This is a genomic window from Paenibacillus sp. RC84, assembly GCF_041260495.1.
Taxonomy (GTDB): domain Bacteria; phylum Bacillota; class Bacilli; order Paenibacillales; family NBRC-103111; genus Paenibacillus_F.
Window position 1 is genome coordinate 461,371 of record NZ_JBGBYL010000002.1, and the last position, 57,671, is coordinate 519,041.

Sequence of the window (57,671 nt, forward strand, 5' to 3'; positions counted from 1 at the left end):
AAAAATGTACCAGTTAGGAGACCATTTTAATAAACATGGCAGAGGCATGGGATACGCTTCTAAAAAAGATTATGATGCGGCGGCCAAAGAATTTGCCAATACTCATCAGTCGAATCCCAATGCTAAAATTCTAGAGGGTACTTGGAATGGTCCTGGAACATTAAATGGTACAAGGCAAAGAGCAATTATCTATGATGGAAAAACAGTAGTAATTGATGTGAAATCAGGACAAGTAATAGATTACTTTACTGGAACTCAGTATAAGGGAATAAATGTTACTACATTACAATAAGAAAGAGGTGATACTAAAATATCATGATTATTAACGGTGTTAGCGTTGGTCCTTATCAACTTGGATGGGGACTTCAAGAGCTTAAGGAAAAAATAAGCATTAGTGGTTTTGTTGAGGAGGAGTTAGACAATCACTATACCATAACAACAAATACCCTTAAATTTTGGGTAGAGAAGGAACAAGGGGAAATAACCCAAATAACTGTGTTTGGTGAATACGAGGGGAAATTCCTGGGGAAAATCGGTGTAGGTAATAGGCTGTCTGACCTTAATGATTTAGATATTAAATGGATAAAAGAGGACTATGTCTACAAACTTCCGGACTATCCAGGAATATGTTTTGAGTTAGAGGATATTGACGATTGGGACGAGTTATTAGCACCAATAGAGTTTATTTCAATTTATTGTTCGTAACTATTGTTGACCTTGAGGGACTACCTTCAAGATCTATTCTTTACCCCACCCAGTGCCGAATAAACCGAGTGGTGAGTGGATTACATTAATGGAGCCAGGTAAAGGAATGGATCTAAACATTATCTTTAAATAACTAGTATTGTATGGGAGGTTGGTATATGTCTCTAAAAGAAATCAAAAACACTATACAAAATAACTGTTTAGATGATATTTATTTAGTAGGATTTATAGATTCTGAAGAAGATGGACTTGCTGAGTTCGTTGCTAGTATGAACTATCTTTTTCTCGAATTTGGAGTTGGACTAATTAAAATTGAGTCAATTGAACAGTATTCGAAAATTTCACTTGCTGTGGTGGATGATATTCAAATAATGGTTGATCTCGATGATGTTATTCCTACAAAATCAAGGATAAGTAATGTTATATTTAATAATCCTTTGCTAGATAATAAAGTATCTGAAATCGTGTTATTTAACATGAAGGAAAACACAGAGGGCTTAGTATGCGATGCTCTAAAATTAGTATTACTGAATAAGCAAGAGATATTTTTTGACCCTTCGTTTTTGGGTATAAATGTTGGCGGTTCAGAAGTTGAAGAATTATGGAGGGATAACCAAAAAGAATACTACGAGTCAGTATCAACTATAATAAAATTTTAAAGTTACATCACGTTTGAGATTAACCACCTTACGTTTTGCTATAAGTAAGGTGGTCTATTTTTATCCCCTACCAGTGTAAATAAATCGGACGGCTATGACAAATTGAACTTAACCATCACCCTAAGTATAAAAACAGCTAGTCAATTTGTGAGAGAGTATGTACAAGTTATTATTGCATTGGATAGGGATAAAGAGATATACGTATATTCCCACATGAAAAGATACAAAACGAAAGGATATTTACGAGAAAAGGGGGACATGGAAATCCAAATACCTCAAATTTTATTATCCAACGTAATAGGAAAAACCTTAATGAAATCGTTTGAATGAATTTAAAGAGGTGAACTAAATGACAGAGGAATTTACAGAACTTCGTGTATTGAAGCGAACAAGGAAGAACCCGCAAGATGGAGATATTTTTGTCATGGAACCGAAGGGAAATCTTTTTTATTTCGGAAAAGTGATCAACGCTAATGTGGAAAGTAAAAATCCATTTTTTAAAGGATGGTATCTTGTTTATCTTTACAATATTCCTTCCAGTACTAAACAAATTCCAGATAATCTCGATCCCAATAATTTGTTAATTCCCCCCATGGTTATTAATAAACAACGTTGGCTGAAGGGTTATTTTGAAACCATCGGATCAGAATGTGTTACAGAAAAAGAAAAGGAACTTGATTTTGGTTTTTGGCACTTTACGACAGAAAAATTCTATTCTCTTTCTGGGGAAGTATTAGAGAAGAACCAAAGAATTTTACTACTTACGGATTAATTAGTTACGGAGGAATAGGTAGAGGTATATACAGATTGCTTTCAGGCCAACCGCACAATTTATAAAGGAGGGCTTTTGTTGAATAATGTGGTTAAGACCTATATAAATAATAATCTTATTCCATTACTTAAACGGTTCGATACTGATCAAAGCGTCATTTCCAAAATTACAGATGATATCGAATCCAGATTGACATCAATAATATACCAATGGAATGATGACGAGTTCCGTTCAACAATCCTTTTCCATGGTATTGAGGAAGCTAATTTTTATGTTCCGAGCTTAGATATAAATATTCGTGCATTAGTAGTAATCGGAGTTAGGAATAGCCTTCTGGAGGATATGTCCAGTACAATAGCTGCTGCTAAAAGTCTTGGTCTAAGAAAACCATTAATTTCAGATGAGCAAATAAAAGATATTACATCTGATGCCATTGTTTTTTTTGCTAATCAAAATTTAAAGACAGCAGCCAGAGAGTTACAAAAACCATCGAATGATCCATTTATTAATTTGGCAATAAAATACCCAATAGCTTGGGTAGCTATGAAAAACCTTAGTCAATGTAATAACTATAAATCTTACGAGTCACAAAACAGCACTGAATATTCCAGAAATCTTAAAAAGACTCAACCGAATTCGGCTTTATGTATTGAAGTCCAAAGTGGAATGGATTCTGAAATTAACAATTCTCTCGATCAAATTCTTGAAAATATAAAAGCAGGTCGCCAACCCTTTTTTTTCTCCGATTCATTTAAAATGATAACGAGGCATCCGGATAAATTATACAGAATTATGGAGTATGTACTGAGCGCACAAGTCCCTGTTGTAACATTCAACTACTTTATTAGTAATGGGTATGTGGCACGACGTTCTAGTTTATTAAAGCAAGCTCACTCTGAAAGAGATATGATTAAAAAACTTGAAATTTCTAATGGATTGAGAAAGGAACATTTCAAAATAATTAAAATGATGCGACAAAAATGACCATGCACTTATAATCTATCCAGTTTTCCTCCTCAGATTGTATCAATACAGAAAGAATTAAATGAGCGTTATGTGGGTGGATTGTCTTGAACAACAACTATTCCTCAAGGCTTCTGGTATGTCCATTCGTTAGCCTGTACACGGTACTAGGTTTATCGAAGAAACATTCTCAAATTGCAGAATGGGATAATATGCTGGGGGGAAAGGGGGGGGGATTTTTTTACGATCTTTAAAAGTAAATTAACCTTATGGATGGCAATTATTATCTTATTCCTTTTAGGAATAGTTGCGGTGGTATTAGTCATTGGTTTAAATACTTTAGAGAAGCAGCATGAAGAAGAAATTAAGACGGTTATTTCTAAAAAGGGTGGTATTGTACTAAAGATTGAGCGTGTAGCGCCAGAAACTAGCGCATTTAAAAAATGATTTTAATAAGAGTAATGTTATTTACCGAATAATCTATAAAAACAACCTTGATTCCGAACTTCTAGCCTGGTATAGAGGGATAAACGTTCTAAATGATATTCACGGAAAGAACCCGGCTACACTTGAAGGTGGATTTGAGGAAAAATGGATATTCCAATCTGATTTGAAATAATTTTAAACGACAATGCGATTTAACCTGTGAATATCAAGAACTTAATGGAGGGGTATACTAATGGATAGCTATATCAAGCAGGGAGGATTTCAAATGCTCAGAAAGCTTGAAGGCTTGAATGCCGAATTATTTAAGACATGGGTACAGGAGGAAATTGAGAGCGATGAGGAATTGAACATGCTGATCAGGCAGGCCAAAATGAACATTGCAGGAAACAAGACGTACACAAACGAAGAAATCCTGGAGGCTATTGAAAAGGGCGACCTATGAACATCAAATGGACCAAGCAGCCAGGGATAGTTTAAAGCAAATCCAGAGTCAAAACAAATTAAGCAAGGAGGTTATATTACTCTACCATTGGGTGTAATAGTAATCATTTTTGATAGTATAGTAATTAAATAAGTCTTTGTAGAAATCTGTTTCTTTCATGGAATTTAGACTTCATTTGAAAAACACATTGTGATTTGAATTATGTGTTTTTTTGTCTTGATTTAACAAGGTTAAAGGGGCATGTTTAATGGAGCAGAACCCCGTCTTTTTGTTTTGCAAGGGGCGGTTTATAAATTAGGATAAGCAGGATATTGGTGCCATAGGGAGGATAAAAATGAACACATCTGAGAATTTAGATTCCGATATTCCGGACTTGGTGAAGAAAATTATCGTTCCACTCAGAGGTAAGGAAATAGACGAGCATTCGTTCGCAGAACTATTTAAGAAATTAGTATATTTACAAGGTGCGATAAAGGATGAACCGGTTATTAGCAGGAAAATTGCCGGCTATCTATTCTACCTCTACACTCAACTTGAGATTCAGGAGATCTATGCGAATAATGAGCAGGCTAAAGCCATTAAAGACAAGAGAACACGTTTACTAACGTATCTTAGACAAATTTTTGGAGATATTCACGAAAATAGCTAGTTTTGACCAACCGCAGGCGATCAAGAAATATTAGAATATCAGGCGTGTTGTATCTGTTATATTTTGTATATATGTAATTTATACTTAGGAGAGATATTGGATTTGGTCATACCGCAGCTTAAAAAGTAGTGAACTGCAATCTACAGTATGAGGTGAAGTCATGTTTGAAAACATAAATTTTTATCCTGGAATAGTTAAATATAACGAGTATAAGATTGATAGCAACACCGTATTGCATGGGGACAATGACGATTTGCAGGAAGATATGTTTTTTGTTAAGTATCCGAATAACTATGCATTAGATGTAGGGTGGTATTTGGGAACTCAGAGTTTTTTGATTTTTATTGTACGAAATTTAAACTGGGACGAGCCGGTCCTTAGAAAGGAATGTTTTACTTATAGCGAATTAGAAACGAACGTTATTCAATTATCAGATTGGTTAAAGCGATTAAACAGAGATTTTTTATGAAATTTTCTTTTGCGAAGGGGTAGGAACATTGCGATTTTACTCCGCTGTTAATAATTCCAAACGACGATTGGTTTACTGTAAAATAGAAGATGGTTGTTTTTCGGGTGCCGGAGGTCCAGGAAATCTTGAGGAGATCTTAAGGATTTTTTATCGCTGGGCGACAGTTTGAGCGCCCTTCCTAATGGGAAGAGCGCTTGCATGTGTATTATTCGTAGTTTTGAATAGTGCCGGCTACCGGAAAATACAATCCGCTGGTAATGTGTAACTTGAACTGGCAGTTGGATGGCATTGGCACAAGTTCATCAATTGAACCCCCGCTAGACGGGATATAGAAAGCAGGGCCATATGTGGTAGTTCCTGAACAAACTTTCTCATAGAAGCCAGAGCCACCGCCGGATGAATTAAATTTCATTTTACCCATTTTACCTTGACCGGTAATATACGAGGATTTGGCATCATTTCCTCCGCTCTTAGCGTAAGCGGTACTTTCTTGGTTGGCTGCATATGCAGTGGTTGCAGTCATGGTTAAGATCACTGCCGCAAGTCCGTAGATGCGAAATGCTTTTCTCATAAAGACCTCCTGTAGGATATTATTGGATTTAACTTAAGTTTACAAATTCCTAGATGTTGCTAAGGATAATGAGAAATAGTGGTTACAGAGGCTACTGCTATTTTCTTTTAACCACTTTCACTCCTTCCTATATTTGGTTTCTTTTACAATTAGATTATACGTTTACAATTTTTATATTTCCATAATTGCTGGGCAATTTGTCATCTAATTACCAAAAATAGTAATGAAATTACTATGTTTTGAAAATAAACAGAAATTTTTTATGAAATTTTTCTTGCACGTAATCGAGTAAATTTTAGGGAGTGCAGTCCATTGGACATTTTGAGATGGCTACAGGAGTGGTACACATCACATTGTAATGGAGATTGGGAACATGATAGTGGTATTCGAATAACTACCCTTGATAATCCATGATGGCATGTTTCCATAAATCTGAGTGAGAAAGATTTGGCGAGCAGACAGGTAGATGTGGTTCAGATTGAACGAACGGATGACGATTGGGTTCACTGTAAAATAGAAGATGGTTGTTTTTCGGGCGCCGGGGGTCCAGGAAATCTTGAGGAGATCTTAAGGACTTTTTATCACTGGGCAACTAACGATTAAGTTTTACAACGGAACAGGAGGGATTACTTGGGCAGCTATATCAATGTCGGCTTAGTTTACAGTAGTTCTGAAGCCAGTGCGACTCGTTTGAAGAAACTGATTGAACTACTGACTGAGAATGAAGGTCGGATTGAAAATGTAAAGTTCTGTGAGGATGTAGATGGCGAACGATGGATTCAGTACGATTTTCCCCATATTGATCCTGCAATCCTTGAAAAACTCACACGATCGTATTATGGGCACATTTATTTGTTTGCCGATCTGGTTCCATTTAAAGGTTTGAATGTTGAAATAGAGATAGAAAAGTGTGAGGGGTATTCTGGTTTTCTGGTTTCTTTTAGAGAGAGTGAAATGCTTCCGGATTACTCAGCAGACTCGTTAGAGACAGCTACAGAAACCCTTGTAAAGCTTGTTGCACAACTTTATCCGGCATTGCAATTTGATTATGCGTTTTGTGACCTTGAAGCACAGATCGAGTTCTCTCCACGAGAATTCAAACCGGAAAGATACTCGCTGTCTTTTTGGCCGGACATATCGAATCGTGAATTGAAGGTAACAAAGAGCAATTGGCATATTAACGGATTAACGGAAAGACAGGAGTAATTATCAGGCGAGAGGTGTTCAATGACAAAGAAACCGTACAAAGAAATAGGCTCTTTAAGCATTCATTCTGTTATTGAAGATTACTCTGGAGTTATAAAAGTGTCATTGAACGAGATGGGTTATGTAGAGGTTAGTATTTCTGAGACCTATGAGCATGGAATGACTGCTGAGATAGATTTAACTTTCGAAGAGTATGAGAGAGTATTAAAAGCAATAGATAAAGCAAATGACATCCTTTTAAGCGATATTTTTCATCAAGAAAGATATGCAGTCGATCTTATAAACGTAAGCGGGCCTTCATTAAAAAGACAGGGATTTATATTAGTCAATGTTTTTGAACATTCGATTATTCTCGTAGTATCTCTAACGCGTGGCGGTGATGCGGATATTATGATCGGTAAAGAAGAGATTTCACTGTTAGTATCTTTATTTAAAAAAGTTGAAATGAATAGAACTTCAGCAAGTGCCGAATGAATCAAGCGGCTGCCAACAATCAAACCTACTCTTAGCTTGGTTTTAGTAACTTCCTATCTTGTTTTGTATGCATGTTTAAAGTATTAGTAATCCAATTCTTTATGATAATCCTTGGCTGCATTAGGACTCAAAATCAATTTTGTAACTTTGGAGCTGGTACATAATAAATGACTCTTGAGAGGCAGGCTCTAAAACAATGGCACAATCCATCGACACGGTTCGAGTAAAGGATTTGACGGTTTTGGGCGATCCCAAGTTAGCTAACTATGGACAGATGCGGGATTATTGCGAAAATTTTTCCTATGAGTTTAGAGGCGGGCATGTATACGGAATTATCGGCGAATGCGGTTCGGGAGGCTGGGTGCTATCCTATTTTTTAACGGGGCGGGAAAAAGCGCAGAGCGGGACCTTATACCTGAATAACGTTCTTGCCCCAGACTCGTCTGTACTTGCTCAATATGGATGTTATGTTGGTGAAGGTACTATTTCAAGAAAACGATTTGGAGGCATGACAGTACGGCAGCAAATCGAAAAGGGGTTAAAACAAAACAACCAATTTACCTTGAATGAACTCGTAGAATGGTTTGAGTTGTCGTCCTCCCGTTTAGATCGAAACATAGAGTATATCAGCAACGAGAGATGGAATGCATCCATAGCTATTGGACTCGCTCACGGAAAAACTCTATTTTGTTTTCCTTGGTTGAATACGGCGTGGATTCATTCATTGAGAAGCCGAATTACAGCAAGTGTTAAGATACTGAAAGATCAAGGGGCTATCACTATAATTCCTACTGCTAAGACAGAGGCCCTAAATGATATTGCTGATTATTCTGTTGATATTTTTCTGGAAGAGGAGAAGTTTTAGAATGGATACGATATATGTTCATGTTAGACATTGGCTGTTCTGGTATGGGGTTTATGGATTATGCGCTAAAAGCTGTAATGATGAAGTTACCCTATATTCGGATAAGGAAAAAACAAAATTTCTGGGGCATTTTGATCTTTTAGCTGAGCCTTGCCTCATTTATTCATTAAACAACGAACTTGATAAAGTAGAGGATAAAGAATACTTTGATGAAATGGAAGAGTTCTTAAGCGGCAACAAAGATATAAGTTACAGTTATATATATCCTAGAGATAATAGGGATATTTCGAGTCAAGTCGACCACTATGCTCCATTGAATGATAAAGGGCATAAACCGATTTACATTTATATGTGGTCGAAGTTGTCAAAAGGTTGGGATGTAAATGAGATTGAAAAAAGCGTGAAAATACTTGCCAGCTATTTTTTGCATATGAATATTGACAGAGTAGAGATATTAGAAATTCCGACATACGAAGAGACAAAATTGTCCTACGAAGAAGATTACGCACCTTACATATAAACAAAAAAAAGCAATCAAGCATCTTGAACGAGAGTTTATTTTCGCTTGCTATCTTTTTCCTAAGGAGGAGAAATATTGACTGCGAATTTTTACAAAATCCAAGAAATCATTAATGAATGGAACCCCATTGAGATTGAACCCTTACCAGATGATGAATATTCTTTTGAAGTGGAATATATTGTTGAATTTATAAATGAACAGAAAACGGATCTGAGCCTTCTTGCATTAAGAGATAGAATAAACGAAGTATTCAACAAAGAATTTGAACGCTTTTTTACACAAAGTGAACAAACACTAGAAGTTGCCAGAAAGATCATGAATTTATGTTTGTAGGCCAGTTAAGCGTATATCCTCTAGATCCGGCAGGTTCTACAACCTCAAACGGCAGCTCTCTTTTAAAATTATTCCTCCTCAACTCAAAAATTTTTTCGTAAAAACTAACCGACGGTCAATTGACAACTCGCAAAACCGATAGTATTATGAAATTGTAAAAATAACATAATAATTACATATTTACCAGTGAAATCGCAGCCAAGATTAACTAACGTTTTGAAAAGGGCTGTTTTTTTGTGCCATTCCATGCGTGCATCCGGTTTAACTAACATAGAGCTTTGAGACAACGTAATTTTTTGAAAGGGGGTGTTTTGAAAGCGTTAACATTACAGGGTTGAAGAGCCTTGCAAGTAAAAAAATGATGGGAGATGAATGATGAATGAAAAAGAGTTTATCCGTAATTGTGCTGAGTACGATAATGGCGTTGTCAGCAATTCCGGTAGGCGCAGCCTCCGGCAATTCTGCGTCGGGTTCGCCGGCTGATTTGGCCGCTCCGCGTTTTATCGGGGAGAAGTGGATTGCGCCGCAGGGGGCGTCGCTGGAAGCGAAGGTATGGGCTTATCTGAACGCGAAGAAAGGGATTTTGAACCTGACGGGCGATGCGGAGCAGAGCATCCGGATTACGGATCAGGCGACGGATGCCGAGACAGGAACCCAGCACGTGCGTCTGAAGCAGTACATCCAGGGAATTCCTGTGTTCGGCACGGATCAGACGCTGCATTTTGACAAGCAGGGCAACGTCTCGGCTTATCTGGGCAGTACGGTTGCCGACGACGGCCAGCAGTCGCTTACTGCTGTCGCGCCGAAAATCAGCGCGGAGAAGGCGATTGCGATCGCGAACAAAAATATGGAGAAGCGAATCGGCAAGCTGGGCGCCCAGCAGCGGGAGCAGCAGGCGGAGCTGAACTTCTATCCGGTCAATGGGCAGAACGTGCTGGTATACATCACGGAAGTGAATGTGCTTGATCCTTCTCCGCAGCGCGAGACGTATTTTATCGATGCGGCAACGGGCAAAATCGTGAACCAGTACGGCATGCTGGACCATGCGACCGGTACGGGCGTCGGCATTCTAGGTGATACGAAAACGTTTACAACGACACAAAGCGGCACCCAATACGTGATGCAGGATACGACGCGCGGCGGTGGTATCGTTACTTATTCGGCGGGCAACACCCAATCGCTTCCGGGAACGCTGATGAGGGATGCGGACAACGTGTGGACGGACCCGGCGGCTGTCGATGCGCATGCTTATGCGGCAGTCGTTTATGACTATTTTAAAAATAATTTTAACCGCGACAGCCTGGATGGCAGAGGAATGGCGATCAAGTCGACGGTGCACTACGGAAGCCGCTATAACAACGCCTTCTGGAACGGAACGCAAATCGCCTACGGTGACGGCGACGGTACGACATTCCGCGCGTTCTCCGGCGATCTCGACGTCATCGGCCATGAGTTGACGCACGGAATTACCGAGAAAACGGCGGGGCTTATTTATCAAGGAGAGTCCGGTGCGCTTAACGAGTCGATTTCGGACGTTTTCGGCAACACCATCCAAGGAAAGAACTGGCTGATCGGGGATGACATCTATACGCCGTCCATCCCAGGCGATGCGCTGCGCTCGATGGAGAATCCGACTCTGTTCAATCAGCCGGACCATTACAGCAACATTTACCGGGGGTCCGACGATAACGGCGGTGTGCATACAAACAGCGGCATTCCCAACAAAGCGTTTTACCTGCTTGCCCAGGGCGGCACGCACCGCGGCGTTAGCGTAACCGGCATCGGCCGCGGCGATGCTGCCAAGATTGTATATAAAGCGCTTACTTACTACTTGACGAGCACATCCAATTTTGCGGCCATGCGTCAAGCGGCGATCAGCTCGGCCACCGATCTTTTCGGTGCCAACTCGGCCCAGGTTAACTCGGTAAAAGCGGCCTATGCCGCTGTCGGCATCGGAAGTCCTCCGCCGGCTCAAGATACCCAAGCGCCGACGGCACCGGCGAATCTGGTCTCGACAGGCAAAACTTCGAGCAGCGTAACCTTGTCGTGGAGCGCGTCGACGGATAATGTGGGCGTAACCGGCTATGACGTGTACAGAGGCTCCGTACTGGCGGCATCCGTCTCCGGCACAAGCGCGACCGTCAGCGGTTTGAGCCCAAGCACGGCTTACACCTTCACGGTGAAAGCGAAGGATGCGGCCGGCAACGTATCTCCGGCGAGCAGCGCGGTGACGGTAACGACCAGCTCGTCGACCGACCCGACGGATACGCAGCCGCCTACGGCTCCGGGCAACCTGGTGGCGGCAGCCAAAACGTCCAACAGTGTATCCCTGTCATGGAGCGCGTCGACGGATAATGTGGGCGTAGCCGGCTATGACGTGTACAACGGCTCGACGCTTGCCACTACAGTGACAGGCACGAGCGCGACGGTCAGCGGCCTGCAGGGCGGAACGTCCTACACCTTCACCGTCAAAGCGAGAGACGCTGCAGGCAACGTATCGCCGGCGAGCAACGCGGTGACCGTTACGACGGATACAGGCTCCGGTGCTGCCGCTTGGGCCGCGTATACCACTTACCAAATCAACGATCTCGTCACCTATCAAGGGAAGACTTACAGAGCTCTCCAGGGTCACACGGCTATGCCAGGCTGGGAACCGGCTAACGTTCCGGCTTTGTGGGCAGTCGTTAGTTAATGAAGTCCTCATGCAATATCGAGGTCACGTTTTGCTTATAAGTTAGAATACTGCGTTTAGAGGCGGCCTTTTCTCGGAATCCAACCGGGGAGAGGCCGCCTTTTTTGCGGGTTTCTGGCTTGCCTCGGATTTTGGGACTTCAACTAGTAAAAAGATCATGATCAATGTGTTTATATCAAACGTTAAAATAACTTATTAATAAACTTATATTTATGTATTACGTCACTAATTAACAAATTACGACAAAAAAAGCTAAGTAATTTGAGATATTTATAGCCGATATTAAGCTAGTATATGCATTTTATAGAGAAAGTAGTGGTTATATTGATAAAGAATTGAGAACATCTGTGTGGCTTGAAAACGTTAAAAGTTCGGAATCAAATTTTAAAAAATACCCTGGGGAGTTATCAATTCAAAATGAGAAAAATAATAGGGTTGACTAGCGGATTGCTGTTGAGTTTGTTTTTGGTTCTGTTGAGTTTTCCGATAAAAACTCATGCTGTAATCCCGCTTCAAGTGATCGGGAAAGAATACAATACAGGGGTGATCGAGGATCATACGGACAAATTTCCCAACTTAACAAACGCTAAAACGATTACCGCCTATGGAGGCTATTATCTAGCATTATATAGTAACGGAACTGTCCATGCGAAATCTTATTATATTAATGACGCCAAAGGAAATCCCGGCGGAATTGAAGACTGGACGTGGAAATTTCCGGATTTGACTGATGCTATCTCAATTGCCACAGACAGATCGTATTTTTATGTACTCTATAGAGATGGAACGGTTTTATGCAAATCTTATTATATTAATGACGTTAAAGGAAACCCATACGGGATTGAAAACAGAACTTCGTATTTTCCGAATACGGCTAATGCTAAATCGATTTCTCTTAGCGAAAGTTACAAGCTAACACAATATAACGATAATTCCGTAGTGGCTAAAGGTGTGTTAGGAAATGAGAACATCACCTCCTATTTCACTGATCTGACGAATTCCAGAGCCATCGCATATAATGGCCGTTTTTATTACTCCGCTATGTTGAACGTGCTGCCCGCTTTATCTGTGGATAATAGCGATCAATACGTAAAAAATGACGGGACCTCTGCCATCACTTTATCGGGAACAGTAAACGACCCGGACAACGATGCCATTACGGTCAGCGCGACAATAGAGGGAGTAACGAAATCCGTTACTTTAACGAATACCGCAACAACCCAGAATTGGAAATTACAATGGGGGCTTGTCTCAGACAAGATTCCTTCACGAACGTATACGGGGATTAACGTTACTGCCAAGAACGGGGAATGGGGAACCGTAGGTGCAACCTACAACGGGAAAATCGATATAGAGAAGAAACCTTATGTGTTAAACGGAAGCTTTGAAGATGATGTGAACGGAACCAATGTTCCGGATTTTTGGGAAAATAACTGGCGAAACGGAAACAGCAAGAACCCGTATGCTAACCGCACGCCTAACGAGGAGATAAACGGCAAATATATATATCGTTTGAACAATGGGACCGGTGATGCAAGTTCGATTCACTATGCGGCTTCCGACAAAATTAGCGTGATCGGCAAAACTTCCTATGAAGTGCAAGCTTTTATGCGGCACGGAATGAAAAAGGGAGCGACTACTTATGTGTATGATGCTTCAGGAAGAATTAACAACGTGATTTTGTCCAATGGCCAATCACAAAAATACCAGCATGATGAGAACGGAAACTTAATCGGCAAGGAACAGGCGGCATCTTCCGGAGAGCGTGCAGAATTCACCATACTTGAATTGGATGCAGCCGGAACCACTATTAATGAAATCCATAAAACCTATACAAACGGTGATTTACAGTGGCACAAAAACACGAGTTCATTTACGACTAAAGAAAATACAAAAGATGTGATCATCCGGTTCGCTATCGGCGGTAGAGAAGGCATTAGTCTGGATGTGGATGACGTAAAAATAATCCAAACTTCGCAGATTGCTGCGCCACCAAAAGTGGATATGACAGCTCCTTCTTATGAAGTTCTGGTCTACGATATTCCAAACGGTACTCAGAAGGTAGAATTTCAAACCTGGACGGAACAAAACGGCAAAGATGATCTTAAAACCGTACAAGGGAAAAGGCTGGCCGACGGTGTCTGGAAAGGGGTAGTTCCCTTCACAAGTCATAATAGTGAAGCGGGAAATTATCTAACCGATGTTTATGCGGACGGCAAGCTTCTCGGACAAAGCGCGACAATGGTGGTTCCAACGGCAGCAGTCGTACGCGCTCCTTCGGATGTAAATATAACAGCCGGTTCTTATGAAATAGTTGTGGATGGCGTAAGCGATCAGGTCAACAAAGTGCTTTTCCCTACCTGGAGCGAGAACAACGGGCAGGATGATCTAGAGAATCCTTGGCCGGAAGGAACTAAAGTATCCGCTCATACTTGGAAGATCACAGTTCCGTTCGCGAAACACAACAGCGATACCGGAAACTATATTACGCAAATTTATTCTGTGGATACCGAAGGCAATAAAATCGCATTTGCTTCAAGCAATACGAAAGCGAAGCTGTCTGTGTCTGCCCCGGCAACTACTAATCTTTCCAACCCCGCTTACCCGATTGTTGTATACGGCGTTCCTCAACATGCACAAAAAGTTGAATTTTCGACGTGGACCGAGCGCAATGGGAAGGATGATCTGAGGACAGTTCTCGGTAAAAAAATATCCAACGGCGTCTGGAAAACTACGGTACCTTTTTATCCACACAAAAATGAGACAGGAAAGTATTTAACCGATATTTTCGTCGACGGGACCAAAATGGCTGAAAGTGTTTCGGAGGTAGTTCCATCTACGGCGACAGTTCGGGCACCTGAATCCGTAAGCATTTATAAGGTTGCTTCTTACGATATTTACGTGGATGGGCTCGGCCCGGATATCAAAAGAGTCAGCTTTCCTACTTGGACCGAATACAACGGAACGGATGACATCGTCTATTCGGAAGGAATTAAAGTTTCCGATACCAGTTGGAAAGTTACTGTAATGCTCAAAGATCATCGTTCCGAGAGAGGGATTTATGTAACCAACGTGAATGTTTTTGATGAAGATGGAAACATGGGTACGATTTTCGAGAGGGTAAAAGTAAAAGTAACATCAGATTGATAAGGAGAGAGTATATTGGCTAAAAAAATATTAAGTCAAATTATGATAATTGTAATAACTATAAGTACGCTGTTTCCTTACTACGCTTCAGCGGCAGTTTCAGCAGGCAATGTACAAGCTAAAGGGCAAGGGGCTGCGGTTGGACAACAAGTTCTCACGGTTTCTTGGCTGAGGGACCGTTTTGGCGTAACCGAAGATTTCTTGATGGCCGAGCTGAACAAAGGATACCAGTTAACGGAGATTTATAAAGCTCTGCAGATGCAGCAAGAGACCGGAAGAGCTTATGCGGACATCATTGACGAATTAAATCCGGCCGTGAAACAGCGTCTTGACGAGCTGAACTATGAAAGCAGGCCAATCGAAGATACGGTCACGAGCGATACCTACAGCGTGACGGATGCTACCTACCAGGAGCTTCCTACGGTAACGACGGATACCTATGGGCTGAGGTTGATGGCTACTGGCAAGCTTCCTACAACCTATGACAAGATTGCGGTACAACGAGAGGGAATGAAGGCGGATCAGGCTCCTTATCTGGTTTCTTCGGGCAGTGCAGACGTATCTACATTAACAGGGGCCTTACAACTACAGGCAAATGATTTCACTTTACCTGGAAGAAACGGTCTCTCATTTCCTTTGAGACGAATTTACGATAGCTCATCGGCATTGTATTATAAGTCCGAACCTTTTTATACGGCATTTTTTCAAGTAAATTACTATCCGGAATTACTCGCTGTTGTGGAAAAAATAGAAGGGAATCAGATCGATTATCTCTACGAGTTTACATTTGATAAAGTGGCCGATTTTCAATATCGCGGTGATACGACAAGATGGTTTTCTCCTTTTGTTCAAAAAGATAAAATAGAGTACGGACAAGATGAAGAAAGAAAAATTCTTCAGCTTCAGTTTCCGAAACGAAATAAAGACACGGATGAACCTATTTATACCTACCATTTCGAACTGAATGGCGCTCCGTTTAGAGCCAAGCTTTTCCCTACTGGGAGAATTAATAACGCTATTGGCGAGACACCTGTCTATTTGGGTGGAGGGTATTATAATAAACCGTCCGATAAACCATTGGAACCTCTGGGCGAAGGGTGGAGCTGGGATCTTCCTTTCATTGAAACAAAGGGTGATAAACGGTACATGCACATACCCGGCGGAGCGTCTTATGAAATTAACGATGATAAAACGCTCAAGGGCTATCCGTGGAAAGATCTTACACTTACCCGTGATATTTCGGTGATTGTAGGGGGGAAAACTTCCGAAGATGTACTCACTACCTTGGATGGTATTTCGTATTACTTCAGTAATGGAAAACTCATCCAAATTTCTGATCGTTATAAAAATTCAACACAATTTGAATATACCCATGTTGATCCGTACGGCCAAGTATTAACGAAGGTTAGAGACGCTGCTGCCAACGAAATCAACATATCTTACTCTTCTTCCGAAGTTATCGTTCATTATGGAGATAGGCAGGTAAAACTAATTAAGGGCAAGGATGCGAAGGGGAACAAAGATTTATTGAACGCGGTGGTTGATCCCGAAGGAAGAACAACGCGTTACTCCTACGACATCCAAGCCAGTCGTTTTGACTACGTACAATATAAGGAGGGAGAGAATTATATTGCCCTCTTGAAACAAATTATTCATCCTACCGGCGCCAGGTCCGTTTACGATTATAATAATTTCTGGGGCTATACCGGTCCAACTGCTGCCGAAGATGTTTTCCGGGCAACCAGTAAGGAAGATATTGTGGATTATGTAGATGGAACGTCCCAGAAGTCAAATGCAAGTACGTATATTTATGATGGGAACTACAGAGGGAGGTATTCCCGCGATAACATTTTCTCCACCACTGTAAAAAATGCTCTTACTGAAACGATTTTCACCTATAAGAAGAAATACATGAATGATCTGCTGCCAGATGTTTTCTACAACACGGAGATTGGTTCTCAAGCAGGGACGGAAAAACGTGTCACCAAACAAACCTTTGATGAGAATCGTAATTTACCCGTTCCGATCGAGATGACCACAACAGCTGTAAACGGAGGCAGTTCCAGCTCCCCGGTTACCGTTAAACGGACCTATGACGATTACGGTAATGTACTGACAGAGACAGACCCGCTGAATAACACGACTACCAATAGTTATGATGCGACTTCTCATCTTCTAGTCTCAAGTCTGGTTCCAGTCAGCAGCGGCTTGAATGCCTATACAGAGATTCTCCGAAACACACAGGGCAGCGTGACTCAGTTAACGGTCAAAGAAAATCAAGCCACTGGCTCCCTGAAGCAGCAAGTGAATTATGGGTATGACGGATATGGAAATATGACGACTGTGACCGTTAAAGATACGGAAAAAGACAGCGTCATTACGCAAGAATTCGGCTCCCAATATAACGGTGCTTATGTTACCAAGCAGTCCGTAAACGTTACGAATGCCGATGGAGAAGTTTCCACGATTGTTCAGCAAATGGAATATGACAAATCCACGGGCGCATTAACGAAGTTTACCGATCCCAAAGGGTATGCAACGACTTACCGGTACGATAAGTTGGGACGGATTACAAGGGAGACCGGTGTAGATTCAAGTGAAGCGAGCGTAGCATACGACGACGCGAACAACAAGATTACTTTAACCGACGTGAATGGAGAACAAAGTATTCAGGAATTTAACCCTCTAGGGTTAAAGACTCGTGCAACACTTGGCAAAGGATTCGCTACGTACGGTTACGATCTTTTTGGACGAACGATCTGGAGTAAGGATGCCAAGGAGAATCAGACGAGCTATACTTATGATGCATGGGGAAGAAACATAAAAACGAGCTTCCCTGACGGATCAAGCTCTGTAACATCGTATGATGATGTCGGTCGGACAAAGACATCCACAGATGAGGAAAATAACTCCATAAGAGAAACGTACGATATTCTTGGAAGAGTGATCAAGAGCGAAGAAGTTAAAAGCAGTGGCGCTGTAGAGTTGGGGAAAGTTTCCTACGATTTAGCGGGAAATATTGCTAGCAAGACGGATGGAAACGGTAAACAAAGCACGTATAAGTACGACTTGTTGGGCCGACTTGTTGCGGTAACGGATCCGGATATGAACAGCACACAGTATACCTACAGCTTGGCCGGTAACCTTACTGAGCTTCGTTACGCGGACGGCAGCGTGCAGCGTAAGAAATACGACGAGATCGGACGGCAGATTCAAAAGATTCAGCCACAAGGCCAGACGGAAACAACGTACTACGATTTAAACAGCAATCTGATTAAAAAAGTCGATCCTAAAGGGGTTGTACGGGAGTATGAATATAACAACCGAAACTGGCTTATTAAAGACCGGACGCCGGAAGAAAGTATCTCATACACATACGATAAAGCCGGAAAACGTAAAAGCTTGGTCGATGCGACGGGGACCACATCCTACCAGTACTCCCCTAAAGGTGAACTAGTTTCAATTCAGTATCCGGATGCATTTAAAATCGACTATGCTTACGATATTCAAGGCCGGCGGACCGATACAGTCAGCGATGTCGGACAGACCTACACCTATAATGAACGCAACCGCATCGTCGGCCTCCAGATTAAGGACAAAGCTTCCGGTAACGAAACGATAGCCGGCACCGTTCAATACCAATACAAGAAGAATGGTTTTCTTGAGCAGTCCAATCTGAGTAACGGTCTGCAAACGGTATACACCTATGATGGGTTTAATATGACAGGATTGCAGAATCAGAAGCAAAATGCGACTCTGGGTGCATACGGTTATAAATACGATACAAACCGCAATATTACGGAGAAAACCGAACTGGGAAGTACCTCCACCTTCTCGTATGATGCACTCAACCGGGTCAAAACATCGAGCCAGTTTAATGAAACGTACGAGTACGATAACCGCGGCAACCGCGCATCTCTCATGACAGACCGTGAATTGAGCGAGAGTGGATCCACGTACACCTACGATGATCGAGACCGGTTGAAGAAAGTAGTGACTGCTGACGGAAAAGAAGTCAGCTACCGGTATAATGGGGATGGGCTCCTCTATGAGCGTACGGAAAACGGTAAAACCGTCCGTTATTATTATGACGATTCCCAGCACTTGATTCGCGAAGCGGAAGTGGGGACAGATGGCACAATAACTCCCGTGTACCAATATATTTACTCCCCTGCGGGAAGCATCTTGGCGCGTAAACCGATGACAGCAAATACGGGACTCGAATACTATACGCTAAACGGTCACGGTGATGTCGTTGCATTGAGAGATTCGAACGGCAACGTATTGAATGAGTACACCTATGATATTTGGGGCAATCCGGTAACCGAGAAAGAGACCGTACCTAATCACTTCCGGTACTCAGGTGAATACTGGGATAATACGACCAAGCTTCAGTATCTTCGCGCTCGGTGGTACGATCCGAATCTGGGACGGTTTATTAACGAGGATACGTATGAAGGGCAGCTCGATAATCCGCTGAGTTTGAATTTGTATACGTACACTCATAATAATCCTCTGAAATATAAGGATCCGAGTGGGCATTGTATAGCCGGAAAAGATAGCAACTGCTATGTAGATTCATATAGTGATGTTGATGACTTTATTAATGATATATGGTCGGATAATCTTTCAACTATCGGAAACGGATGGAGAAATGCAGAGCAAGATAAAGCTAAATGTAATAATCGAAAGTGTGTTGCTTCACTTGAAGATTTACAGAAGAAATTTGAAACAATGGCAGATAAAATAAGAAATAATGCTTGTAATTACACTATTTCAGGAGGGTGTATAGGTGCGACTGCAGAATTTATAATTGAAAACGGTAAGGCCATTGGTGTCAGTGTTAATGTTGAAATTAAAGAAGAAGACCCCAGTTTTTTTGACTGGCTATTTGGTAATAAGGCCCATGCGGAAGGTTTACCGGATAGTACAATAGGAAGCAATAGTAATGGAAGAATCGTACATTATTTTCATGGAGTCGATCATGCTCCTGCTCATGTTCATGTCTATGACAATAAAAACAACATGGTAAGGGTGGGGCAAAATGGAAAACCGCTTAAAGGAGAACCGGAACTTAATAGGTTGCAACAGAAACTAGTAGATGAGTTTAGGCCTCAAATTAGATCTTCAGTAGGACAAATTATGCGATGGTATAGAAATAGGCCATAGGAGGAGAATTTATTGGAATACCAAGAGACGGTAAACACAATTAACGAATTATTTATAGGCGTATTCGATAATATAGATTATCAAAAAATTCAAGATTTATTTTCGAATTTATCAGTTATAGAGGCTGCTAGAATTTTTGTAGATTTATCAAACGAGGCTATTTCGGGCCTATACCTAGTATTGGATGATTTGAGAACAACAAATGAAGCTAAGGAACATATCATGTACAAATATTACGTCACAAAAATTGAAGAGAGGGCCAATGAGTTATTAGAGGACAGTTTGGTGGAACAAATTATAAGTGATTACACGAAAACATCTTTTTTAGCACTTGAAAGCCTTATGGTGAAGGTGTTGAAAGAGGATAGAATAAAAGAGAATCAATTTGAAAAAATAAAAAGATGTTTTGATAGTAAAATAATTGAGAAGGAGATTTATTCTAGTACAATAAGATCGAATATTGGTAGCGGAATAAAATTGAATGAAAACGTAATAATAAAATTGTTCGAGTATGAAAAATATAAAATTATTGAAGATGCTATAGATCAATCATTAATTGAGTTCACTGCACTATCACTTTTTAAACTTCCTGATAAAGGAGACAAGAATAAGAAAATAAAAACTACATTATATAATAAGGCATCTAAACTTTCAAAAAATATTTAATCGTATTTTTAACCATCTTGCAGCTTATTCAAACGAGTATCTAGCGTTAATGAAATGCAGAGAACAAGTGGAATCGTTTGATTAGTGAAAGAAGGAGGATATGGAGAAAGGGCACTGACCTTCCTAAGCGAAGTCCCTAAAGAGTTGGTGGAGCCGAATTAGCTAGAATATAGTTCCAGACAGCATTTTGGTGAAGAGGTGTTTCTCTCCAAAGAAAGAATGTAATAGTCACGAAAAATAAATTTAAGACTGATTTTAGGCAGCAATTGACTTCAATTGTTGCCTTTCTTTTTGTTAAGTTATAGTAAGAGGTGAACTAAATGACAGAGGAATTTACAGAATTACATGTTTTAAAACCCACAAGAAAGAACCCAAAAATCGGTGATATTTTCGTTATGGGGCCAAAGGAAGATTTGTTTTATTTTGGCAAGGTTATTGATGCCAATGTAGTGAGTAAAAATCCCTTGTTTAATGGAGGCTACTTAATCTATTTATATAATTGTCCTGCAAAAACAAAAGAAATTCCAAATCAATTTGACCCTAACAAATTATTAATTCCCCCGTTAGTTACAAACAAACAAGGATGGTTGAAAGGATACTTTGAAACGGTTGGTTCAAGCGAGGTTACAAGTGAAGAAAAGAATCTGGATTACGGTTTTTGGCATAGTACTTCAGAAAAATTTTATTCTCTTTCTTGGGATGTACTCACAGAAAAGCCGAGTCAATTTATAAGAAACGGATTAATAAGCTACGGAGGAATAGGTCGGGGTATTCACAGATTGCTTTCAGGACAACCGCACAATTTATAAAGGATACCCACAAGCGAAGATTTTCGTTTGTGGGTATTTTAATTCAAACTACTTGACTTAACACGGTTAAGCGATTATAGTTGTCTTAACAAAGTTAAGGGGTTGGATCATGTTTGGTCTTAAATACATTTTGGAAACCTATAAGATGTCGAACGCGGATTTAGCAAATAAACTTGAGATTAATCGAGCCAATATTTCTATGTGGCTTAAAAACAAGGAGATTCCTGCTGCTCGTATTCAGGACTTGAAAAAGATATTTCCTCAAATCCCGGAACCATTATTCAACAAAGAACTAAAAAAATCAGAGCAATTGTCTATCCAACAAATCTATTTTACTGTAACGGATCAGATTGAGTCGGTTCGGTCTCAACATATTGATTCGGAAACCGGAAAAGAAATATGGTTTACTGAAACGGTAAGTGAGAATGAGGGGCTTATCAGGTTTCTTGAACATGAACATGAAAAGGTAAGCTTACTGGAAAAGTATGAAACGTTGATCGAAGACAATGACATGGGTAACAGCAGAATAAATTTACTGGAAGATTTCGCTGCCATTGTGGAACGAAATGAACCAAGGTCACTTGAACTGCTGGATATGGTTTTTTATTATCTCCAAAGTAAGCACAAATCAGATTTTGATTCTGTATTCTGGAATGTTGGGGAGCAAAGTGAAACCTACAAAGAATTCCACACCTTTCTGGAAAAACATAAATTTATTAGGTAAGCAAGTATTCTTATAACATGTCTAATTTATAACATGTCTAATTTATTCTAAAATTTTAGAAGTTATCTAACTCAAGGGGGAATTGAATGTTCGATACGATTGTCATGAAAGCTAGTTACGTATTAATTCCTAATGAATATTGGAATAACTTAAAGCCCGTTATCAAAACATTTTTGGATGAAGAAACGGGATTATGCAGGCGCTCATTTGTTTTGCATGATGAAAAGATTCCGTACATCAACTATCAGGAATGGAGCCAAAGTTTAATTGTTCAAGTCTCTATTCCCAAGTTTCTTTACGGTAACAATGTCAGGCTTCTACAAGAGAAGGACATCTCTGTATTTTTCCAATGTCTACACGAGAGGTTATTCGAATTATTTGGGGTTACTCTTCGGCCTGAAGATTGGTATTTATATCATAACAGGCTGGATGTCTGCTGGAACTTTACGGTAGGCGGACAAATCCACGATTATTTAAACCGATTAAGCAGGCTTCATCTTTCATTCAAGAAGACTGTTATTACGGGGTATTTGGAGACGGTAGCTTTTAAAAACAAGAGCAGCCAGATTATTTTTTACAATAAGCAAAAAGAAGTTATACATAGCAGAGAGAGTAAAGAAGTCATAGGGCAAGCGGATGGATTGCTTCGGATGGAAATACGTCCAAGTCATCATGATTGGACAAAGTTTTCGAGACGTAAACGAGTGATTGATCTTCTAAAGGTAGATGTTTTTACGGAGATAACCCGAAAGGTTATGAACCAAATCATTTTCCCGAATGAGCCGGACGGAATCAGTCTTGCTTGGTTAAGATCCCAGCCGTCAAAAATTTCTCAAATAGAGACATTGCTTGGTTTCCAACTGCTTCAACAAGAAGTGCCGGAAGGCGTATTAAAGCAATTTTATACAGCCGCTACATATGTGAATCGAAAAAATTTAGTCAAAAGTATACCTCTGCCAAAGAAACAAGCAAAACTTGAATTACATATCGATTATGCCAAATTGGGTTGAGAAGTGGTGTGCCCGGATCGTTTTGTTACGATGCGATAGCGATACAAAAAGGACGAAAAAACGGTAAATATCCAGCGAGAATAAGCTTTAACGATACCAACAATGATGAATAATGAAATTAGAGTAATGAGGAGTAATAGAGAAGAAAAGGATGAAAGAAGGAGTAAAGGACCATTATTCTCGATAAAAAGCTTTAAAATGGTCTCTTTTATCAAGGGGGCGTATTTACATCAAGTAAACCGATTTATTTCACCGCAGCCCCTAAGCTCTTCTGGAAAGACGTGAAGGTTAGGGGAATGACGATAGGCGCTAGTCCTCTTGCTGAGAAACGATTAATTCGCTGATATCAATTTGCAAAGCTTCGCAGATTTGTTCAAGGGTTCGAATATATACGCGGTCTACGTTGTCTGAGCAAAGGTGGTTGATAGTCGCCAAACGCATATTCATGGACAATGCAAACTGCCTTTGTGAAATACCGCGTTCAGCCAGTATTTCTCTTAGACGAATTTTAATAATCATGGTAACCTCCGTACGGGTTCCTTTTAAGCGTAATGCTATTCCTATTCTTCAATATATCATATTCCATGCAGAAAAACATTGACCTATACGCTTAAAGGTAATACAATAACTTTAGGGATGTTACTCTTAAGAGTTTATATTTTTAGAGTGCTGGCAATGACTTTTCTTTGGTGGAGGGTATATCCAATGAGAGCCTTAAAATTGATCCTTGAAAATTACAACTATCAGCATGATAAGCTTTTTACCAACTTACAAGTGAAGTGCCTATTGAATCAGACTACAGTCGGCAGCATGCCTTCGGGTATTGTTTTATGAATATCGACGATTCTTTAGTTCTTGAAGAGCAAAGGCTCAAAATACAAATTGAAACGATTGAAGCTTGCCAGACGGCGGTATTTGAGGTCATCCGACAATGTGAAGATAGCGCCTGTAAATGGATGCAGGAAGAGATCGTACTCGCGATACACGCCATTGGACTTGATCTACAGACTGAACTTCTCCATGTCCGATTTGCCCAAGCAAGACAGCATTAAACCAATGTTACATAATGAAAGACTTTTATGAAGAGAAAGGTATTGCTGGCGTATGGATGCAGCACAGACTGCTTGAAATGAGGGTGCAAGCCTTCTCTCTATAAACCTTTTCGTTGATAAAAATGAAACTATAGGAGGGCTAATAGACTGGATTATCTATTACAACAGGAAGCATTCGAAGAAAGAAGATTGAATCATATTTTTGTAGGGGTGGATTTACATAAACGACATCATACAGCCGTTTTTTTGAACGGGTTTAAACGCAAATTAGGGGAGTTCAAATTCGATAATCGGCCCAGTGCTTTTCCTGATTTGATAAAAGCAGCCGCTAAGGTTTCCAAGGGTAAGGGGGTCATTTACGGGCTGGAAGACACAGGAGGTTACGGCCGGCCTTTAGCCGCTTTCCTGGTGGATCACAACCAAGCGGTGAAAGAGGTTAACCCGTCACTGGCAAGCGCTTTTAGAAAAGCGAATCCTATCGTTCATAAGTCAGATTCCTGGGATGCGGAGTGCGTGGGATATGTGCTGGTTGATCAACTAGAGAAGTTGCCGGATGCTAATCCTATCGATCACTACTGGGCGATTAGCCAGTTAGTCACGACACGAAATTCGCTTGTTCGTGAACATATCGGTCTGCTCAATCAATTTCATGTGCAAATTTCGTATCATTATCCAAGTTACAGGAAATTTTTCAGCCAAGTAGATGGGAAGACGGCACTTGCTTTTTTTGAACGATATCCGGCTCCTCATCATGTACTGGGGACCTCTGTAGAAGAATTAAGGGTATTCCTGCTGAAACCAAGTAACTTCGCTTGTTCACTTAAAACGGCAGAAAAGATCCTGAAACTGATTCATTCGGATGGAACAACCAAAAGAGACTACCAGGAAGATAGGGATTACGTCGTTCGAAGCACGATTAGGCGAATCCAGTCGAACAAGAAAGAGATAGAATCTCTCGAACACAGAATAGCGTTGCTGCTTCCTCAAACTGGATATCGACTGGAAACGATGTACGGCATAGATACGGTAACGGCAGCTAATTTTATAGCGGAAATCGGGGACATTTCACGATTTAGCAGCAGTGATAAATTAGCCCGCTTTGCAGGAATTGCTCCCGTTCTAATCGGTTCCGGAGATAAACATAAGGATCACAAATGCAGACAAGGAAACAGAGAACTGCATCAGCTTTTTTATCAACTTGCGTGTCGGCAGATTGGAGTGAAGAGAGGGAGCAAGGAGCCGAATAATCCCCATTTCTATGCCTATTACCAGCGGAAACAATCGGAAGGAAAAACCAAAATTCAGGCAATTATTTGCCTCATGCGGAAGCTAACCAACATCATCTATTCACTCATGAAAAATAAAAGTGAATACAACATGCCTCCGACAGCTAATTTGCAAGCCGGATGAGCATGGGCTTAAGCCGTAACGTACGTATCAAGAACTTAATGGAGGTGGTATACTAATGGATATCTATATCAAGCAGGGAGGATTTCAAATGCTCAGAAAGCTTGAAGGCTTGAATGCCGAATTATTTAAGACATGGGTACAGGAGGATGACTCCACCATTGTAGATATCGAGGGAAAACACTACTTAGTGAAGCCGCTGCATAACATCGTTCAGGAGGAAATTGAGAGCGATGAGGAATTAAAAATGCTGATTAGGCAGGCCAAAATGAACATTGCAGGCAACAAGACATACACGACCGAAGAAATCCTGGAGGCCATTGAAAAGGGCGACCTATGAACATCAAATGGACCCAAGCAGCCAGGGAGAGTTTAAAGCAAATCCAGAGTCAGCACTACACGCGGGAAGAGACGAAACGCTATCAGATTGAACTTGTCCGCAAAATCCAACATAAAATTCTTCTTCTGTCCACCGCGATGCCGACAAACGAGCCGTCGTGGGCGGGTACATACCGCATATTTATAGACCGCTACAAAGTCTATTATTCCTTCTCCGCAGATCACCAAACCGTTTATATCGAAGCCCTACGACACCAACATCAAAGGTCAGACTAGCCAAGGCGGGAGCAGAACCCCGTCTTTTTGTTTTGCTTGGAACGCTTTATAAATTAGGATACGTATGAAGGAAAGCTCGATAATCCGCTGAGCTTGAATCTTTACACCTATACCCATAACAATCCGCTGAGGTATACTGATCCGAGTGGGCATAAAGTTTTTCTTATTCATGGTACTTTTGCAAATCCTGAAAAGAACGATGGAAAAAGCACGTGGACATCTGAATTTGTGGATTATGTTCGAAAGCTCTTTAACGAGCCAGTTAAAGAAGAGAATTGGACTGGTGAAAATAATACAAATGCTCGCTCAGCAGCGGCAAAAGATATATTTAATGACATATATCAATGGCATTTGAATAATCCATATGAACCCATAAGATTAGTCGCTCATAGTCATGGTGGGAATGTGGGTATCATGATAACTAATCTTCTTGCTGAGAAGGATGTAAAAGTGGATACTCTTATTACTATTGCGACTCCTGTGAGGGAATACAAGTTAGAGACTGAGGTTGGGCAACATATTCATGTTTATAACAAATATGACGGTATTCAAAATCATGGAGGATCTTTACCAGGTGGTGGGGCAGCATATGACAGAAAATTTAAAGGTGCTGAAAACGTGGAAGTAAAATTATCGCTTTGGTATTATTTCAGACCAATAGAAAGCCATTCAGTCATGCACACAAACATCGACATTTGGAAAAAATATATTGTACCAATTTTGAATTGATTATTACGTATTACAGGGTGATGAAAAAAGAGGGTGAAGAAATGTGGTTGAAAATCATATGGGTTGTTGCCATCGTTATAAATATTGTATCCGTGAATTGGTTTCTAATCGGAGCGACAGCGAATTTTCAACGATCTTTAGACTTGATAGCGACTGTAACTTTAATATTTATTTGGATTCCCTCAATTGCATTAACAGTATTGTCAATTGTATTGCTAAAAAAAGGGTGGATGCCCTCTAGTAGTAGGTCTTATGTTGGGTTCATTTTGGGAGTGATAATACTATTACTTCTTTCTGTTTCCTTGTTTAGAGGTGTTGATACACAAGGTTGGTTAACTGAAAGGATTACTAGTGACTCATTAAAATTAACTTCAGATAAGAAGTATGAGTATCGAATTGATTTAATTAATGTGTTTCAAAAAAATAGTCATGCTCGGTTATATATAAAAAATGTTTCGACAGGTGAAGAAATGAATATTGCAGTCAATATTCAGACAAATAAGATGGTCTCAATGGGGATTGAACACGGACGGACGAATGATTGGGTGTTAATGGAACGAACTGATATATCAGGTCGCTATAATCTGTATACAACGAAAGACCTACGTGTACCATCAGAAAAATTTGAAATTGATGTTGAAACAGGAACCTCAAGAAGACTAGAGTAGAAGTAAGGCTTTTTTATACCTTGATTGGCCCTGTGCCTTTCAAGGTTTCTTTTTGTCCGGCGTGCCCAGAAGCACGCATGATCTAGTTGTGAAAGTCCAATTAAGAGAGGGACCACCCACTCTTGTAGTTAGAATGCTTGCGTATGGAGAAATCTGTGCGCAGTAGCGCATCGACGAAAACACTTGGCGCGACGAATTACCTTATGTGAAACAAATGTTTGAACAAGTTATCAGGTCCCGTTTGGATGAGATGATTGCATGGTGGATGTGCACTAAAAAGGATTTTCCGGTTTCCATAGGAAAAATGGGAAAGTATCTGAAAGTCTATCTTTCCGAACCTTATTGGTATATGTATAAAGAAACCTAGTCGGACAGCACTTATAAAATTATGTGGAATTCGGTGTTCACGGCCTGTGAATTATTTAGATTTCTCGCTAAACATGTAGCTCAATATTTTGAATTTACATATGAATTCAAGGATGATACAAATATGACTCATTATCTGATGCAGGTCGGGGAATTGCCTAGGGATGCGAAAGGAATATTTTGATCTTACTTTCGAACATGGAACGCTACCTTAGCCCATATATGCTGTTTTTGTTATGTAAACAGAGATAAGAAATATTGATTTATTATTAAAGGAAAAAGAACTTCATTCAGCGAAATTCATTGGATATATTAGAAATAAAGTAGATAATAGGAAAATAGACAAACTTAGTTTATCAAATATTAAAAAAGGGAGTACTCCATATTTTTGATCTGAAATTGTTCCTAAACGAATCTTTAACAAGCAAGAGATTAGATAAAGAAGATCTTGTATTTGATCTGGAAAAGGACTGTTCATTGGCGGTTATTAGCATGATCTGCGATATTTTCGAAATTTCCGGTGCTATTACATTTAAAGCATTTGGGTTTGGCCAGAACGAATGGCCGGTGGATTGCAGAATCGATTTAGCGACTGTTATGGAGCAAGTACCCGAAATCCTAAAGAAAATTGAATTAAACCAGTATGATTTTATTTTGGATTTTTACGAGCAAGGAATGGAGAGACAGGTGGCATTAAGTCAGGATAAGGATGCAATAAAGCTTATATGCTCAAGCCGAAAAGGACAATCAAGCATCGGATGGAGAATTGCTTATGCAAATTAGAGCTCTAACTCTTTTAAAATATGCGGGTGTTCTTGCTGCCATAATCATTGTTAATCTCATCTATCGAAGATTTGTTAACGAAAACCTACAGTTTGATAACATCCTCTACATTTTTTCTGCGTATATGATCTTGGGGATCGTGAAGTACGTTCGCTCGAAACCAATGCCATCAAAGATGAGACGTTTCCTTGTTTTCTTTTTATTTACTTTAACTATTTTTATTTTGGATGTCCTTCTTCTTTATTATCAAAATAAGTTTGAAATAACCGAACCGTTGGTTATGAGCATGATCTTCCTAGTGTTTGCTATTGTTATTAGTATCTTGGCCGTAGCGGATAAACAAACAGGAAGAACATAAAAGTCGATAGGGGGCAGTGCATGAAAATCATTAAAAACCTTTCAGTTGATAGTCTTGTCTATACCGATGAAAATGGAAGAATCAATAGGATAGATTTTAAGCAATGCCATGAAAACTGGATCCAATACCGGATAAGAACCGAGAATTTGACGGAAGAGATGGCAGCCGAAATCAGAAAAACAGACTTCTGCATCGGGCAAAGAGATTTTACGGCCAGCCCTCCTTTTATCGAATTTTTTACAAAACCCTTTACTAGAATAGAGTTTGAAATTTCCGCAGACGAGAAGGATTTGCAAACCGAGTTATCCCGATGGAAAAGAGGAATTGTCTCGGCCGGTTGGACTACGATTGATTTGAGCTAGATGACGCTAGGAAAAATGAGGGATCTCACATGGAACGGACACCCAAACAGCGCCTTTATTGGCTGCTAAGACTATACAAGGATAAAGAAATACAGGCAGAAACGTTCTGCGATGAATTTCATTTGACTTACCATTATGAACTTAATTACGACGAATTAACTGAAACGGAAAGAGTTCTTTTTAAAGAAATTGCTGCAGTAGCGGCGAGATTCTCTCCGTTTGAAGAAGATCACAAAATATACCCAGGGGTGTATTTTACAACAGAGGATGTAGAGCGTGTGGTAAGAGAAAATTCAAGTGAATTGTTCAGTTAAGATTAGTCCTATTCTTATCTTAACTATCTATTAACTGAAATATGGGAGATAGAGAGAATGAAAAAAGCGTTAATCGACATTTTACTGGATTCTTATTCAACGGAAACAGAAAAAGATGACGCGGCGATAGATCTGGGCGAACATTTTGAAGATGAAGAAACAATCGCTATCCTGCTAAAGGTATCTAATCAAGACGATATAGGTGAAATGGTTGCTGCAAGCTGTGGCGAATCGTTAGCATACATATGGTTAAGAAAATCGGAAATCAATTATGACCAATTATTGCTTTTGAAGGAGGCTGCTTTATGTGAAGCCCTCTCTTTGATAAAAGCGCACAGGAATGATTGGTTCGCGGAGTATGAACGGAGATTCCTTTTAAAAAGAAATTGAAAATAGTGATCTTTAGATGAGCCGATAAGAGAAATAGAAAAACGTTATTCGCCGGAGGCCACTCATGCATTCGTTTACTTATGAATCGAAGGATTCCAATAATAACAGCGAAGAAATTTTGGGATTGCTGCAATTTTATACGAATTTAAGCCGGAATGTATCTTGGCTGATAGGTGATCTGGAACTGGTTCCCCTTTATTTGGGCGATTATCACCCAAGCGGGAAAGTCGAACCGCCGCAGAGGATTTCGCTTACGATGATTCAAAAGTTCCAAGAAGAAGGTTTTCTCCGGCTATCGCTTAAGGAAATAGAGGAATTGTTGAACGACTCGCTATCGGTTCACCGCGGTGTCTTTGTGTGCCTGCCTGAGCATGTGGAAGTGAGCCATTTTCATGGAGATGCCGAAAGTACCTCTTTACAGCATGAATACGCTTTGTATGAAATAACGGTTTTGGATGATTTAGTTATGATAAACAGTCGTTCTGAGCTTTTACCGCAAATAAAAGAGGAAAAAACATGAATCAAACATTACTTAATGTTCTATTATTGTTTCTTTTCATTGGTGCCGTCATTCTACTCCTATTTTATTGGATTAAAAAGAATCCTGCTCACTGTTGCGATTGCAAGATTTTGGAGAAGAAATCCGAAAAGTTTGCAGGGGTGAATGGGAAGATGGTCCATATATGTAACATTGTAATCTTATGTGAGGATAAAATTATTGAGTTACGAGTATTGGACCAGCAATCTTTTAATGCATTGCAAGAACAAGATAAAGGCAGAATTAAATATAGAGGGAACTTTATGATTAGTTTCAAAAAAAGCATTTTACCATGATACGGTAAGGGAAATACTACTGACACTGTTTGGGGTGAATGAATGAACCTCTTTGATTGGCTTGCACATAAATACGCAGTACATTGTCCAAGATGTGAGCGTGAATTAAATCATTTTTCCTGGGGTTCTGCCGGACTGGATACATTTAAATGTTTAAATTGTAACAAGTTCTACGAGGAAACTAATGATAACTCCTTAGTTTTAACAGACAGTCCTCTTCATTTTCCTTTTCAAAAATATGACCCGGCTCAAAAGCATTACCAAGGAATTATTTCAAGCTATGCATACGGTCCCAATTGGCTAAATTTTTTCCGCAAAATATTTTGTAAGAAAACGATTAAAAGCTCCCTTAGCAATAAGAAAGAATCGTAAAGTGAATTTTTTTAACCAATACAGTCCGGGAAATTTAGCCCAAATAAAACCCAATCCACCACTCCCTCAAAAAGAAGGAGCCTCCTAACAGGCATCCTTCTTTTCCCTTTCCTGCCACACCCCTTCCTCCCCACAAAAAACGTAGAAATGATACAATAGACGCAGAAGTCTTTACCTTTGCCCCACGCACCAAGAAACGCACAAACTGTCTGAAATCGGGTGAACACGATGAATCTCAAAGGGATGACGGTCCGGGAGCTGCTCCAGCTTCCGATATTGAAAGACGCGTCGCTGATCAGCGGAGAAGAAGGGCTGGACCGCGTCGTGCGGTATATCGACATTATGGAGGTCCCGGATATTAAGGGCTGGCTGAGGGAAGGCGAGCTTATTCTGACTACCGGCTATTCCATGCGCAACGATCCGGGTCTGGTGCTGGAGCTGATGGAAGAGCTGAGAAGAGCGGATGCCGCGGCGCTTGCGATCAAACCGGAGCGGTTCATGGGCGGCATTCCCGCCGAGATGGTGGAGCTGAGCAACCGGTACCGCATTCCGGTGATCCAGATTCCGCCGGGAATTCCGTATATCGATATTACGCATACGGTGATGGAGCAGATTTTGAATACACAAGCGGCTCTGCTGCGCAGATCCGAGGAAGTGAACAAGACGCTGACCGGTCTTGTTCTGCACAACAAAGGCATCCAGGTGGTGGCGGACAGCGTGGCGGAGCTGGTCCAGGCGCCCATCTGGGTGATCCACAAGCAGGGCCGCGTCATCGTTTCATCGCCCGCTGATGCGGGTGAGCCGCCGACCGGCCGGACGAAAAGCTGGGACGTGTCGGTGGACAAGCAGTTCGCTGGTCGCCTCATCATCGGGAAAGAGCAGCTCGACGAGCTGGAGCTGGTCTGCATCGAACATGCTCGGCTGGTATTCTCCCTGGAGCTGATGCGCCGCAAGATCACCTACGACACGGAGCAGCGGCTGCAGGGCAACTTCTTCGAGGAGCTGCTGATGGGCTTGCCCCTGTCCAGGCAGGACGCGGAGAACAAGGGGAGACAGCTGGGCCTCCAGCCGGACTGGTGCTGGGAGATCTGCATCGTCGAGGGCGAGCCGCATCTGTTCGAGGAGCACGCCGCCTTTCCGGTCGCGCTGGGCGAGCTTGTGGAAAGCGAATCGGCGGCTCGCAAAGTCAAGTCCCATCTGCTCCGGCAGGGGGACCGGTTTGTCCTTCTGCTCGCTTCCCCGGCGGCATCGGAGCCAGGCGCGAAGCAGCCGGTCAGCGGCAAAACGGCCGAGTGGGCCGATGTTCTGGCCCCGCTGCTGGACTCTCATAGCCACATCCGGACGGGTTTCGGCGGCAAAGCTCCGCTCTGGGAAGTGTACCGCAGCTATGTGAAGGCCAAAAAAGCGATGACCATCGGCTGCCGGCTGGACAAAGAACGCCGTACGTTCAGCTACGGGGAGATCGAAATGTTCGATCTGCTGTTGGAATCTTCCGCCTATGTAGGCTTCGATGCGTTCATGGAGAAGAAGATCGGCAGGCTCTCCAAGTATGACCGGGACAATGGAACCGATCTTGTGCCCACCTTCCATGCTTACCTGGCGGCCGGCGGCAGTCTGATCGAAGCGGCGAACAAGCTGTACATTCACCGGAACTCCGTAAAATACCGGCTGGACCGCATCAAAGACATAGCTGACATAGACATGGAAGATACGTCGAAACGGCTGATGTATTATTTGTGCACGTCGTTTTATTTATTGAAAAATCTGGAATGAAAATCGGCCTTTTGTGCTCCGAGCACAAAAGGCCTTCGTTATTTTTGGCAGCAGGGAACATGGTCCGCCTCTTTGGAAACGAATACAATATTACCAATCCAACTTTAATAAGCTACACGAAGTCTACAAAAAAGCAAACGAAAACGAGGAAGGATGGGAAGCCATGATCGGAGTGATCCGCGTATTAACGACGGAAGATACGAAGGTTCTCGAGCAGCACGGAAAGTTACTGAATGAGACGTATGGACTGCCGGTTGTGAGTAAATGTATTCCGGATCAGCCCCTTGGCATCTATGACGAGGAGACGGAAGCCATCGCCATTCCGAAAATTGTCGAGCTGGGCAAGCGGATGGAGCGGGAAGGCTGCACGGTGCTCGTCATCTCCTGCGCGGCGGACCCGGCGATCGAGCCTCTGCGCGAAAGCGTCTCGGTGCCGGTCATCGGAGCGGGAAGCGCCGCGGCGTACGCGGCATTGTCCATGGGCCGGCCCGTCGGCGTGCTGGGCATCACGGAGGAAGCGCCCGCGGTCATCCGCGCTTTGCTCGGCGGCAAGCTCGTCCGCTACGCACGTCCCGAAGGCGTCACCAACACGACGGATCTCATGACACCGGCCGGACGCGAGAAGGCGGTCGAAGCCGCCCGAGCCCTGCTGGATGCGGGGACGAAGGTCATCGTGTTCGCCTGCACGGGCTTCTCCACCATCGGCCTGGCCGCCGTCCTCCGGAGCGAACTGCATGTTCCGGTCGTCGACGCCGTCGAAGCGGAGGGCTTGTTCGCCTCCCATTACTACAAGCAGCTCGTTGATGTCCGCGAGCCGAATTAAGTCAAGCTTGTGACTTGGGCAACAGCCAGATCCTACCTGCTTCTGATCTTCTGCGTCTTCGTCTGGGCGCTGAACTACATGGTCCGCCAGGTGCTGCTCCGGGAGTTTCCTCCCTTGTTTCTCTCGGCGCTGAGCCTGACGATCGTGTCCGGCACCTTTCTGCTGTGGGCGTGGGGGACGCGCGCTTTTGTGAAAATAACGGGAAAAGACGCGCTCTGGCTCTGCTGCTCGGCCGGAATCGGCCTCATTGCAAACCAGATCCTGCTGCTCCGGGGACTCCAGCTCACGACGGCCACGAACGCTTCGCTTATTTTTACGCTGTCGCCGCTGTTTACGGCCGGTCTGGCCGCTCTTTTCCTGAAAGAACGGGTGACCTGGCGCATGGTGGCAGGCAGCGTGATCGCCATTTCCGGACTGGCCTTTGCCCTGAATGTCCGCGGTTTGCAGTTCAATGCGGGAGACTGGATTATGGCGGGCGCGACGTTTACCTTTTCGTGCAACCTGATTTTCGCCCGCATTCTGACGAGACGGCTGTCTCCCTTTATCGTGACGGTTTACAGCTTCGCACTCAGCGCCGTACTCTTCGATCCGTTCGTTCTGGCGGCCGGAGAGGTCACATGGATTCATCCGGCCGGAATGTGGGCGCTCGTGATTGTGACGGTGATCGTGGCGCAGGGGCTTACGGGCGTCCTGTGGAACAAAGGGATGCAGACGCTAGGCGCGGCGAAAGCGGCCATCATGCTGAATTTGCAGCCGCTGATGACGATGCTGCTTGAGTTTCTTCTTTTGGGCCGCGCCGTTACGGCTCCACAGCTTTTCGGAGCTGCGCTTGTGTTTACCGGGGTTCTTCTCGGGACGGTTCAACTGCGTATATTTTCCTTGAAAAAGAAGCGGACGTTACCGGAGGATTTGCCGGATACGGCCGGAAAGTAATTCCTTTGGGAAAGCGCCCGCGAGCCGGTTTTGTCATACCCCCGGGCTATATTCTAGTAAAGCTTTAAAGCGGTGTGAGTGAGATGGGATGTGTGCGATGGATGCCGTGCACGTGACGAATGGGACATGCGCCTAGTAGGTATAGGATGTGCATATTGCATGAGCACGGCTGGGACGTCTGTGACGGCTGTATATCACCAGGTCTACAAGGCGGCCTTCCGCTCTGCGCTTCCGTTTGTAGGATTATTCCATTTTGCACATACTAAATGTAAAAAAAAGCTTGCGGCTCTGCCTTCGGCTTCATTCCCGTAACAGAAAAAAGTTTTCTTAAGGAAACAGATGACGGGAGAATGGTTCTACATCAAGTGATTAGGGGGATTGTCCATGGAAGAGAAAGAGGAAAAGAAACACCCGAGTATTTTCGAGCCGTTCGCGCTGATCTTGAACATTGTCACGAGTGTAATCGGGGCCATTATCGGGATGCAGCTGGTTACGACACTGGGGGTAACCCCGAATACCGCGATTATCGGCGCTCTTGTCGCGATGCTCATCGCACGAATTCCCATGATGATATTCCGTAAATACAAATCGATCCATCGTCAAAATCTGGTTCAGACGTCCATTTCCTCGGCTACGTTCGGAGCGGCCAACAGCCTGCTCATTCCGATCGGGATTCCGTTTGCGATGGGTGCGACGGAACTGATCGTGCCAATGCTGATCGGAGCCGCGCTGGCGATGTTTGTCGACGCGACGCTGCTGTACAAGCTCTTTGACTCCAAACTCTTCCCGGCAAAAGGAACCTGGGCGCCCGGCGTGGCTACCGCGGAATCGATCCTGGCGGGGGATAAAGGCGGCAAGCGCGCGCTGCTGCTCGGTGTCGGAACCGTTATCGGGCTCATCGGCTCGTATTTTAAAATCTCGATGTCCGCTTTCGGTGTCGCGTTTATCGGAAACATCTGGGCACTGACGATGTTCGGCATCGGCCTGATGATCCGGCAGTACTCGGTGCCGTGGTTCGATATCGACGTCAATCAGCTTTACATCGCCCACGGGGTCATGATCGGCGCAGGTATCGTCGCGCTCATCCAGGCGGGGATGCTCCTTTTCAAGCGCCCGAAAACGGCGGGCTCCGAAGCGGAGAGCGAGGAAGAAGTCAGGGACAGCAGGCTGACAAGGACGGATAAAGAAGCCCGCCGCACCCTCAGCCTCGGCTTTGCCGCTTACCTGGTCATCGCCCTGCTCATTGCCATCATTGGCGGCATTATGACGAAAATGTCGCTCGGCATGCTGATCGGCTTCATCATTTTCGCCGCTTTCGCCGCCTTCGTGCACGAGATCATCGTAGGGATCGCCGCCATGCATTCCGGCTGGTTCCCGGCGTTTGCCGTCGCTTTTATCACGCTGTTGTTCGGCATGCTGATCGGGTTTCCGCCGGTTGCGCTTGCGCTTCTGGCCGGCTTCAGCGCGGCAACGGGCCCGGCGTTTGCGGATATGGGCTACGATCTGAAAGCCGGGTACATTCTCCGGGGCAACGGCAAAGATCCCGAGCTTGAGCTTCACGGGAGAAAACAGCAGTACATCACGGCGATGATCGCCTTCGGTGTCGCTCTGCTGACCGTGCTGCTTTCGTACAAAGGCTATTTTGCGCAAAACCTCGTTCCGCCGATCGATAAAGTGTATGTGTCCACGATCCAGGCCGGAGCTTCGGCCGATATTGCCCGCCAACTGCTGCTTTGGGCGATTCCCGGCGCGATTGTCCAATTGCTCGGAGGGCCGTCCCGTCAGATCGGGGTGCTTTTCGCAACGGGTCTCCTGATCGTTTCGCCGAATGCGTGCTGGGCGGTACTCGCCGGTATTCTGATCCGGATCGTCGTTCTGAAAATTTTCAAGAAGGAAGCCGAAACACCGATGAGCATTCTCGCCGCCGGCTTTATCGCGGGGGATGCCCTGTACAGCTTCTTTAGCTCCGTATTCAAACTGAAAAAATGAGGTGACTCCCATGACGAGACTGAAGCTGAACGAAGAAATGGTAGAGCAGGCCGTATACGGCGGCGCCGTTCTGGGCGGCGGTGGCGGCGGCTGGATCGAAGAGGGGCTGAAGCTCGGACGCCTGGCGCTGGAAGTCGGCGAGCCCGAGCTGATCTCTCTCGACGAATTCGGGGACGACGACCTGCTGGTCACCGTCTCCATGGTTGGCGCTCCCGCCGCCAAAGAACAGTTCGTGAAGCCCGTTCACTACGCGAAGGCGCTTGAGATGCTCGCGGCCAAAATCGGCCGGCCCATCCAGGGGCTTCACACGAACGAGAACGGGGCCGGGACGACGGTCAACGGCTGGTTCCAGTCGGCGATCACCGGCGTGCCGCTCGTCGATTTCGCCTGCAACGGCCGGGCCCACCCGACCGGCTCCATGGGCTCGATGAACTTGTCCGAGGTGGAGGACTATGTGTCCCATCAGGCGGCTGCAGGGGGCCGTGGCGACCGCTACATCGAGTTGAGCATCTCCGGGACGCTGGACAAGGCGTCGACGATGATCCGCAAGGCTTCCATCGAAGCGGGCGGCCTCGTGGCCGTGGCGCGGAACCCGGTGACTGCGGCTTACGCGAGAGCCAACGGCGCGGCCGGGGCCATCACGCAGGCGATCGAAGTCGGCCGGGCGCTGCTTTCCGCCAAGGGAGAGGCCGCTATCGAGGCCGTAGTCGCGCAGCTCGGCGGCAAAGTCGTGACCGCCGGAACGGTAACGGACTTCGCGTTGGAAACGGCGGGAGGCTTCGATGCCGGTACGGTCCGGATCGACGACGCGTACGAGATGACCTTCTGGAACGAGTACATGACGCTCGAGAAAGACGGGGAGCGCTTCGGCACCTTCCCGGATCTGATCATGACGCTGGACGCGAAAACAGCGAAGCCGATCGTATCGGCGGCCATCGCGAAAGGGCAGCACATTGCCGTCATTACCGTGCCCGCCGAGAAACTGCTGCTCAGCACGACGATGAGAAACCGCAAGCTGCTGCAAGCGGTGGAAGACATTATCAAGAAGCCGGTGCTTTCTTACCTGGATTAAATCCGGACTCGTTCATTTCGACATCAAAGTGAATTCATACGGAGGAAATTAACATGACCCTTAAACAAACGATGACTGTTCTCGATACACTCGACAGCATTTATGCAAGCGGAGCGAAGGTAAAAGAATTGTTCGACGCCTATCCCGGCGTATCGGTGACCGTATCCAAAGTCAGCGGGGAAAAAGGAAGCACGGATTTCGTCAAAGTCGTGATCCCCGGCACGGACGGCAAAAGCAAAGGCGGCAGCGCGCCGACTTTCGGCATTATCGGCCGTCTCGGCGGCATCGGGGCACGCCCTAGCCGCATCGGCCTCGTTTCCGATGCCGACGGAGCGGTTGCGGCTGTCGCCGCGGCGCTGAAGCTGGCGGATATGCAGACGAAGGGCGACGCGCTGCCGGGCGATGTGATCGTCACGACTCACATTTGCCCGGACGCGCCGACCCGCCCGCATGAACCGGTTGATTTTATGGATTCGCCGGTCGATATCCTGACGATGAACCAGGAGGAAGTCGTGCCCGAAATGGACGCGATTCTGTCCATCGACACGACGAAGGGCAACCGCGTGATCAATCACAAAGGCATCGCGATTTCGCCGACTGTGAAGGAAGGGTACATCCTCCGCGTCAGCGACGATCTGCTCCGCATTATGGAGATGACGACCGGTCAGCATGCGGTGACGTTCCCGGTTACGATGCAGGACATCACGCCGTACGGCAACGACCTGTATCACATCAACTCCATCCTGCAGCCGGCCGTAGCGACGGATGCTCCCGTCGTCGGTGTTGCGGTAACGGCGCAATCCGTCGTGCCGGGCTGCGGAACGGGCGCGAGCCACGAGACGGACATCGCGGCGGCGGCGCGTTTCGCCATTGAAGCGGCCAAGGAAACGACGGCCGGCACGTGCGCTTTCTACGACCCGGAAGAATTCGGCCGGATCACGAAGCTGTACGGGTCCATGAAAATTTTGCAGACCAGCGGCAAGTAAGCGGGGAACGGGACAGCAGGCAGGGGAGTTTCCCCTGTCCTTTTTTTTCAGCCGCTTCGGGCGGATCTTTCATGGGGGTGGAGAACATGGAGAAACTGGGAATGATCACAATCGGCCAAGCGCCGAGGACAGACGTGGCGCCGATTGTGGAGCGCTGTCTGGAGGGGCGCGCCGAGCTCGTTCAAGGCGGTGCCTTGGACGGGCTTGACAAAGCGGAAATCGAGAGGGACCTTTCTCCGGAAGAAGGGCAGTACGTGCTGACGTCGCGTCTGGCGACCGGAGAATCCGTCGTGATGTCGCGCGAGAAGCTGCAGCCTCTGCTGCAGAAGCGGATTAGCGAGTTCGAGGAGGCCGGAATCCGGCACATTTTGCTGCTGTGCACGGGCGTATTTCCCGGCCTTACTACAGAGCGGTCGTATCTGATCGAGCCCGACCATCTTATCCCTCCCGCTGTCAAAGCGATGGCCGGCGGCCGCAGGCTCGGCGTGCTCGTTCCGCTGGCGGAGCAGTGCGCAACGCTTGCGCAGAAGTATGAGCCCTACGGCTTGAGCCCTTTTTTTGCCGTCGCGTCGCCGTACAAACTGGACGAAGCCGAATTCCGGCGTGCCGCCGAGGAACTGAAAGAGAAGAGCGACATCATCGTGCTGGACTGTATGGGGTACACGGAGGAAGCGCGGCAGTTCATGGCGGAGGCTTCGGGCAAGCCGGTGGTTCTGTCCAATGCTCTGATGGGCAAGCTCGTATCGGAAATGATATAGAAGAAGCCATGTTGAGACGGGTTGAGGCTGATGCAGGGAAGGAATCGAACGTCAGCCACTTCCCGGTCCATTCTCCAATTCAGAAAGGATGAAGATAATGAACGAATCACTCATTGAAGTCGGCAAACACGTGCTGCAAAGCTGTCTGGGCCTGCAGGCCCGGGAAACTTTCCTGGTCGTCTCGGACGAGGACAAGAGACATCTCGCTGAGCCGCTTTACGAAGCGGGAAAAGCGCTTGGAGCGGAGGCTGTGCTTATGGTCATGAAGGACCGGTACAGACCGGGGGAAGAACCTCCTGCCGCAGTTGCCGCCGCCATGATCACTTCGAACGTGGTTGTCTGCATCACGAAGCAGTCTCTCACGCATACGCATGCCCGCAAAAATGCGGCTGCCGCCGGAGCAAGGCTGGCCACGATGCCGGGCATTACGGAGGATATGTTCCTCCACGGCGCCATCTCGGCCGATTATGCCGAGGTTAAGCGTCTGACGGAGCAAGTGACGAAGCTCTTAACCGGGGCCCGTGAGGTGCGCATCGAGAAGGGCGGCTATACGCTGACCTTCCCCGTGGAGGGAAGAAACGGCGTGCCGAGCACAGGGCTGTATCTGAATCCCGGGGAGTCGGGGAACTTGCCGTCCGGCGAAGCGTACATCGCGCCGCTGGAAGGAACGGCGGAAGGGCAAATCCTGATCGACGGGTCCATTGCCGGAATCGGCAAGCTGAGCGAGCCTCTTCTGCTTACCATCGAACAGGGCCGTATCGTAAAGGCGGAAGGCGAAGCCGGACCGCAGCTTCTGGGCATGCTCGGAGACAAAGACGGCCGGCTTCTCTGCGAATTCGGAGTCGGAACGAACGATAAAGCGAGAATCACCGGCGTCATCCTGGAAGACGAGAAAGTGTACGGCACGATACATGTGGCCTTCGGCAGCAACAATACGTTCGGAGGAACGATCACGGCCGGCGTCCATATCGACGGACTCGTTAAGGAGCCGACCGTATATCTGGACGGCAAGCTCATCATGGAGAAGGGGAAGCTGGCGTTACAGGTGTAATACGCTGTCAGTATCCAACCGGTATAATCCCGGCCGTCCGCGGCCAATAAATCAAATCGCCAGTCCTCTCATGCTCCGACAGAGCATGAAAGGACTGGCGATTTTTTTATCCTCTATCGGGACCTTTGGAAGCAAGGGGCAGCGAGAGAGTGAATTCCGTTCCCCTATGAAGCTCGCTGAACACCGAGACCGTGCCGTTCATGGACCGGATCACTTGATAAGAATACGTAAGGCCCAGGCCGGTGCCCGTATTTTTGGTGGAATAATAGATGGAGCCGAGCCGCCTCAGCTGTTCTTTGTTCATCCCGATTCCATTGTCCCGGATGTGTACTTTCACGAGGTGCCCGTCCGTATGCATGCGCAGCGTGACGTTTCCTTTTTGTATGGCGGAACAGGCTTCGACGGCGTTTTTTACGAAATTGACAAGGAGTTGTTTCATTTCGGCTCCGTTAGCGGTTAGTCGTACGGGTTCGGACGGGACATGCAGGATCAGCGACACATTGTTCATTGTGGCATAGGGAGTCATAACCTCCGCGACAGCCTCCAGCTCATGGACGAGATCGATTTCTTCGCGCTTTTGCGTTAAAGGCTTGGACATGGATAAATACTCCGACAGTATCGCTTCCGTTCGCTTCACTTCCTCGATACTGATGTCAATGAACCGGTGAAGTTTTTCGGGAGGCATTGCCTGATCTTGACGGATCAGCTTCAAAAAACCGAGCACGGTTGTGAGCGGGTTGCGCACTTCATGCACCAGGGATGCGGCGACCTGGCCGACGGCCTCGATTTTCTCGCTTTGCAGGTACCTCATGTACATGTCCTTATCCGTCGCGGATTTCTCAAACAAGTAGATCAGCAGCAGAACTCCGACCGAATTGTGAACGGGTATGATCAGAATATGGTAAGTCAAATGAGTCAGAATATAATCGGGCCGGTTGATATACAAAAGAAGCAGGGGGAAGAAAGAATAGCAAAGTCCGGCCATAAGGGCGACCAGGTACTTCTGGCTTGTCCTGTGGTAGACACGGCACAGCAAGACCGACAGGGGGAACGTGACCAGCAAAATGCCCATAGCCGAAGAGGTTCCGGGTCCGCCCAAATAAAGGCGGTACAGAACAAACTCCAGCACAAGCAGAAGGCCGATGCGAAACCCGCCGAACACAAGCGCGAAAAAAAGGATGACGTAACGGACATCGAACTGGATGCCTTTTTCGACGCTGGAAGCGAATGTCATGGAAAGAAACAGGCAGATCACGGAGGTAATCAGAATAAATTTCTTGGAGTAATTGGTGTCTTTGTCCCGGTAATAGAAGCTGTACAGTACGAAAGGCATAAGGGAAAAAAAGAGCTGAAGTAAAAGATCCTTGATCTGTGCCAATATCGCTCACCCTCTGGACGTGGTTAACTTCATCTGATCCCTACACTATTCGGCATGAAGAGGGAAATTCCTGGGGCTCAAAATGAATATTTCCAGGAACCGGGAGAAACCTCAGTTTTCAGATTCCTTAAATATGTTATAATCCACGGTATCAGAGAAAGGGGACCCGCTATGTCTGTGAACAATCCGGAAAAAGTTACGCAGCAGAGAGAAGAACGCAGGTCGCAGATTCTTCATGCGTCCATCGGAATTTTCGCGAAAAAGGGCCTCGCGGCGGCCAAAATATCGGATATTGCGGAAGCGGCGGGCATTTCCCACGGCCATGTATACAACTATTATTCCTCCAAAGAAGAGCTGTTCGTCAGCCTGGTCAAGATGCTTCAGGAAAGATACGGCAGAGTCTGCGAAGAGGCCCGCCGCCGGGAAGGAAATGCGCGCGATAAGCTTCTTTGGCATGCCCGGAAAATCGGGGAGGACGAGAATGCGTTGAACGGTATGCATGTCGTTCTGCATGCGGAGACGATAGCGAGCATCTCCCCGGAAGAAAAGCGGGAAATACCGCGCAGGGCCGTCGAGAACCTCCAGCCGATTATCGCGATCGTGAAGCAGGGACAAGAAGAGGGGACATTCCGGGAAGGAAGACCGGAGGATTTGGCGGTGCTTTATTTCGCTCTGCTCAACGGAGTCAGCGGGGCCCGGCGCAGAGGACTGGGGGTCGTAGCGAGCCCGGATGAAGAGCAGCTGGTCGGTTTGCTTTGCAAATAAGCCGGCGGATATGGACGGGCTGCCGCCTTCTTTTCAAGTATTGCTAAAAAAGTATTGACTTCCCAAAAAGGGGCTGATAGAATCATTCCAACAAGCACTGACTGACTAGTCAGTTAGTCGGCTCTTAAAACCAACTATTTTTATATGAATATGAGGTTTAATTGTTTTAAGAGGGAATCGATAACTCTGGTATCCTACCGGTCCACTGGTGGCACCTTGCACGGCCCGCTTAACGCGCGCTGTCGGGTGTCTTTTTTGTACCCAAAATTTTTGTGCAAAGGGGCACGGCGGATGAACAAACTTCAAGCATCATTAGCGGCTGCGGCACTTGCCATAGGCTTGGCGGGACTTACGGGATGCGGCGCCGGACAGGCCGCGACAAACGCCTCCGGGACGGATGCGCCCAAGGGCAAATATACCGTCAACCTCGCAAACAACGGGGGCGGCGGGTTGCTTCTCCTGGCCAAGGAGAAAGGCTGGTTTGAAGAGGAGTTCGCCAAAATCGGCGGGGACGTCAAATGGTCCGAGTTCCCGAGCGGACCGGCTCTTCTGGAGGCACTGGCCGCGGGACGCGTCGATTTCTCCTGGCTCGGGGACGGGGCGGCGATATCCGCTCAGGCGAACAACCTGCCGGTCACGACGCTGTCTCTGCTCTCCGAAGGCTTGAAAGGGCTCAACATCGTGATCGTCCCGGCCAAAAGCACCGCCCAAAGCCTTGCGGATTTGAAAGGGAAAAAGATCGCCATTGCCAAGGGAACTACGCTTCATGTTTTTTTCATCAAAGCGGTTAAGCAGGCGGGGCTGAAAGAATCCGACTTCCAGCTTATCCAGCTCCAGGCGGAAGAATCTGTCGCCGCTTTCGAATCGGGAGCGGTGGATGCCTGGGTCGGACTGGACCCGTATACGAGCATCCAGATCGCCAAAAACGGCGCGCGCGTCCTGACGAGCGGGGAAGCCCTGAACATCAAAGCGCCGGTGCTTACGATCGGCCGGACCGATTTTATCAAGGATCACCCGGGGGCGGCGGAAGCATTCCTGAAAGGATTCGAGAAAGCGATCGATTTTCAGAAGGGGCACCGGGATGAGGTCGTCGAGTTCATAGCGAAGGCGAAGAAGGCGGACCGGGCGACGATCGAGTTGGTGGTACAAAATACCGAATATTCGAACGTTCCGATTTCGAAAGAGATCTTCGGTATCCAGCAGGCTTCGGCGGACATCCTCCTGGAAGCGGGCTTTATCAAGAAGAAAATCGACGTGACGCGAAATACGGACAGCAAAGCGATTGAAGCCGTGAAACCGGCTAAATAAGGAGAAGGAGGCGAAGACCGTGTCAGCTTTGGGACAATTAAATCCGTCTTCTCCGGCCGCCAAGGATCTGGAAGAGAGGGAAGGGAGACAAGCCGCAGCCGGCAGGGCATCCGCCAGACGCGGAGGCAAACTGAAAATCGTCCTGCTCGGGCTCGTGCTGCCGCTGGCGGCGCTTGCCCTTTGGCAGACGGTAAGCGGGCTGAAACTGGTCTCCGCGACGCTATTTCCTTCACCGCTCAGCATTGCGGAGGAATTCGCGGCCATGGTTCAATCCGGCGAGCTTTTCCATCATCTGAGGGTGAGCGTGCAGCGGGCGGCCTACGGCTTTTTGCTCGGCGGCTCGCTCGGTCTCCTGACCGGTATGCTGGTCGGTTTGAGGAAAAAAGCCGAGTATATGCTCGACCCTACTTTACAGATGCTCCGCACCGTTCCGCATCTTGCGATCACGCCGCTTTTTATACTCTGGTTCGGGTTCGACGAGTTGTCCAAAATTTTGCTGATCGCGCTGGGAGCTTTCTTCCCGCTGTATGTGAATACATTCCTCGGTGTCCGGAACGTGGACTCCAAGCTGTTTGACGTAGCCAAAGTGCTGGAGTTCAGCCGCTTCCGGCAAATTACGAAGCTGGTGCTCCCCTCGGCGCTGCCGAATGTTCTGCTCGGACTCAGGCTGTCGCTGGGCGTCGCCTGGCTGGGGCTCGTCGTTGCGGAGCTGATGGGATCGAGCGAAGGCATCGGGTATATGATCCAGGATGCCAGGCAGTTTTCCAGAACGACCGCCGTGTTTGTGGGCATCCTTATTTTCGCTGTTGTCGGCAAGCTTGTGGATTCCGTCGTGCGGCTGCTGGAAGAGCGGCTGCTGAAATGGCGCGACAATTACAAGGGATAGTCCCGGGTAAGGCAGCCGAGCTGCCGGTCCGGGCTTGCCGCTGACGATAAATCAACCATTTTAAAGGAGGAAAAGAACATGAGTGAACAAGTGAAGGTAACCCCGGTTTCAGGAAGAATTGGTGCTATTATTGAAGGGATTTCATTGTCCGGCAGTCTCGATGCAAGCACGGTAGGTTTTATCCGCGAAAAACTGCTCCGGCATAAGGTTATTTTCTTCCGGGGTCAGAATCACCTGGACAATGCCGGACAGGAAGAGTTTACAAAGCTGCTCGGCAGTCCGATCGCCCACCCGACGATCAAGCCCAAAGACGGCACGGATTACGTTCTGGAGCTGGATTCGACTCACGGTGGACGCGCCAACGTGTGGCACACGGATGTGACGTTTGTCGATGCATATCCGGCTGCTTCTATCCTCCGGGGAATTGTGATTCCCGAATCGGGCGGGGATACGGTGTGGGCGAATACGGCAGCCGCTTATGAACTCCTTCCTGCGGAGCTGCGCGAGCTGGCCGACAAGCTGCGGGTGCTGCACACCAATGATTTCGATTATGCGGCCACAGCCAGAACGGTTAACGCCCTGGGCAGCGAAGCGGCACGCAAATACAGGGAGAGCTTCGCTTCCACGGTCTACGAAACGGAGCATCCGCTCGTCCGCGTTCACCCGGAAACGGGAGAGAAGACACTGGTTTTGGGCGGCTTCGCCAAAAAAATCGAAGGCTTCTCCGTCGCCGATTCCCAGAAGCTTATCGCCTTGTTCCAGGAACATATCACAAGCCTGGAAAATACCGTGCGCTGGCGCTGGGCCGAAGGCGACGTGGCGGTCTGGGATAACCGCGCCACGCAGCATTACGCCGTGAACGATTACGGCGACCAGCACCGGGTCGTCCGCCGGGTCACGATTGCCGGCGAAGTCCCGGTCGGCGTGGACGGCCGCAAGAGCGTGACGCGCATCGTCTCGGAGCCTGCGGCTGCGGCGAGCGCGTCGTAAGCGGGCGGGGGCTGACAAGCCTCAGCCCTGCGCAGGGCTGGCCCGGGCGGGAGCGTAGCCGCAAGGGGGCAGAGCAAAGTCAAGCGAGGCCGAAAGGGAGCGTAATCAGAGCGTAGCCGGAGCCGAGCCGGAGCGGAGCAGACACAGCGCGGACACAGCGCGGGTCTTGGCGTGCGCCTGACTTGGCCCGCGATTTCAGAGCGGACCCGGCCGTGGCGGCAGCTGGCAAACGCCGTTCCGCGGAGCCGCCGGGACCGCCCGCGAATCCCGGGTGCGTTCCGGTATGGCACGGGGCGACTATCTACCTTGATCCTGCTCCAGCGAAAGAGAGCGTGTCCCGGCTGACGGGATACGCTCTCTTCGTTGTGCTGTCCGGCCCTAGCCCCAAAAAGAGCGTGTCCCCGACTGACGGGATACGCTCTTTTTTCGGTGGGCCCGGCCGTGGCTTAGCTGAAGGTGTACCGCGCGCTCACCGCCGCATAAACCTGCAGCTCTCCCGGCTGGATCGGGGTTGCCGGACTGGCGGCCAGCACCGAGGCTTTGAACGGCACGGGCTCGTTCTGGCGGCTGATCTCCCGGACGAACTCCGGAACCGCCGCCAGGGTGACCCCGAGGGAAGCCGCTATCGTCTGCGCCTTCTCCCGGGCGTTCCGGACGGCGAGGGCCAGCGCTTCCTTGCTGTATTTCTGCGGCTGGGACGTCCGGAAGGAGATCCCGGAGACGGAGTTGGCGCCTTTGGAGACGGCGGTATCGACAATCGTCCCGGTTTCTCCGACCCGTTCCGTCGTAATTTTCAGCAGATGAGTGACCCGGTAGCCGCGAAAAATTTGTTTGCCGTCCTGGAAGTCGTACTGGGGATCGATCCGGAATTCGTCCGTCTGGATGTTGTCCCGGGAAATTCCGAGCTGCAGCAGGGAGTCGATCACGGCCGAGATGATCCGGGCGTTCTCGGCCTGCAAGGGTGAGAGGGATTCTCCCTCCGTGACGGCTCCCAGCACGATCACGGCTTGGTCGGGAATGACGGAGACGATTCCGTCGCCCGTAACTTCAATGGCGGCCGGTTTGCCTGCCCGGTATCCGGGTGATGGAGGAAGCGGCGGCGGGGGTGCAAAACCGTACATGGCCGGTCTCCTTTCTGGATGCAAGAGTTGTTATATCTTAGTGTATGGAATCCTTACCTTCTGCATGCCGGCAGCGGATACGGATACGTTGGTACACGGACGTGCGTCGGCCGGTTTAATTATAACGAAACTATCCTTACGGTGCCTTGCCGGCGATTGGCTACAATGGAAACATGAGAAATCGTCCGCAAGAGGAGGAGATTGGCATGATTCGGGATATTCATGCGATGTTTTTGGTGACCGGCATTATGGCAAGCGGCAAATCGACGGTCGCGCAGCTGTTGGCGGAGCGATTCGAGAAATCGGTTCATCTCCGGGGAGATCATTTCCGCAAAATGATCGTCAACGACCGCAAGGAAGTCCATCCGGATGCGGAAGCGGATCAGATGGAACAGCTTCTGCTGCGGTACAGGCTGACGGCTCAAGCTGCGGACACCTACTATTCCGCCGGATTCACCGTCGTGATGCAGGATGTCGTGGTAGGCCGCGTGCTGAACGACTTCCTTGCGCTGCTGGAGGACCGGCCCCTGTACGTGATCGTATTGTGTCCCGGCGAAGAGGAAGTCGCGCGCAGAGAAGCGGCCCGGTCCAAGACGGGATACGGCGTATGGACCGTATCCGCACTGAACGGCGTGCTGCACGCGGAAACCCCGCGGGTCGGTTTGTGGCTGGACTCGACCGGTCTGACGCCGGAGGAAACCGTGGACGCGATTCTGGAGCGCGTATGGGAGGAAGGAACTGTCCGGGCCTCGGATGTCCGGGATTAGGAGAGCCCGGATTTGCCGAGTGTACTTCTTTTCGGATACGAACAAAAAAAGGAGGTGCTTAGATGTCTAATCATTCAAATGAGGAATTGTTAGCCGGCGGCAACGTTTCAAAGGTATATAGGTCGGGTCATACAGTCAGACGGGAATTAAAGCCGAACAGCCCCCAAATTCATGCCCTGTTAAACCATCTTGACAACAAAGGATACGGGTATGCCCCTAAATACTTGGGTATCGATGAAAAAGGAAGAGAAATTTTATCCTTTATCGAAGGAGAAGCCGGCAATTATCCTCTGAAGAACTATATGCGGTCAGATGATGTCTTACAGGAAATTGCGAAAATGCTCCGTCTTTATCATGATGCGGTAAGCGACTTTTCATTTGATGACGGCTGGCAGCCGTTAGATGGTACTCCACAACCTTTGGAAGTAATATGCCACAACGATTTTGCCGTATACAACATGATTTTTCAGCAGGAAAGACCGATAGGTATTATTGATTTTGATGCGGCCGGACCCGGTCCGCGGCTTTGGGACATAGCTTACACTCTGTACACTTGTGTGCCGTTAAGCAGATTGTATCTTACGGAAACAGGCGAATTCGTTTATTATGATTCCTTTCAAGATGCTTCCCGCATTAAAAACAGAGTGAACTTGTTTTTTGATTCTTACGGGGAAGGATTTGCGGAAAATTTTATAGACATGGTACTGCTGTGATTGGAAGGATTATGTAAAACAATAACAAGAAGAGCGGGTGAAGGCGACCTTGCTTTTCAAAAGATGCTAGATGCCGGTCATCTCGAACATTATCAAAATGACATTACATTCATCTCTGAGCATAAGAATGACTGGACTTAAATCTTCCTTCCGTTAAAGGGGGCTTTAAAGGAGGTTTAGCCGGTGAGTACGTGTCCGGACGCGGGGGCAGAACTGGAAATCGGAAGAGCGGGTCCGGCCGACACGGCTCTTTTGCAGGAGCTGTATGTGGAAGCGGCCCGCTGGAGAGTTTCGCGGGGCATTCTGCTCTGGGACGAGAAGACGTTCACCCGGGAGTATATCGCGGGCCTGATGGCCGATTATGAAATGTTTATCGCTTATTCGGGCGGCGAGGCCGTGGGCTGCTTCACGCTCCAGTGGAGCGATAAGCCTCTTTGGGGAGAGAGGGACCGCGGCGATGCGGGCTATCTTCACCGGCTCGTTGTGACGCGCAAGCGCAGCGGACTCCGGCTGGGAACCCGGCTGCTCGAATGGGCGGAAGGTTATATCAGGCGGGCGGGCAAAACGTATTTCCGGCTGGACTGCATGTCGGAGAACTCCGGGCTCAACGCGTATTACCGGAACGCCGGCTTCGTTTATTTGGAAACCGTGCGGGGAGACGGATGGTGCGCCAACCTGTATGAGAAAAAGCTGTAAGACGGCTGCGGCATGCAGCCTTTTTTTGTGCAGCCCGTTTATCGTGAGCGGAGTCCGCGAAGTGACGATCGAACAGCCGGAACCACATGCAGCCGGGTATGCGTGTTCCGGGACTTCATAATATCTTAACCGTTCAGCTTCCCCAAAAAAACAACAAAAAATGGTTGATAACGTCCCGCTTTAGTGGTACAGTATTAAAAACTTAGTATTCCGCTTTGAATTGTCGAGTATCGACCGGACAGCCGGAGAAGTCGCTTCTAGTGACCTCTCTGGCTTTTTGCGTTGTTACGCGGAGTTCCACACCTAGGAGAAAAAGGAGTGTCAGATCTATGGGAAGCTCACCCTCCATCGTCATCCGTGAAGCGGCAGAGGCGGATCGCGAAGCGGTCCGCGCGGTGATGCTTGAAGCTTATCTGCAGTATGCCGACGTCATGTCCGCGCAAAGATGGCAGCAGTACCGCGAAGATATCGGCGGCGCCGCCGACAAAGGCAATCCCGTCGCACGGCTGGTCGCCGAGGCGGAAGGGAAAATCGTCGGAACCGTCCAGCTGTTCGTTTCCTCGGAGGCGGCTTACGGCAGGCCGGAGCTGGAAATCTATACGCCGATTATCCGCTATTTGTCCGTCTCGCCGGAAGCGCGGGGCAGAGGCGTCGCGACGGAGCTTATTAAAGAAAGCGCGAAACGCTCCCTGGAGCTCGGGGCTTCCACGCTTCATCTTCATACGTCCGATATGATGGCTTCCGCCGTGAGCCTGTATGAGCGGCTGGGATTCCAGCGCGCGTTTGACAAGGAGTTCCATAACGGCGAGGTGCTTGTCAAAAGCTACCGGCTGGAGCTGCGCGAATCCGCCTTTTTTACGGCCTCATAGAAGAATCCGGTACATAAGAGCCGTTAGGCAAGGCGGTCGGCAAAGAGAAAGCATGTGCAGGGAATCTGAACAGACATGCTTACAAATCACAACGATGCAGGCAGACCTTCAGCCGCAAGAGACATACACCGCACGGGTTCGGACTTAATCAGGGCTGGACGATCACTATACATTCAACTATCCATAATGAAGCGGGGGAGCAAGTCTAATGAAGAAACAGGTTAGCAAATGGTTGGCGGGTGCAGGAATTTTATTACTGGCGGCAGCGTCTGCGGGCTGCGGCAAAGCCGTCGAAACGGGCGGAGGGACGACCTCGGCGGCCACGGACAAACCGGGAGAAAGCCCGGCGGGCAAGGTCCAGAAGGTCATAGTCGGCACGGGGACCAAGTTCCCGCAGGTGTGCTTTATCGACCAGAACGGCAAGCTGACGGGGTTTGACGTGGAGTTGATCAAAGAGCTCGACAAGCGGATACCGGAATACGAGTTCGAATTCAAAACGATGGAGTTCCAGAGTCTGCTGCTCAGCCTGGAAACGAACAAGATCGACTTGATCGCACATCAAATGGAAAAAAATCCGGAGCGCGAGCAGAAATATTTGTTCAATAAAGAGCCGTACAGCATTTTCCTGAACAAAGTCGCCGTCGAGATCAACAACGACACCATCAAAACCATCGACGATCTGAAAGGCAAAAAAGTCCGCACCGGAGCGACAAGCAACGAAGCGTACATCCTCCAGGAGTACAACAAGAAGAACAACAACGCCATCGAGATCGTGTACGACAACGCCACGGCCAACGATCTGGTCGATAAAATCCGCAAAGGGCGCATCGACGCCACGGTGACGTCGGATTTCGCCCTCCGCAACTATACGGACAAAGACGGCAAGGTCGCGCTGAAAACGGTCGGCGAACCTTTGACAGAATCGGATGTGCTGTATGTATTCCGCAAAACGGACGGAAAGCTGGCCGACCGGATCGACCAGGCGATCAAGGAAGTGAAGGCGGACGGAACGCTGTCCAAGCTGAGCATTCAGTGGCTCGGCCAGGATTTCTCGCACGTGGGCAAGCAGAAGAAATAAGAACCCGAAGGTTCGTACGAGAGAGGTGGTATCATGGGCAGAAGATTCGAGGCGGACTATATCTTCTTCTTTATTCCGAAGCTGCTTTCCTATCTGCACATCACGCTGCTGATCGTGGGAAGCTCCATCGCGCTGGGGCTGATCATCGGGTTTCTTATCGCTTTGCCCCGGCTGTATAACGTGCCCGTCCTGAGGCGGATCAGTCAAGTCTACGTGTCCTTCTTCCGGGGGACGCCGATTCTCATCCAACTGTTCCTGATCTATTACGGACTGCCGGAATTGCTGAAAATCGTCCAGGTGGACGTGTCCAAAACGCCGGTGCTCCTGTTCGTCATTCTCACCTATTCGCTGCACACCGGCGCCTATGTCTCCGAGATGATCCGGTCGGCGGTGGCGGCCGTTGACCGGGGGCAGGTGGAGGCGGCCTATGCGGTAGGCATGAACGGGTACGAGGCATTCACCCGGATCGTTATGCCGCAGGCGCTCGGGATTGCGCTGCCCGTTTTCGGCAACCTGGTCATCGGCAACCTGAAAGATTCCTCGCTCGCCTTTACGCTCGGCGTCATGGAAATGACGGGCAAATCCGAGACGCTGGGCACGGCGACGCAGCATTTTATCGAAATTTATATCGCCCTGTCGCTGATTTATTTCGTCGTCAGTTTTATTTTGCAGAAAGGCTTCGACGCCGCCGAGAAAAGGCTGCTGCGCCACAGCAGGCCGCTTGCGGACACGGCCGGTAAAACGGCGGCGCGCCTGAACATCTTCAGACGGCTTCAACCGGGAATCAAAAAGGAGGCGCCGGGCTATGAACCTTGATCCTGCCTTCATCGGCACGGCCTTTCTGAGCCTGCTGTCGGCTCTGCCGGTGACCCTGTATATCACGGCTGTCTCCGTTCTGGGAGGGCTGCTGATCGGTACGGGCATCGCGCTGGCGCGCATTTACCGGGTGCCGGTTCTGCATCCGGCGGCGGTTGCGTACGTGACCTTTATCCGGGGAACGCCGATGCTGATGCACTTGTTCCTCGTGTATTTCGGACTTCCGGCCGTTCTGGATACGCTCGCGGATCGTTACGGATGGTCCTTCAACTCGGGCTCCATCCCGCTCGTCGCTTTCGTGATCATCGCTTTCTCCATCACGGCGGGAGCTTATATGTCCGAAGTGGTCCGGGCGGGCATCGGGGCGGTGGACCGGGGGCAGATCGAGGCGGCTTACGCCGTCGGACTGACGACTGCGCAGGCGCTGCGGCGCATCGTGTTTCCCCAGGCATTTGCGGTCAGCCTGCCCAATTTGACGAACTCCGTCATTTCCATGCTGCATGCGACTACGCTCGCTTTTACCATCTCGGTGGTGGAAATTAACGCCCAGGCCAACATCGTGGCGTCTACGAACTGGAAGTTTTTCGAAGCCTATATAGCGGCCGCTCTCCTGTTCTGGGGAATTACAGTCCTGGTGGAAAAAGCATCGTCCGCTCTGGAGAAGCGGTTTACTCTTTACAATCGGGGTGGAGTGGCATGATTAAACTGACAGGGATTTCAAAATCGTTCGGGAAGCAGGAAGTGCTGAAAGGCATCGACCTGACCGTGCATAAAGGAGAAGTCGTCGTTATCCTGGGGCCGAGCGGATCGGGCAAAACGACGCTGCTGCGGTGCATTAATTTTCTGGAAAAGCCGAACGCCGGCGAAGTGACGATCGGGGATTTTACCGTCGACTGCAAGCGCTCGGGCCGCAAAGATATTCATACGCTGCGCAAGAAAACCGCCATGGTGTTCCAGCAGTACAATTTGTTCAAACACAAGACCGTTCTGGAAAATGTGATGGAAGGACTGGTCGTCGCGCAGAAGTTTCCGAAAGACGAGGCGCGTGCGCGAAGCGCGGAAGTGCTTCTGAAAGTCGGATTATCCGGGAAACTGGACGCCTATCCGAGCCAATTGTCCGGCGGTCAGCAGCAGCGCGTCGGAATCGCGCGGGCACTGGCGCTGAATCCGGAGGTCATTCTATTCGACGAACCGACCTCGGCCCTGGACCCCGAGCTGGTCGGCGAAGTGCTCGCGGTCATCCGCAAAATCGCCAAAGAGGGCATTACGATGATTGTCGTGACGCATGAAATGGGATTCGCCAGAGAGGTGTCCAATCATGTGGTCTTTATGGACGGCGGCGTAATCGTCGAGGAGGGTCCGCCCGGAGAGCTGTTCAACGCGCCCAAAGAAGAGCGGACCCGGCAGTTTCTGAAGCGGATCACGCCTGAACTGAGCTATTCCATTTAAAACGCGGAGCCGGAAAAAGACGCAACGGCAAAGACGCAACGGCAAAGACGCAACGGCAAAGACGCAACGGCAAAGACGCAACGGCAAAGACGCAACTGCAAAACGAAAATGCAAAGACGCAACAGCAAAAACGCAACAGGAAAGACGGTTCTGTCTGTACGGCCGGAATTCGTTTTTTTACAAGGAGGAAACCAAGTTATGGCCATTAAACTGAGTATTCTGGACCAGACCCCTATCTACGAAGGCGAAACCGGGACGGAGGCTTTCAAGCGGACCGTCGCTCTGGCCCGGCGGGCGGAGGAGCTCGGCTACCACCGCTTCTGGGTGGCGGAGCATCATGACTCCGGGCACGTCGCCGGATCTTCGCCGGAAGTGCTGATCTCCCATCTGCTGGCCAAAACCGAACGCATCCGGCTCGGATCGGGAGGCGTCATGCTTCAGCATTACAGCCCGTACAAAGTTGCGGAAAACTTTAACGTGCTGTCCGCGCTCGGACCGGGAAGGATCGATCTGGGGATCGGCCGCGCTCCCGGCGGCCTGCCGAGATCGACGCAGGCGCTCCAAAAAAACGTCGTAGACGCCGATTCCCTGACGGACAAAATCGTCGAGCTGCGCAAATTTCTTCACAACCGGCTGGAAGAAGATCACCCGCTGGCCGGTCTCCGTGCGAATCCGGTACAGGAGCGGCCCGCGGATCTTTACGTTCTCGGAGCGAGCACGGGAAGCGCCCGGATTGCGGCGGAACTGGGTCTGCCTTACGTGTTCTCGCTGTTTATTAACGGGGACCCGCAGACGGCCGTGGAAGCCATCGGGACGTACCGGAGCGAGTTCAATTACGCGGACGGCGCCGAACCGGCGGCGATACTCGCTTTGTCGGTCATTGCGGCCGGAAGCGAGGAAGAAGCGGAGGAGCTGGCCGGGGACCATAAGCTGGTCAAGATCCATCTGGAGAGCGGCCGGACGATTACGGTCAGCACCTTGGAGCATGCGGAGGAATTCGGTAAGCAGAGCAGCGAGAACTTCACGATCGAGGTGAAGGAGCCTTCGGTGACGAAAGGGACGATCGAAACCGTGAAGAAAGAGCTGCTGGAGCTGCAACTGGCGACCGGCGTGGACGAATTTATCGTTTTGACCGCGGTCAAAGATTTTGCGAAGCGGGTGCGGTCGTTCGAGCTGCTGATCGAAGCGTTGTCGGGTGCGGACACGGCGGCTGAAACGGAAGCGGGTGCGGAAACAGCCGGGCAGCGAGTATCGGTAGAGGCTTGAGCTGCCGCGATTGTCGGACGGCAATCCGCTGCATCGCGCTTCTTAAGCAGCCTTAAGCAATCTCAGTCAAAAGGAGGGTGAAAGCCATGACTAGCGAAACACTGGCACATCAAGAGCAGTTGGAGGAGCTCGCCGCAAGACTCGTCGCGGTCCGGCGTCATCTGCACGAGAATCCCGAACTGTCTCACGAAGAATTCGAAACGACGGCTTTTATTAAAGCCTGGCTGGAAGAGGCCGGCATCCGCATCGCCCCTTATTCCCTGCGGACCGGGCTCATTGCCGAAGTGGGGGGGCTGCGTCCGGGACCTGTGGTCGCCATCCGGGCGGACATTGACGCGCTGCCGATCCGGGAAGAGACCGGCCTTCCTTACGCGTCCAAGATTCCGGGGAAAATGCACGCCTGCGGCCACGATTTTCACACGGCGGCCGTTCTCGGAGCGGCTTATCTGCTCAAGCAGAGGGAAGAGGAGCTTCCGGGCACAGTCCGCTTCCTGTTCCAGCCGGCCGAAGAGAAAGCGAGCGGCGCTCTCAAAGTGATCGGCAGCGGAGCGCTGGAGAACGTGCGGGCCGTATTCGGGCTGCACAATAAACCCGATCTGCCGGTCGGGACGCTCGGCATCAAAGAAGGTCCGCTGATGGCGGCTGCGGACGGTTTCGTCGCCGAGATAGAAGGCCGGGGCTCGCACGCGGCCCTGCCCGAAGCCGGCAGCGATCCGATCGTGGCGTCCGCGCAGATCGTTTCGGCGGTCCAGTCCATCGTCAGCCGCAACATCAGCTCGCTGGACAGCGCCGTCGTCAGCGTGACGAAGCTGCACAGCGGCACCGCCTGGAACGTGATTCCGGAGAAAGCGCTGCTGGAGGGCACGATCCGCACCTTCGACGAAGGCGTACGAAGCCGCGTGCTGGCGCGCTTCCGCGAGGTCGTCGAGGGAGTGGCGGCGGCCAGCGGGACGAAAGCGTCGCTCCGCTGGATCCAGGGTCCGCCTCCCGTGAACAATTCGGCCGAGCTGGCCGCGCTCGCGAGAAGCACGGCCGAGAGCTTGGGCTACATAGCGGTGACGCCGCTTCCGTCTCCGGCAGGCGAAGACTTCGCCTTCTATCAGCGGGAAGTGCCCGGGCTTTTCGTCTTCGTCGGGACGGACGGACCGCACGAGTGGCATCATCCGGCGTTCGACCTGGATGAAGGGGCCCTTCCGGTGAGCGCGCAATTTTTCTCGGAGCTGGCCCGGCGTGCGCTCCTGGAACTCTCCGGGCAGCCCGCAGGCGGAGCAAACGGATGAACGGCGGGATGACGTATGACGTCATCGTGGTCGGAGCGGGCTCGATGGGCATGAGCGCAGGCTACCACCTGGCGAAGCAGGGAGTACGGACGCTGCTCATCGATGCCTTCAACCCGCCGCACGGGGAAGGCAGCCATCACGGAGAGCCCCGGCTTATCCGCCACGCTTACAGCGGAGGGCCCGCCTACATCACGATGGCGCTGCGCGCCCAGGAGCTCTGGGAGGAGCTCCAGGCGGAGACCGGCGCGGAGCTGATGGTCCCGTCAGGGGTGATCAACATTGCGGGTGCGGACGCGTTCCGCACCCGGGCCGAAGACGCCCGGAAGCTCGGCGTCCGTGCCGAGCTGCTGGACGCGGCCGAGATCGGCCGACGCTGGCCGGGTTTCGAGCTGCCGGAGCATTTCGCCGGGATGTATGAACCGGACGCCGGTTATCTCTTCAGCGAGAAGTGCGTCGCCGCCTACCGGAGGCTGGCCGAAGAGGCGGGAGCCCGGCTGCTGACGGATACGCCCGTGCGCCAGCTGAACGCGCGGGAAGGCGTCGTCGCCGTCCATACGGACCAGGGCGTGTACTATGCGCAGCAGGCCATCCTCGCCACCGGCGCCTGGTTCCGGACGCTGGAGCCGTTCGTGAAGCTGCCCGTCCGGGCGGTCCGCAAAGCGGTAGGCTGGTTTCAGCCGAAACAGCCCCTGTTCGGTGCGGGCCGCTTCCCGGGATTCACCATCGGCGGCGGCGAGGGAGGCTACTACGGCTTTCCGGACATCGGCGGCGCGGGGGTCAAAATCGGCAGACACGACACCGGCGTGGAATGGACGGCGGGTGAGGCTCTGGAGCCTTTCGGCCGTTACGAAGAGGACGAAGGGGATCTGCGCCGGGCGCTGGAAGCTTATATGCCCCAGGCGGCTGGCCGGCTGAACCGGGGCGCCGTCTGCAAATACGAGCTTTCCCCCGACGAACAGTTTATGATCGACCGTCACCCGGCCCATCCGTCCGTTCTTCTGGCGGGAGGATTTTCCGGTCACGGGTTCAAATTTGCCAGTGTCGTCGGGGAGATTCTCGCCGATCTGACGCTGTACGGACGGACGCCGTTCGATATCCGTCCGTTTGCTTTGACGCGTTTTACACAAGGGGCCCAGAGTCCCCGGACGACTGCATAAGGAGGAAGAACAATGAGCGGTTCCGGCATTTTAAACGTAGATATCCAACTTTATTTATCGGTTTACGATCAATTGAAACTGGCGGTCGCGGGACTGGACGAAGAGCAGCTCAAGCGGAAAGAAGCTCCGGGAAAATGGAGCATTACGGAGGTGCTGGCGCATCTGGCCGACCACAATATCGTGGTCTCGTTTCGCATCCGCGAAA

Annotated in this window: 62 protein-coding genes and 3 pseudogenes (2 of these 65 only partly in view); 61 read left to right on the top strand and 4 right to left on the bottom strand. The window is 48.1% G+C overall.

The window, feature by feature from the left end:
* From ABH899_RS05765 to ABH899_RS05810, 10 genes are all read left to right on the top strand, one after another.
* Positions 1-292 carry the final stretch of a polymorphic toxin-type HINT domain-containing protein gene (locus ABH899_RS05765; RefSeq protein WP_256123881.1) on the top strand. Its footprint begins 857 nt before the window's first position, so the window shows 292 of its 1,149 coding nt (coding positions 858-1,149); the start codon falls outside the window, past its left edge; the stop codon is at positions 290-292.
* 23 nt (positions 293-315) lie between these two features.
* Complete coding sequence (locus ABH899_RS05770; protein ID WP_218229350.1) at positions 316-705, top strand: hypothetical protein; 390 nt, start codon at positions 316-318, stop codon at positions 703-705.
* Positions 706-863: 158 nt separating this feature from the next.
* Positions 864-1,364: a hypothetical protein gene (locus ABH899_RS05775; protein WP_218229351.1), complete on the top strand. Its 501-nt coding sequence runs from the start codon at positions 864-866 to the stop codon at positions 1,362-1,364.
* A 349-nt stretch (positions 1,365-1,713) separates the two neighbouring features.
* Positions 1,714-2,136: an immunity 26/phosphotriesterase HocA family protein gene (locus ABH899_RS05780; protein ID WP_369994719.1), complete on the top strand. Its 423-nt coding sequence runs from the start codon at positions 1,714-1,716 to the stop codon at positions 2,134-2,136.
* 78 nt (positions 2,137-2,214) lie between these two features.
* The gene (locus ABH899_RS05785; protein ID WP_369994721.1) at positions 2,215-3,120 is read left to right on the top strand and encodes a hypothetical protein; all 906 of its coding nucleotides are present in this window, start codon (positions 2,215-2,217) and stop codon (positions 3,118-3,120) included.
* Positions 3,121-3,411: 291 nt separating this feature from the next.
* The gene (locus tag ABH899_RS05790; RefSeq protein WP_369994724.1) at positions 3,412-3,546 is read left to right on the top strand and encodes a hypothetical protein; all 135 of its coding nucleotides are present in this window, start codon (positions 3,412-3,414) and stop codon (positions 3,544-3,546) included.
* Between the two features lie 232 nt (positions 3,547-3,778).
* Positions 3,779-3,988 (top strand): hypothetical protein, encoded by a 210-nt coding sequence (locus ABH899_RS05795; RefSeq protein ID WP_369994725.1) that lies wholly within the window; start codon positions 3,779-3,781, stop codon positions 3,986-3,988.
* Between the two features lie 334 nt (positions 3,989-4,322).
* Complete coding sequence (locus tag ABH899_RS05800; protein ID WP_369994728.1) at positions 4,323-4,637, top strand: hypothetical protein; 315 nt, start codon at positions 4,323-4,325, stop codon at positions 4,635-4,637.
* A 160-nt stretch (positions 4,638-4,797) separates the two neighbouring features.
* On the top strand, positions 4,798-5,106 hold the full coding sequence (locus ABH899_RS05805; RefSeq protein WP_369994729.1) for a hypothetical protein: 309 nt from the start codon (positions 4,798-4,800) through the stop codon (positions 5,104-5,106).
* A 67-nt stretch (positions 5,107-5,173) separates the two neighbouring features.
* Positions 5,174-5,275, top strand: a complete 102-nt coding sequence (locus ABH899_RS05810) for an Imm53 family immunity protein (RefSeq protein WP_483312614.1) — start codon at positions 5,174-5,176, stop codon at positions 5,273-5,275.
* 36 nt (positions 5,276-5,311) lie between these two features.
* Here the strand turns inward: ABH899_RS05810 and ABH899_RS05815 are convergent, their stop codons facing one another.
* The gene (locus tag ABH899_RS05815; protein WP_218229363.1) at positions 5,312-5,677 is read right to left on the bottom strand and encodes a hypothetical protein; all 366 of its coding nucleotides are present in this window, start codon (positions 5,675-5,677) and stop codon (positions 5,312-5,314) included.
* Between the two features lie 321 nt (positions 5,678-5,998).
* On the opposite strand from ABH899_RS05815, the pseudogene ABH899_RS05820 reads away from it, so the two are divergent.
* The 13 genes and pseudogenes from ABH899_RS05820 (at position 5,999) to ABH899_RS05880 (ending at position 23,292) form a co-directional block, all read left to right on the top strand.
* A pseudogene (locus tag ABH899_RS05820) lies at positions 5,999-6,280 on the top strand (immunity 53 family protein).
* A 27-nt stretch (positions 6,281-6,307) separates the two neighbouring features.
* Positions 6,308-6,883: an Imm64 family immunity protein gene (locus ABH899_RS05825; RefSeq protein WP_369994734.1), complete on the top strand. Its 576-nt coding sequence runs from the start codon at positions 6,308-6,310 to the stop codon at positions 6,881-6,883.
* 21 nt (positions 6,884-6,904) lie between these two features.
* Complete coding sequence (locus tag ABH899_RS05830) at positions 6,905-7,357, top strand: hypothetical protein (RefSeq protein WP_369994737.1); 453 nt, start codon at positions 6,905-6,907, stop codon at positions 7,355-7,357.
* Positions 7,358-7,553: 196 nt separating this feature from the next.
* Entirely contained in the window at positions 7,554-8,222 is a 669-nt protein-coding gene (locus ABH899_RS05835) for a hypothetical protein (protein ID WP_369994739.1), read from the top strand.
* Between the two features lies 1 nt (position 8,223).
* Positions 8,224-8,742 (top strand): hypothetical protein, encoded by a 519-nt coding sequence (locus ABH899_RS05840; RefSeq protein ID WP_369994742.1) that lies wholly within the window; start codon positions 8,224-8,226, stop codon positions 8,740-8,742.
* 75 nt (positions 8,743-8,817) lie between these two features.
* Positions 8,818-9,075, top strand: coding sequence for a hypothetical protein (locus ABH899_RS05845; RefSeq protein ID WP_369994744.1), 258 nt, complete (start codon positions 8,818-8,820; stop codon positions 9,073-9,075).
* Between the two features lie 379 nt (positions 9,076-9,454).
* Positions 9,455-11,767, top strand: a complete 2,313-nt coding sequence (locus ABH899_RS05850; protein WP_369994745.1) for a M4 family metallopeptidase — start codon at positions 9,455-9,457, stop codon at positions 11,765-11,767.
* 417 nt (positions 11,768-12,184) lie between these two features.
* Complete coding sequence (locus ABH899_RS05855; RefSeq protein WP_369994747.1) at positions 12,185-14,914, top strand: GBS Bsp-like repeat-containing protein; 2,730 nt, start codon at positions 12,185-12,187, stop codon at positions 14,912-14,914.
* 15 nt (positions 14,915-14,929) lie between these two features.
* Complete coding sequence (locus ABH899_RS05860; protein ID WP_369994750.1) at positions 14,930-20,083, top strand: RHS repeat-associated core domain-containing protein; 5,154 nt, start codon at positions 14,930-14,932, stop codon at positions 20,081-20,083.
* A gap of 12 nt (positions 20,084-20,095) precedes the next feature.
* Positions 20,096-20,749 (top strand): hypothetical protein, encoded by a 654-nt coding sequence (locus tag ABH899_RS05865; RefSeq protein ID WP_369994752.1) that lies wholly within the window; start codon positions 20,096-20,098, stop codon positions 20,747-20,749.
* A 320-nt stretch (positions 20,750-21,069) separates the two neighbouring features.
* Positions 21,070-21,558 (top strand): immunity 26/phosphotriesterase HocA family protein, encoded by a 489-nt coding sequence (locus tag ABH899_RS05870; RefSeq protein ID WP_369994754.1) that lies wholly within the window; start codon positions 21,070-21,072, stop codon positions 21,556-21,558.
* 109 nt (positions 21,559-21,667) lie between these two features.
* The gene (locus ABH899_RS05875; RefSeq protein ID WP_369994755.1) at positions 21,668-22,282 is read left to right on the top strand and encodes a hypothetical protein; all 615 of its coding nucleotides are present in this window, start codon (positions 21,668-21,670) and stop codon (positions 22,280-22,282) included.
* An 86-nt stretch (positions 22,283-22,368) separates the two neighbouring features.
* Positions 22,369-23,292, top strand: coding sequence for a hypothetical protein (locus ABH899_RS05880; RefSeq protein ID WP_369994757.1), 924 nt, complete (start codon positions 22,369-22,371; stop codon positions 23,290-23,292).
* Between the two features lie 309 nt (positions 23,293-23,601).
* Here the strand turns inward: ABH899_RS05880 and ABH899_RS05885 are convergent, their stop codons facing one another.
* Complete coding sequence (locus ABH899_RS05885; protein ID WP_369994760.1) at positions 23,602-23,811, bottom strand: helix-turn-helix domain-containing protein; 210 nt, start codon at positions 23,809-23,811, stop codon at positions 23,602-23,604.
* A 311-nt stretch (positions 23,812-24,122) separates the two neighbouring features.
* On the opposite strand from ABH899_RS05885, the gene ABH899_RS05890 reads away from it, so the two are divergent.
* The 22 genes and pseudogenes from ABH899_RS05890 to ABH899_RS05995 all read left to right on the top strand — a co-directional run bounded on the left by ABH899_RS05890 (position 24,123) and on the right by ABH899_RS05995 (position 40,927).
* Positions 24,123-24,344 carry a hypothetical protein gene (locus ABH899_RS05890; RefSeq protein WP_369994761.1) on the top strand — a complete coding sequence of 74 codons (222 nt, stop codon included), beginning with the start codon at positions 24,123-24,125 and terminating at the stop codon, positions 24,342-24,344.
* Between the two features lie 189 nt (positions 24,345-24,533).
* Positions 24,534-25,754 (top strand): IS110 family RNA-guided transposase, encoded by a 1,221-nt coding sequence (locus tag ABH899_RS05895; protein ID WP_483312611.1) that lies wholly within the window; start codon positions 24,534-24,536, stop codon positions 25,752-25,754.
* Positions 25,755-25,809: 55 nt separating this feature from the next.
* The gene (locus ABH899_RS05900) at positions 25,810-26,091 is read left to right on the top strand and encodes a hypothetical protein (protein WP_369994762.1); all 282 of its coding nucleotides are present in this window, start codon (positions 25,810-25,812) and stop codon (positions 26,089-26,091) included.
* A complete protein-coding gene (locus ABH899_RS05905; protein ID WP_369994764.1) occupies positions 26,088-26,366 on the top strand; it encodes a type II toxin-antitoxin system RelE/ParE family toxin in 279 nt (92 codons plus the stop codon). Before ABH899_RS05900 ends, ABH899_RS05905 begins: the two co-directional genes overlap by 4 nt.
* A gap of 228 nt (positions 26,367-26,594) precedes the next feature.
* A complete protein-coding gene (locus ABH899_RS05910; protein WP_369994766.1) occupies positions 26,595-27,095 on the top strand; it encodes a PGAP1-like alpha/beta domain-containing protein in 501 nt (166 codons plus the stop codon).
* Positions 27,096-27,136: 41 nt separating this feature from the next.
* The gene (locus tag ABH899_RS05915; RefSeq protein ID WP_218229376.1) at positions 27,137-27,763 is read left to right on the top strand and encodes a hypothetical protein; all 627 of its coding nucleotides are present in this window, start codon (positions 27,137-27,139) and stop codon (positions 27,761-27,763) included.
* A 169-nt stretch (positions 27,764-27,932) separates the two neighbouring features.
* Positions 27,933-28,313: pseudogene (locus tag ABH899_RS05920) on the top strand (aminoglycoside 6-adenylyltransferase).
* A gap of 308 nt (positions 28,314-28,621) precedes the next feature.
* Complete coding sequence (locus ABH899_RS05925) at positions 28,622-28,912, top strand: hypothetical protein (RefSeq protein ID WP_369994769.1); 291 nt, start codon at positions 28,622-28,624, stop codon at positions 28,910-28,912.
* A complete protein-coding gene (locus ABH899_RS05930) occupies positions 28,902-29,270 on the top strand; it encodes a hypothetical protein (RefSeq protein ID WP_369994771.1) in 369 nt (122 codons plus the stop codon). The genes ABH899_RS05925 and ABH899_RS05930 overlap by 11 nt, the downstream gene beginning before the upstream one ends.
* 20 nt (positions 29,271-29,290) lie before the next feature.
* The gene (locus tag ABH899_RS05935) at positions 29,291-29,632 is read left to right on the top strand and encodes a hypothetical protein (RefSeq protein ID WP_369994772.1); all 342 of its coding nucleotides are present in this window, start codon (positions 29,291-29,293) and stop codon (positions 29,630-29,632) included.
* Between the two features lie 29 nt (positions 29,633-29,661).
* Positions 29,662-29,946: a magnesium and cobalt transport protein CorA gene (locus ABH899_RS05940; protein WP_369994774.1), complete on the top strand. Its 285-nt coding sequence runs from the start codon at positions 29,662-29,664 to the stop codon at positions 29,944-29,946.
* A 57-nt stretch (positions 29,947-30,003) separates the two neighbouring features.
* Positions 30,004-30,336, top strand: coding sequence for a hypothetical protein (locus ABH899_RS05945; protein ID WP_369994777.1), 333 nt, complete (start codon positions 30,004-30,006; stop codon positions 30,334-30,336).
* A gap of 64 nt (positions 30,337-30,400) precedes the next feature.
* Positions 30,401-30,856, top strand: coding sequence for a hypothetical protein (locus tag ABH899_RS05950; protein ID WP_369994779.1), 456 nt, complete (start codon positions 30,401-30,403; stop codon positions 30,854-30,856).
* Positions 30,853-31,170 carry a hypothetical protein gene (locus tag ABH899_RS05955; RefSeq protein WP_369994782.1) on the top strand — a complete coding sequence of 106 codons (318 nt, stop codon included), beginning with the start codon at positions 30,853-30,855 and terminating at the stop codon, positions 31,168-31,170. The genes ABH899_RS05950 and ABH899_RS05955 overlap by 4 nt, the downstream gene beginning before the upstream one ends.
* A 600-nt stretch (positions 31,171-31,770) precedes the next feature.
* Entirely contained in the window at positions 31,771-33,315 is a 1,545-nt protein-coding gene (locus ABH899_RS05960; protein WP_369994783.1) for a PucR family transcriptional regulator, read from the top strand.
* Positions 33,316-33,478: 163 nt separating this feature from the next.
* A complete protein-coding gene (locus ABH899_RS05965) occupies positions 33,479-34,138 on the top strand; it encodes an aspartate/glutamate racemase family protein (RefSeq protein WP_369994784.1) in 660 nt (219 codons plus the stop codon).
* Positions 34,139-34,147: 9 nt separating this feature from the next.
* Positions 34,148-35,071: a DMT family transporter gene (locus ABH899_RS05970; RefSeq protein WP_369994787.1), complete on the top strand. Its 924-nt coding sequence runs from the start codon at positions 34,148-34,150 to the stop codon at positions 35,069-35,071.
* Positions 35,072-35,455: 384 nt separating this feature from the next.
* Positions 35,456-37,060, top strand: coding sequence for an OPT/YSL family transporter (locus tag ABH899_RS05975; RefSeq protein WP_369994790.1), 1,605 nt, complete (start codon positions 35,456-35,458; stop codon positions 37,058-37,060).
* Positions 37,061-37,070: 10 nt separating this feature from the next.
* Positions 37,071-38,132 carry an S-methyl thiohydantoin desulfurase family protein gene (locus ABH899_RS05980; RefSeq protein WP_009675310.1) on the top strand — a complete coding sequence of 354 codons (1,062 nt, stop codon included), beginning with the start codon at positions 37,071-37,073 and terminating at the stop codon, positions 38,130-38,132.
* Between the two features lie 53 nt (positions 38,133-38,185).
* Positions 38,186-39,118, top strand: coding sequence for a DUF1177 domain-containing protein (locus ABH899_RS05985; RefSeq protein WP_009675316.1), 933 nt, complete (start codon positions 38,186-38,188; stop codon positions 39,116-39,118).
* 86 nt (positions 39,119-39,204) lie between these two features.
* On the top strand, positions 39,205-39,876 hold the full coding sequence (locus tag ABH899_RS05990) for an AroM family protein (RefSeq protein ID WP_369994793.1): 672 nt from the start codon (positions 39,205-39,207) through the stop codon (positions 39,874-39,876).
* 97 nt (positions 39,877-39,973) lie between these two features.
* On the top strand, positions 39,974-40,927 hold the full coding sequence (locus ABH899_RS05995) for an aminopeptidase (RefSeq protein WP_369994795.1): 954 nt from the start codon (positions 39,974-39,976) through the stop codon (positions 40,925-40,927).
* Between the two features lie 106 nt (positions 40,928-41,033).
* On the opposite strand, the gene ABH899_RS06000 is transcribed toward ABH899_RS05995, so the two are convergent.
* Positions 41,034-42,305, bottom strand: a complete 1,272-nt coding sequence (locus ABH899_RS06000) for an ATP-binding protein (protein ID WP_369994796.1) — start codon at positions 42,303-42,305, stop codon at positions 41,034-41,036.
* Positions 42,306-42,476: 171 nt separating this feature from the next.
* On the opposite strand from ABH899_RS06000, the gene ABH899_RS06005 reads away from it, so the two are divergent.
* The 4 genes from ABH899_RS06005 (at position 42,477) to ABH899_RS06020 (ending at position 46,254) form a co-directional block, all read left to right on the top strand.
* Positions 42,477-43,070 carry a TetR/AcrR family transcriptional regulator gene (locus ABH899_RS06005; RefSeq protein WP_218229388.1) on the top strand — a complete coding sequence of 198 codons (594 nt, stop codon included), beginning with the start codon at positions 42,477-42,479 and terminating at the stop codon, positions 43,068-43,070.
* 291 nt (positions 43,071-43,361) lie between these two features.
* Complete coding sequence (locus ABH899_RS06010; protein ID WP_369994799.1) at positions 43,362-44,378, top strand: aliphatic sulfonate ABC transporter substrate-binding protein; 1,017 nt, start codon at positions 43,362-43,364, stop codon at positions 44,376-44,378.
* Between the two features lie 28 nt (positions 44,379-44,406).
* Complete coding sequence (locus ABH899_RS06015; RefSeq protein ID WP_369995146.1) at positions 44,407-45,264, top strand: ABC transporter permease; 858 nt, start codon at positions 44,407-44,409, stop codon at positions 45,262-45,264.
* 78 nt (positions 45,265-45,342) lie between these two features.
* The gene (locus tag ABH899_RS06020) at positions 45,343-46,254 is read left to right on the top strand and encodes a TauD/TfdA dioxygenase family protein (RefSeq protein ID WP_369994800.1); all 912 of its coding nucleotides are present in this window, start codon (positions 45,343-45,345) and stop codon (positions 46,252-46,254) included.
* 446 nt (positions 46,255-46,700) lie between these two features.
* Here the strand turns inward: ABH899_RS06020 and ABH899_RS06025 are convergent, their stop codons facing one another.
* Complete coding sequence (locus ABH899_RS06025; RefSeq protein WP_369994802.1) at positions 46,701-47,375, bottom strand: SIMPL domain-containing protein; 675 nt, start codon at positions 47,373-47,375, stop codon at positions 46,701-46,703.
* 206 nt (positions 47,376-47,581) lie between these two features.
* Here ABH899_RS06025 and ABH899_RS06030 point away from each other — a divergent pair, with 206 nt between their 5' ends.
* The 12 genes and pseudogenes from ABH899_RS06030 to ABH899_RS06085 all read left to right on the top strand — a co-directional run.
* Positions 47,582-48,142 carry an AAA family ATPase gene (locus ABH899_RS06030; RefSeq protein ID WP_369994805.1) on the top strand — a complete coding sequence of 187 codons (561 nt, stop codon included), beginning with the start codon at positions 47,582-47,584 and terminating at the stop codon, positions 48,140-48,142.
* A gap of 62 nt (positions 48,143-48,204) precedes the next feature.
* A pseudogene (locus ABH899_RS06035) lies at positions 48,205-48,996 on the top strand (phosphotransferase).
* 42 nt (positions 48,997-49,038) lie between these two features.
* On the top strand, positions 49,039-49,551 hold the full coding sequence (locus tag ABH899_RS06040; RefSeq protein ID WP_369994808.1) for a GNAT family N-acetyltransferase: 513 nt from the start codon (positions 49,039-49,041) through the stop codon (positions 49,549-49,551).
* A gap of 329 nt (positions 49,552-49,880) precedes the next feature.
* Entirely contained in the window at positions 49,881-50,420 is a 540-nt protein-coding gene (locus ABH899_RS06045; RefSeq protein ID WP_369994809.1) for a GNAT family N-acetyltransferase, read from the top strand.
* A 208-nt stretch (positions 50,421-50,628) separates the two neighbouring features.
* On the top strand, positions 50,629-51,498 hold the full coding sequence (locus ABH899_RS06050) for a transporter substrate-binding domain-containing protein (protein WP_009675291.1): 870 nt from the start codon (positions 50,629-50,631) through the stop codon (positions 51,496-51,498).
* A 33-nt stretch (positions 51,499-51,531) separates the two neighbouring features.
* Positions 51,532-52,314 (top strand): amino acid ABC transporter permease, encoded by a 783-nt coding sequence (locus ABH899_RS06055; RefSeq protein ID WP_369994812.1) that lies wholly within the window; start codon positions 51,532-51,534, stop codon positions 52,312-52,314.
* Complete coding sequence (locus ABH899_RS06060; RefSeq protein WP_009675286.1) at positions 52,304-53,014, top strand: amino acid ABC transporter permease; 711 nt, start codon at positions 52,304-52,306, stop codon at positions 53,012-53,014. Before ABH899_RS06055 ends, ABH899_RS06060 begins: the two co-directional genes overlap by 11 nt.
* A complete protein-coding gene (locus tag ABH899_RS06065) occupies positions 53,011-53,763 on the top strand; it encodes an amino acid ABC transporter ATP-binding protein (RefSeq protein WP_009675317.1) in 753 nt (250 codons plus the stop codon). Before ABH899_RS06060 ends, ABH899_RS06065 begins: the two co-directional genes overlap by 4 nt.
* Before the next feature lie 198 nt (positions 53,764-53,961).
* Positions 53,962-55,029, top strand: coding sequence for an LLM class flavin-dependent oxidoreductase (locus ABH899_RS06070; protein ID WP_369994815.1), 1,068 nt, complete (start codon positions 53,962-53,964; stop codon positions 55,027-55,029).
* An 86-nt stretch (positions 55,030-55,115) separates the two neighbouring features.
* Positions 55,116-56,309, top strand: a complete 1,194-nt coding sequence (locus ABH899_RS06075) for an amidohydrolase (RefSeq protein WP_369994817.1) — start codon at positions 55,116-55,118, stop codon at positions 56,307-56,309.
* On the top strand, positions 56,306-57,466 hold the full coding sequence (gene solA, locus ABH899_RS06080; protein WP_369994819.1) for an N-methyl-L-tryptophan oxidase: 1,161 nt from the start codon (positions 56,306-56,308) through the stop codon (positions 57,464-57,466). The genes ABH899_RS06075 and solA overlap by 4 nt, the downstream gene beginning before the upstream one ends.
* A 12-nt stretch (positions 57,467-57,478) precedes the next feature.
* On the top strand, positions 57,479-57,671 hold the start of the coding sequence (locus ABH899_RS06085) for a DinB family protein (protein ID WP_369994822.1). The gene runs 290 nt beyond the window's last position; only the first 193 of its 483 coding nucleotides appear in the window; the start codon lies at positions 57,479-57,481; the stop codon falls past the right edge of the window.

What these genes read in the sequence shown, in the direction of transcription:
- ABH899_RS05770 (WP_218229350.1), top strand. Translation starts at nt 316, where the DNA reads ATGATTATTAACGGTGTTAGCGTTGGTCCTTATCAACTTGGATGGGGA.
- ABH899_RS05775 (WP_218229351.1), top strand. Translation starts at nt 864, where the DNA reads ATGTCTCTAAAAGAAATCAAAAACACTATACAAAATAACTGTTTAGAT.
- ABH899_RS05780 (WP_369994719.1), top strand. Translation starts at nt 1,714, where the DNA reads ATGACAGAGGAATTTACAGAACTTCGTGTATTGAAGCGAACAAGGAAG.
- ABH899_RS05795 (WP_369994725.1), top strand. Translation starts at nt 3,779, where the DNA reads ATGGATAGCTATATCAAGCAGGGAGGATTTCAAATGCTCAGAAAGCTT.
- ABH899_RS05800 (WP_369994728.1), top strand. Translation starts at nt 4,323, where the DNA reads ATGAACACATCTGAGAATTTAGATTCCGATATTCCGGACTTGGTGAAG.
- ABH899_RS05805 (WP_369994729.1), top strand. Translation starts at nt 4,798, where the DNA reads ATGTTTGAAAACATAAATTTTTATCCTGGAATAGTTAAATATAACGAG.
- ABH899_RS05815 (WP_218229363.1), bottom strand. Translation starts at nt 5,677, where the DNA reads ATGAGAAAAGCATTTCGCATCTACGGACTTGCGGCAGTGATCTTAACC.
- ABH899_RS05830 (WP_369994737.1), top strand. Translation starts at nt 6,905, where the DNA reads ATGACAAAGAAACCGTACAAAGAAATAGGCTCTTTAAGCATTCATTCT.
- ABH899_RS05835 (WP_369994739.1), top strand. Translation starts at nt 7,554, where the DNA reads ATGGCACAATCCATCGACACGGTTCGAGTAAAGGATTTGACGGTTTTG.
- ABH899_RS05840 (WP_369994742.1), top strand. Translation starts at nt 8,224, where the DNA reads ATGGATACGATATATGTTCATGTTAGACATTGGCTGTTCTGGTATGGG.
- ABH899_RS05850 (WP_369994745.1), top strand. Translation starts at nt 9,455, where the DNA reads ATGAAAAAGAGTTTATCCGTAATTGTGCTGAGTACGATAATGGCGTTG.
- ABH899_RS05855 (WP_369994747.1), top strand. Translation starts at nt 12,185, where the DNA reads ATGAGAAAAATAATAGGGTTGACTAGCGGATTGCTGTTGAGTTTGTTT.
- ABH899_RS05870 (WP_369994754.1), top strand. Translation starts at nt 21,070, where the DNA reads ATGACAGAGGAATTTACAGAATTACATGTTTTAAAACCCACAAGAAAG.
- ABH899_RS05875 (WP_369994755.1), top strand. Translation starts at nt 21,668, where the DNA reads ATGTTTGGTCTTAAATACATTTTGGAAACCTATAAGATGTCGAACGCG.
- ABH899_RS05880 (WP_369994757.1), top strand. Translation starts at nt 22,369, where the DNA reads ATGTTCGATACGATTGTCATGAAAGCTAGTTACGTATTAATTCCTAAT.
- ABH899_RS05885 (WP_369994760.1), bottom strand. Translation starts at nt 23,811, where the DNA reads ATGATTATTAAAATTCGTCTAAGAGAAATACTGGCTGAACGCGGTATT.
- ABH899_RS05890 (WP_369994761.1), top strand. Translation starts at nt 24,123, where the DNA reads ATGAATATCGACGATTCTTTAGTTCTTGAAGAGCAAAGGCTCAAAATA.
- ABH899_RS05900 (WP_369994762.1), top strand. Translation starts at nt 25,810, where the DNA reads ATGGATATCTATATCAAGCAGGGAGGATTTCAAATGCTCAGAAAGCTT.
- ABH899_RS05905 (WP_369994764.1), top strand. Translation starts at nt 26,088, where the DNA reads ATGAACATCAAATGGACCCAAGCAGCCAGGGAGAGTTTAAAGCAAATC.
- ABH899_RS05915 (WP_218229376.1), top strand. Translation starts at nt 27,137, where the DNA reads ATGTGGTTGAAAATCATATGGGTTGTTGCCATCGTTATAAATATTGTA.
- ABH899_RS05925 (WP_369994769.1), top strand. Translation starts at nt 28,622, where the DNA reads ATGATCTGCGATATTTTCGAAATTTCCGGTGCTATTACATTTAAAGCA.
- ABH899_RS05930 (WP_369994771.1), top strand. Translation starts at nt 28,902, where the DNA reads ATGCAAATTAGAGCTCTAACTCTTTTAAAATATGCGGGTGTTCTTGCT.
- ABH899_RS05935 (WP_369994772.1), top strand. Translation starts at nt 29,291, where the DNA reads ATGAAAATCATTAAAAACCTTTCAGTTGATAGTCTTGTCTATACCGAT.
- ABH899_RS05940 (WP_369994774.1), top strand. Translation starts at nt 29,662, where the DNA reads ATGGAACGGACACCCAAACAGCGCCTTTATTGGCTGCTAAGACTATAC.
- ABH899_RS05945 (WP_369994777.1), top strand. Translation starts at nt 30,004, where the DNA reads ATGAAAAAAGCGTTAATCGACATTTTACTGGATTCTTATTCAACGGAA.
- ABH899_RS05950 (WP_369994779.1), top strand. Translation starts at nt 30,401, where the DNA reads ATGCATTCGTTTACTTATGAATCGAAGGATTCCAATAATAACAGCGAA.
- ABH899_RS05955 (WP_369994782.1), top strand. Translation starts at nt 30,853, where the DNA reads ATGAATCAAACATTACTTAATGTTCTATTATTGTTTCTTTTCATTGGT.
- ABH899_RS05960 (WP_369994783.1), top strand. Translation starts at nt 31,771, where the DNA reads ATGAATCTCAAAGGGATGACGGTCCGGGAGCTGCTCCAGCTTCCGATA.
- ABH899_RS05965 (WP_369994784.1), top strand. Translation starts at nt 33,479, where the DNA reads ATGATCGGAGTGATCCGCGTATTAACGACGGAAGATACGAAGGTTCTC.
- ABH899_RS05975 (WP_369994790.1), top strand. Translation starts at nt 35,456, where the DNA reads ATGGAAGAGAAAGAGGAAAAGAAACACCCGAGTATTTTCGAGCCGTTC.
- ABH899_RS05980 (WP_009675310.1), top strand. Translation starts at nt 37,071, where the DNA reads ATGACGAGACTGAAGCTGAACGAAGAAATGGTAGAGCAGGCCGTATAC.
- ABH899_RS05985 (WP_009675316.1), top strand. Translation starts at nt 38,186, where the DNA reads ATGACCCTTAAACAAACGATGACTGTTCTCGATACACTCGACAGCATT.
- ABH899_RS05990 (WP_369994793.1), top strand. Translation starts at nt 39,205, where the DNA reads ATGGAGAAACTGGGAATGATCACAATCGGCCAAGCGCCGAGGACAGAC.
- ABH899_RS05995 (WP_369994795.1), top strand. Translation starts at nt 39,974, where the DNA reads ATGAACGAATCACTCATTGAAGTCGGCAAACACGTGCTGCAAAGCTGT.
- ABH899_RS06005 (WP_218229388.1), top strand. Translation starts at nt 42,477, where the DNA reads ATGTCTGTGAACAATCCGGAAAAAGTTACGCAGCAGAGAGAAGAACGC.
- ABH899_RS06010 (WP_369994799.1), top strand. Translation starts at nt 43,362, where the DNA reads ATGAACAAACTTCAAGCATCATTAGCGGCTGCGGCACTTGCCATAGGC.
- ABH899_RS06020 (WP_369994800.1), top strand. Translation starts at nt 45,343, where the DNA reads ATGAGTGAACAAGTGAAGGTAACCCCGGTTTCAGGAAGAATTGGTGCT.
- ABH899_RS06025 (WP_369994802.1), bottom strand. Translation starts at nt 47,375, where the DNA reads ATGTACGGTTTTGCACCCCCGCCGCCGCTTCCTCCATCACCCGGATAC.
- ABH899_RS06030 (WP_369994805.1), top strand. Translation starts at nt 47,582, where the DNA reads ATGATTCGGGATATTCATGCGATGTTTTTGGTGACCGGCATTATGGCA.
- ABH899_RS06045 (WP_369994809.1), top strand. Translation starts at nt 49,881, where the DNA reads ATGGGAAGCTCACCCTCCATCGTCATCCGTGAAGCGGCAGAGGCGGAT.
- ABH899_RS06050 (WP_009675291.1), top strand. Translation starts at nt 50,629, where the DNA reads ATGAAGAAACAGGTTAGCAAATGGTTGGCGGGTGCAGGAATTTTATTA.
- ABH899_RS06055 (WP_369994812.1), top strand. Translation starts at nt 51,532, where the DNA reads ATGGGCAGAAGATTCGAGGCGGACTATATCTTCTTCTTTATTCCGAAG.
- ABH899_RS06060 (WP_009675286.1), top strand. Translation starts at nt 52,304, where the DNA reads ATGAACCTTGATCCTGCCTTCATCGGCACGGCCTTTCTGAGCCTGCTG.
- ABH899_RS06065 (WP_009675317.1), top strand. Translation starts at nt 53,011, where the DNA reads ATGATTAAACTGACAGGGATTTCAAAATCGTTCGGGAAGCAGGAAGTG.
- ABH899_RS06070 (WP_369994815.1), top strand. Translation starts at nt 53,962, where the DNA reads ATGGCCATTAAACTGAGTATTCTGGACCAGACCCCTATCTACGAAGGC.
- ABH899_RS06075 (WP_369994817.1), top strand. Translation starts at nt 55,116, where the DNA reads ATGACTAGCGAAACACTGGCACATCAAGAGCAGTTGGAGGAGCTCGCC.
- solA (WP_369994819.1), top strand. Translation starts at nt 56,306, where the DNA reads ATGAACGGCGGGATGACGTATGACGTCATCGTGGTCGGAGCGGGCTCG.